General features: G+C 61.6%; 57 protein-coding genes and 9 pseudogenes (1 of these 66 only partly in view). 44 read left to right on the forward strand and 22 right to left on the reverse strand.

All coding sequences use genetic code 11. The features are described from left to right. Positions 1-166 precede the first annotated feature (166 nt). The 7 genes from ABIN98_RS14260 to ABIN98_RS14290 form a co-directional block, all read right to left on the reverse strand. Complete coding sequence (locus ABIN98_RS14260) at positions 167-2,038, reverse strand: acyl-CoA synthetase (protein ID WP_346910957.1); 1,872 nt, start codon at positions 2,036-2,038, stop codon at positions 167-169. After that, positions 2,035-3,015, reverse strand: a complete 981-nt coding sequence (locus tag ABIN98_RS14265; RefSeq protein WP_346910959.1) for a branched-chain amino acid ABC transporter permease — start codon at positions 3,013-3,015, stop codon at positions 2,035-2,037. The genes ABIN98_RS14260 and ABIN98_RS14265 overlap by 4 nt, the downstream gene beginning before the upstream one ends. Before the next feature lies 1 nt (position 3,016). Then, positions 3,017-3,901, reverse strand: a complete 885-nt coding sequence (locus ABIN98_RS14270) for a branched-chain amino acid ABC transporter permease (RefSeq protein ID WP_346910961.1) — start codon at positions 3,899-3,901, stop codon at positions 3,017-3,019. An 11-nt stretch (positions 3,902-3,912) separates the two neighbouring features. Continuing rightward, positions 3,913-4,620: an ABC transporter ATP-binding protein gene (locus tag ABIN98_RS14275; RefSeq protein WP_346910963.1), complete on the reverse strand. Its 708-nt coding sequence runs from the start codon at positions 4,618-4,620 to the stop codon at positions 3,913-3,915. Next, complete coding sequence (locus ABIN98_RS14280) at positions 4,617-5,387, reverse strand: ABC transporter ATP-binding protein (RefSeq protein WP_346910965.1); 771 nt, start codon at positions 5,385-5,387, stop codon at positions 4,617-4,619. Before ABIN98_RS14280 ends, ABIN98_RS14275 begins: the two co-directional genes overlap by 4 nt. A 130-nt stretch (positions 5,388-5,517) precedes the next feature. Continuing rightward, complete coding sequence (locus ABIN98_RS14285; RefSeq protein WP_346910967.1) at positions 5,518-6,312, reverse strand: enoyl-CoA hydratase-related protein; 795 nt, start codon at positions 6,310-6,312, stop codon at positions 5,518-5,520. Continuing rightward, positions 6,309-7,016, reverse strand: coding sequence for a TetR/AcrR family transcriptional regulator (locus ABIN98_RS14290; RefSeq protein WP_346910969.1), 708 nt, complete (start codon positions 7,014-7,016; stop codon positions 6,309-6,311). Before ABIN98_RS14290 ends, ABIN98_RS14285 begins: the two co-directional genes overlap by 4 nt. A gap of 170 nt (positions 7,017-7,186) precedes the next feature. On the opposite strand from ABIN98_RS14290, the gene ABIN98_RS14295 reads away from it, so the two are divergent. From ABIN98_RS14295 to ABIN98_RS14320, 6 genes are all read left to right on the forward strand, one after another. Then, a complete protein-coding gene (locus ABIN98_RS14295) occupies positions 7,187-8,821 on the forward strand; it encodes a long-chain-fatty-acid--CoA ligase (protein ID WP_346910971.1) in 1,635 nt (544 codons plus the stop codon). A gap of 63 nt (positions 8,822-8,884) precedes the next feature. After that, the gene (locus tag ABIN98_RS14300; protein WP_346910973.1) at positions 8,885-10,066 is read left to right on the forward strand and encodes an acetyl-CoA C-acyltransferase; all 1,182 of its coding nucleotides are present in this window, start codon (positions 8,885-8,887) and stop codon (positions 10,064-10,066) included. Further along, positions 10,066-12,354 carry a 3-hydroxyacyl-CoA dehydrogenase NAD-binding domain-containing protein gene (locus ABIN98_RS14305; protein ID WP_346910975.1) on the forward strand — a complete coding sequence of 763 codons (2,289 nt, stop codon included), beginning with the start codon at positions 10,066-10,068 and terminating at the stop codon, positions 12,352-12,354. The genes ABIN98_RS14300 and ABIN98_RS14305 overlap by 1 nt, the downstream gene beginning before the upstream one ends. 4 nt (positions 12,355-12,358) lie before the next feature. Then, complete coding sequence (locus tag ABIN98_RS14310) at positions 12,359-14,134, forward strand: acyl-CoA dehydrogenase family protein (protein WP_346910977.1); 1,776 nt, start codon at positions 12,359-12,361, stop codon at positions 14,132-14,134. A 57-nt stretch (positions 14,135-14,191) separates the two neighbouring features. Next, positions 14,192-15,412, forward strand: a complete 1,221-nt coding sequence (locus tag ABIN98_RS14315) for an ABC transporter substrate-binding protein (protein WP_346910978.1) — start codon at positions 14,192-14,194, stop codon at positions 15,410-15,412. Positions 15,413-15,585: 173 nt separating this feature from the next. Next, entirely contained in the window at positions 15,586-16,038 is a 453-nt protein-coding gene (locus tag ABIN98_RS14320; protein WP_346910980.1) for a PaaI family thioesterase, read from the forward strand. Positions 16,039-16,060: 22 nt separating this feature from the next. On the opposite strand, the gene ABIN98_RS14325 is transcribed toward ABIN98_RS14320, so the two are convergent. From ABIN98_RS14325 to ABIN98_RS14335, 3 genes and pseudogenes are all read right to left on the reverse strand, one after another. After that, on the reverse strand, positions 16,061-16,261 hold the full coding sequence (locus ABIN98_RS14325) for a hypothetical protein (protein WP_346910982.1): 201 nt from the start codon (positions 16,259-16,261) through the stop codon (positions 16,061-16,063). Next, positions 16,258-16,486, reverse strand: a pseudogene (locus ABIN98_RS14330) (type I pantothenate kinase); the annotation flags it as partial. The pseudogene ABIN98_RS14330 and the gene ABIN98_RS14325, both read right to left, overlap by 4 nt. Before the next feature lie 20 nt (positions 16,487-16,506). Next, complete coding sequence (locus ABIN98_RS14335) at positions 16,507-17,739, reverse strand: CoA transferase (protein WP_346910983.1); 1,233 nt, start codon at positions 17,737-17,739, stop codon at positions 16,507-16,509. A gap of 401 nt (positions 17,740-18,140) precedes the next feature. On the opposite strand from ABIN98_RS14335, the gene ABIN98_RS14340 reads away from it, so the two are divergent. From ABIN98_RS14340 to ABIN98_RS14465, 26 genes and pseudogenes are all read left to right on the forward strand, one after another. After that, on the forward strand, positions 18,141-19,352 hold the full coding sequence (locus ABIN98_RS14340) for an ABC transporter substrate-binding protein (RefSeq protein ID WP_346910985.1): 1,212 nt from the start codon (positions 18,141-18,143) through the stop codon (positions 19,350-19,352). A gap of 87 nt (positions 19,353-19,439) precedes the next feature. After that, a complete protein-coding gene (locus ABIN98_RS14345; RefSeq protein ID WP_346910987.1) occupies positions 19,440-20,189 on the forward strand; it encodes an SDR family NAD(P)-dependent oxidoreductase in 750 nt (249 codons plus the stop codon). 4 nt (positions 20,190-20,193) lie between these two features. Continuing rightward, positions 20,194-21,093: an NAD(P)-dependent oxidoreductase gene (locus tag ABIN98_RS14350; RefSeq protein WP_394701506.1), complete on the forward strand. Its 900-nt coding sequence runs from the start codon at positions 20,194-20,196 to the stop codon at positions 21,091-21,093. Next, on the forward strand, positions 21,090-22,001 hold the full coding sequence (locus tag ABIN98_RS14355; RefSeq protein ID WP_346910991.1) for a branched-chain amino acid ABC transporter permease: 912 nt from the start codon (positions 21,090-21,092) through the stop codon (positions 21,999-22,001). The genes ABIN98_RS14350 and ABIN98_RS14355 overlap by 4 nt, the downstream gene beginning before the upstream one ends. Next, positions 21,994-22,983 (forward strand): branched-chain amino acid ABC transporter permease, encoded by a 990-nt coding sequence (locus ABIN98_RS14360; protein WP_346910993.1) that lies wholly within the window; start codon positions 21,994-21,996, stop codon positions 22,981-22,983. The genes ABIN98_RS14355 and ABIN98_RS14360 overlap by 8 nt, the downstream gene beginning before the upstream one ends. Then, positions 22,980-23,756 (forward strand): ABC transporter ATP-binding protein, encoded by a 777-nt coding sequence (locus tag ABIN98_RS14365; RefSeq protein ID WP_346910995.1) that lies wholly within the window; start codon positions 22,980-22,982, stop codon positions 23,754-23,756. The genes ABIN98_RS14360 and ABIN98_RS14365 overlap by 4 nt, the downstream gene beginning before the upstream one ends. Beyond that, a complete protein-coding gene (locus tag ABIN98_RS14370) occupies positions 23,749-24,486 on the forward strand; it encodes an ABC transporter ATP-binding protein (RefSeq protein ID WP_346910997.1) in 738 nt (245 codons plus the stop codon). The genes ABIN98_RS14365 and ABIN98_RS14370 overlap by 8 nt, the downstream gene beginning before the upstream one ends. A 30-nt stretch (positions 24,487-24,516) precedes the next feature. Continuing rightward, complete coding sequence (locus ABIN98_RS14375; protein ID WP_346910999.1) at positions 24,517-25,347, forward strand: N-acyl homoserine lactonase family protein; 831 nt, start codon at positions 24,517-24,519, stop codon at positions 25,345-25,347. 69 nt (positions 25,348-25,416) lie between these two features. Next, positions 25,417-26,052 carry a GntR family transcriptional regulator gene (locus ABIN98_RS14380; RefSeq protein WP_346911000.1) on the forward strand — a complete coding sequence of 212 codons (636 nt, stop codon included), beginning with the start codon at positions 25,417-25,419 and terminating at the stop codon, positions 26,050-26,052. A gap of 115 nt (positions 26,053-26,167) precedes the next feature. Further along, positions 26,168-26,691 (forward strand): annotated as a pseudogene (locus tag ABIN98_RS14385) (isochorismatase family protein). 728 nt (positions 26,692-27,419) lie between these two features. Continuing rightward, positions 27,420-28,112, forward strand: coding sequence for a MaoC family dehydratase N-terminal domain-containing protein (locus ABIN98_RS14390; RefSeq protein WP_346911004.1), 693 nt, complete (start codon positions 27,420-27,422; stop codon positions 28,110-28,112). Next, positions 28,036-28,500 (forward strand): hypothetical protein, encoded by a 465-nt coding sequence (locus tag ABIN98_RS14395; protein WP_346911150.1) that lies wholly within the window; start codon positions 28,036-28,038, stop codon positions 28,498-28,500. The genes ABIN98_RS14390 and ABIN98_RS14395 overlap by 77 nt, the downstream gene beginning before the upstream one ends. Before the next feature lie 25 nt (positions 28,501-28,525). Beyond that, positions 28,526-29,707: a CoA transferase gene (locus ABIN98_RS14400; protein WP_346911006.1), complete on the forward strand. Its 1,182-nt coding sequence runs from the start codon at positions 28,526-28,528 to the stop codon at positions 29,705-29,707. Positions 29,708-29,772: 65 nt separating this feature from the next. Continuing rightward, positions 29,773-30,027: pseudogene (locus ABIN98_RS14405) on the forward strand (CoA transferase); the annotation flags it as partial. Positions 30,028-30,145: 118 nt separating this feature from the next. Further along, positions 30,146-30,316 (forward strand): annotated as a pseudogene (locus tag ABIN98_RS14410) (CoA transferase); the annotation flags it as partial. Positions 30,317-30,389: 73 nt separating this feature from the next. After that, a pseudogene (locus tag ABIN98_RS14415) lies at positions 30,390-30,680 on the forward strand (CoA transferase); the annotation flags it as partial. Positions 30,681-30,917: 237 nt separating this feature from the next. Continuing rightward, a complete protein-coding gene (locus tag ABIN98_RS14420; protein WP_346911152.1) occupies positions 30,918-31,259 on the forward strand; it encodes a hypothetical protein in 342 nt (113 codons plus the stop codon). Between the two features lie 153 nt (positions 31,260-31,412). Next, the gene (locus tag ABIN98_RS14425; RefSeq protein ID WP_346911008.1) at positions 31,413-31,760 is read left to right on the forward strand and encodes a hypothetical protein; all 348 of its coding nucleotides are present in this window, start codon (positions 31,413-31,415) and stop codon (positions 31,758-31,760) included. Between the two features lie 164 nt (positions 31,761-31,924). Further along, positions 31,925-31,996 (forward strand): annotated as a pseudogene (locus tag ABIN98_RS14430) (hypothetical protein); the annotation flags it as partial. Between the two features lie 55 nt (positions 31,997-32,051). Then, the gene (locus ABIN98_RS14435; RefSeq protein WP_346911010.1) at positions 32,052-32,468 is read left to right on the forward strand and encodes a hypothetical protein; all 417 of its coding nucleotides are present in this window, start codon (positions 32,052-32,054) and stop codon (positions 32,466-32,468) included. A gap of 102 nt (positions 32,469-32,570) precedes the next feature. After that, positions 32,571-33,119, forward strand: a complete 549-nt coding sequence (locus tag ABIN98_RS14440; RefSeq protein WP_346911011.1) for a LuxR C-terminal-related transcriptional regulator — start codon at positions 32,571-32,573, stop codon at positions 33,117-33,119. 283 nt (positions 33,120-33,402) lie between these two features. After that, on the forward strand, positions 33,403-33,657 hold the full coding sequence (locus tag ABIN98_RS14445) for a CoA transferase (protein ID WP_346911013.1): 255 nt from the start codon (positions 33,403-33,405) through the stop codon (positions 33,655-33,657). Positions 33,658-33,982: 325 nt separating this feature from the next. Further along, on the forward strand, positions 33,983-34,264 hold the full coding sequence (locus ABIN98_RS14450; protein WP_346911144.1) for a hypothetical protein: 282 nt from the start codon (positions 33,983-33,985) through the stop codon (positions 34,262-34,264). Continuing rightward, positions 34,261-34,524 (forward strand): CoA transferase, encoded by a 264-nt coding sequence (locus ABIN98_RS14455; RefSeq protein WP_346911015.1) that lies wholly within the window; start codon positions 34,261-34,263, stop codon positions 34,522-34,524. The genes ABIN98_RS14450 and ABIN98_RS14455 overlap by 4 nt, the downstream gene beginning before the upstream one ends. Before the next feature lie 218 nt (positions 34,525-34,742). Continuing rightward, positions 34,743-35,905, forward strand: a pseudogene (locus ABIN98_RS14460) (acyl-CoA dehydrogenase family protein). Next, positions 35,883-36,086 carry an aldolase/citrate lyase family protein gene (locus ABIN98_RS14465; protein ID WP_394701507.1) on the forward strand — a complete coding sequence of 68 codons (204 nt, stop codon included), beginning with the start codon at positions 35,883-35,885 and terminating at the stop codon, positions 36,084-36,086. The pseudogene ABIN98_RS14460 and the gene ABIN98_RS14465 overlap by 23 nt, the downstream one beginning before the upstream one ends. A 79-nt stretch (positions 36,087-36,165) precedes the next feature. Here ABIN98_RS14465 and ABIN98_RS14470 read toward each other — a convergent pair whose 3' ends face one another. After that, positions 36,166-36,387: a hypothetical protein gene (locus ABIN98_RS14470; RefSeq protein WP_346911019.1), complete on the reverse strand. Its 222-nt coding sequence runs from the start codon at positions 36,385-36,387 to the stop codon at positions 36,166-36,168. Between the two features lie 516 nt (positions 36,388-36,903). Here ABIN98_RS14470 and ABIN98_RS14475 point away from each other — a divergent pair. From ABIN98_RS14475 to ABIN98_RS14495, 5 genes and pseudogenes are all read left to right on the forward strand, one after another. Beyond that, a complete protein-coding gene (locus ABIN98_RS14475; protein ID WP_394701511.1) occupies positions 36,904-37,317 on the forward strand; it encodes an MmgE/PrpD family protein in 414 nt (137 codons plus the stop codon). An 88-nt stretch (positions 37,318-37,405) separates the two neighbouring features. Beyond that, on the forward strand, positions 37,406-37,726 hold the full coding sequence (locus tag ABIN98_RS14480) for a hypothetical protein (protein WP_346911021.1): 321 nt from the start codon (positions 37,406-37,408) through the stop codon (positions 37,724-37,726). Beyond that, the gene (locus tag ABIN98_RS14485; RefSeq protein WP_346911023.1) at positions 37,707-38,066 is read left to right on the forward strand and encodes a hypothetical protein; all 360 of its coding nucleotides are present in this window, start codon (positions 37,707-37,709) and stop codon (positions 38,064-38,066) included. Before ABIN98_RS14480 ends, ABIN98_RS14485 begins: the two co-directional genes overlap by 20 nt. Next, positions 38,059-38,373 (forward strand): annotated as a pseudogene (locus ABIN98_RS14490) (MaoC family dehydratase N-terminal domain-containing protein); the annotation flags it as partial. The gene ABIN98_RS14485 and the pseudogene ABIN98_RS14490, both read left to right, overlap by 8 nt. Positions 38,374-38,416: 43 nt before the next feature. Further along, positions 38,417-38,881 carry a hypothetical protein gene (locus ABIN98_RS14495; protein ID WP_346911025.1) on the forward strand — a complete coding sequence of 155 codons (465 nt, stop codon included), beginning with the start codon at positions 38,417-38,419 and terminating at the stop codon, positions 38,879-38,881. Here ABIN98_RS14495 and ABIN98_RS14500 read toward each other — a convergent pair. From ABIN98_RS14500 to ABIN98_RS14535, 8 genes are all read right to left on the reverse strand, one after another. Further along, positions 38,869-39,861 (reverse strand): LysR family transcriptional regulator, encoded by a 993-nt coding sequence (locus ABIN98_RS14500; protein ID WP_346911027.1) that lies wholly within the window; start codon positions 39,859-39,861, stop codon positions 38,869-38,871. The two genes, ABIN98_RS14495 and ABIN98_RS14500, sit on opposite strands and share 13 nt — an antisense overlap. Positions 39,862-39,965: 104 nt before the next feature. Beyond that, entirely contained in the window at positions 39,966-41,444 is a 1,479-nt protein-coding gene (locus ABIN98_RS14505; protein ID WP_346911146.1) for an aldehyde dehydrogenase, read from the reverse strand. 34 nt (positions 41,445-41,478) lie between these two features. Then, positions 41,479-42,606: a zinc-dependent alcohol dehydrogenase family protein gene (locus ABIN98_RS14510; RefSeq protein WP_346911029.1), complete on the reverse strand. Its 1,128-nt coding sequence runs from the start codon at positions 42,604-42,606 to the stop codon at positions 41,479-41,481. A gap of 24 nt (positions 42,607-42,630) precedes the next feature. Further along, positions 42,631-44,136: a sugar ABC transporter ATP-binding protein gene (locus ABIN98_RS14515; protein ID WP_346911031.1), complete on the reverse strand. Its 1,506-nt coding sequence runs from the start codon at positions 44,134-44,136 to the stop codon at positions 42,631-42,633. Continuing rightward, positions 44,133-45,212, reverse strand: a complete 1,080-nt coding sequence (locus ABIN98_RS14520) for a strictosidine synthase (RefSeq protein ID WP_346911033.1) — start codon at positions 45,210-45,212, stop codon at positions 44,133-44,135. Before ABIN98_RS14520 ends, ABIN98_RS14515 begins: the two co-directional genes overlap by 4 nt. After that, positions 45,209-47,272, reverse strand: coding sequence for an ABC transporter permease (locus ABIN98_RS14525; RefSeq protein WP_394701512.1), 2,064 nt, complete (start codon positions 47,270-47,272; stop codon positions 45,209-45,211). Before ABIN98_RS14525 ends, ABIN98_RS14520 begins: the two co-directional genes overlap by 4 nt. Positions 47,273-47,443: 171 nt before the next feature. Continuing rightward, on the reverse strand, positions 47,444-48,463 hold the full coding sequence (locus ABIN98_RS14530; RefSeq protein ID WP_346911037.1) for a sugar ABC transporter substrate-binding protein: 1,020 nt from the start codon (positions 48,461-48,463) through the stop codon (positions 47,444-47,446). Positions 48,464-48,525: 62 nt separating this feature from the next. After that, positions 48,526-49,512 carry an ABC transporter permease gene (locus tag ABIN98_RS14535; protein ID WP_394701508.1) on the reverse strand — a complete coding sequence of 329 codons (987 nt, stop codon included), beginning with the start codon at positions 49,510-49,512 and terminating at the stop codon, positions 48,526-48,528. Between the two features lie 175 nt (positions 49,513-49,687). Between ABIN98_RS14535 and ABIN98_RS14540 the strand changes: the two genes are divergently transcribed. Further along, positions 49,688-50,362 carry a class I SAM-dependent methyltransferase gene (locus ABIN98_RS14540; protein ID WP_346911041.1) on the forward strand — a complete coding sequence of 225 codons (675 nt, stop codon included), beginning with the start codon at positions 49,688-49,690 and terminating at the stop codon, positions 50,360-50,362. 43 nt (positions 50,363-50,405) lie between these two features. Here ABIN98_RS14540 and coaA read toward each other — a convergent pair whose 3' ends face one another. Further along, complete coding sequence (gene coaA / locus ABIN98_RS14545) at positions 50,406-51,410, reverse strand: type I pantothenate kinase (RefSeq protein WP_346911043.1); 1,005 nt, start codon at positions 51,408-51,410, stop codon at positions 50,406-50,408. Between the two features lie 15 nt (positions 51,411-51,425). Next, a complete protein-coding gene (locus ABIN98_RS14550) occupies positions 51,426-51,599 on the reverse strand; it encodes a hypothetical protein (RefSeq protein WP_346911045.1) in 174 nt (57 codons plus the stop codon). A 173-nt stretch (positions 51,600-51,772) separates the two neighbouring features. Between ABIN98_RS14550 and ABIN98_RS14555 the strand changes: the two are divergent. Both ABIN98_RS14555 and ABIN98_RS14560 read left to right on the forward strand, forming a co-directional pair. Further along, a pseudogene (locus ABIN98_RS14555) lies at positions 51,773-51,898 on the forward strand (helix-turn-helix domain-containing protein); the annotation flags it as partial. A 145-nt stretch (positions 51,899-52,043) separates the two neighbouring features. Beyond that, complete coding sequence (locus ABIN98_RS14560; protein WP_346911047.1) at positions 52,044-52,520, forward strand: IclR family transcriptional regulator C-terminal domain-containing protein; 477 nt, start codon at positions 52,044-52,046, stop codon at positions 52,518-52,520. Between the two features lie 152 nt (positions 52,521-52,672). Here ABIN98_RS14560 and ABIN98_RS14565 read toward each other — a convergent pair whose 3' ends face one another. Next, complete coding sequence (locus ABIN98_RS14565; RefSeq protein WP_394701509.1) at positions 52,673-53,248, reverse strand: hypothetical protein; 576 nt, start codon at positions 53,246-53,248, stop codon at positions 52,673-52,675. 112 nt (positions 53,249-53,360) lie between these two features. Between ABIN98_RS14565 and ABIN98_RS14570 the strand changes: the two genes are divergently transcribed. The 4 genes from ABIN98_RS14570 to ABIN98_RS14585 all read left to right on the forward strand — a co-directional run. Further along, the gene (locus ABIN98_RS14570) at positions 53,361-53,495 is read left to right on the forward strand and encodes an acyl-CoA dehydrogenase family protein (RefSeq protein WP_394701510.1); all 135 of its coding nucleotides are present in this window, start codon (positions 53,361-53,363) and stop codon (positions 53,493-53,495) included. A 132-nt stretch (positions 53,496-53,627) separates the two neighbouring features. Continuing rightward, complete coding sequence (locus tag ABIN98_RS14575) at positions 53,628-53,762, forward strand: hypothetical protein (RefSeq protein WP_346911050.1); 135 nt, start codon at positions 53,628-53,630, stop codon at positions 53,760-53,762. A gap of 24 nt (positions 53,763-53,786) precedes the next feature. Beyond that, positions 53,787-54,935, forward strand: coding sequence for an acyl-CoA dehydrogenase family protein (locus ABIN98_RS14580; RefSeq protein ID WP_346911052.1), 1,149 nt, complete (start codon positions 53,787-53,789; stop codon positions 54,933-54,935). Positions 54,936-54,966: 31 nt separating this feature from the next. Further along, positions 54,967-55,449: the 5' portion of a crotonase/enoyl-CoA hydratase family protein gene (locus tag ABIN98_RS14585; protein WP_346911054.1), read on the forward strand. Its footprint extends 333 nt past the window's final position; the window shows 483 of its 816 coding nt (coding positions 1-483); its start codon is at positions 54,967-54,969; its stop codon lies beyond the right edge, outside the window.

Here is a 55,449-nt window from a genome sequence, read left to right on the forward strand (position 1 = left end):
GTTTGTGACAGCGGTCGAGGAAGCGAACATGACCGGGCCCCCGAAAGGAGGCCAAAGGCCGACCCAGCGGGACAAAAAAACAGAAAATCCTGACCACGAAAACAAATTCAAAATAACCCGGCTCCATGCCGGGTTTTGGCGTTTGAGGAAGACAAAGTAATGCCGCTCAGGGATCGCTGGTTTCCACTAAGCGAGTATCCAGCGGGAGTCGTTTCAGTTCGGAGCACAGCCGTTGCCAGGCATCGTCATCTTCGGCGAGGTCGCGAGGCCGGGTGATGCACAAGGTGACGGAGCCGGCCGTGGTGAGTGTCGCCTCGATTCCGGCATCCATATTCTCCTGGCGGCACAGGGATTCAATGACATGTCGGGCGGCTTCGGCCCGTAAAGCGGGCTTGAAAATCTTGCCCACGGCCGTGGTCGGCAATTCTTTCAAGGTTAGAACGTGGGCCGGGGCCGCCGGCCGTTCGGCAACCCGTTGCCGCGCCCAATCTATCAAGTCGTTTTCGTCCACTTTTGCTCCGGGACGCAGGGTGACGAAAGCCATCGGCAGTTCGCCCGCATAGGCGTCCGGGCAGCCGACCGCGGCGGCAAGCAGCACATCCGGATGGCTTTCCAGGGCCTCTTCGATCACCGCCGGTTCGATATTGTGGCCACCGCGAATGATCACGTCCTTGCTGCGCCCGGCGAGCCAGACATAACCTTCGCTATCCATGCGGGCGAGATCCCCGGTGATCAGCCAGCCATCATCCGTAAAAAGCTCTGCATTGCGTTTCGGGTCGGTGTAGCCGGGCCCGACATTCGGGCCCCGAAGGACGAGAGCCCCGGCTTCACCCGGAGCGCAGTCGCGCGCGATATGCAAGCCGTCCAGGACGACGGTTTTGAGATCCTGATAGGGGAAGCGCAGGCCAACGGAGCCAATGCGTTGTTCTCCGCGTGCCGGATTCATTGTCGACAGGGCGGTTGCTTCCGAGAGGCCGTAGGCTTCCAGTATTCTGACCCCTGTTGCGGCTTCCACCCGGCGGAACATTTCGACGGACATCGGGGCACCACCGCATAGAGCAAAACGCAGGGTGCTGATTTTGGCAGAGCCGATCGGAACGTCCATCAGGGCGGACAGGACGGTCGGGACGACACCCATGATCGTGCCCCCGACGGCCTCCACTATGTCCCAGAAACGGCCGAGCATGTCTCGATCCCGATAGCCCAGCGGCGACAGGAGTACCATTTCGGCGCCCGCCATCAGTGACGCCAGGCCGGTCATGATTACGGCGTTGACATGAAACATCGGCAGGCCGACCAGGATCACATCGTCAGGGCTCAGTTCCGCGGCGACGGTACAGCCCCAGGCGTCGAAAATTTCATTGCCATGGGAATGGCGTGCGAACTTTGGAAGCCCGGTGGTACCGCCGGTGTGAAAATAGGCGCATACGGCATCAGGATCGCGAGCAAGCGGAAAGTCCAGCGCATCTTCCCTCAGTCCATCGATAAGGGGGGCCAGGCCCGGGACCGGTTCGATGATCAGAAGCTCCGGCGGTGTTTCGAGGCGCTCAAGGGCCCGCTTTGCAGCGGGCAAGGTGCCGCCGCCCTTCCCGTCATCATAGGCGACCAGTATCCGGCTGTTCGCGGCCTGCAACAGATGCGCGACATGCTCATCGGCCAGAATTGGATTGATGGCGTTGACGGCACCGGCGGCCTGGGCCGCCCAGATCACCGCCTGGGTTTCCGGCAGGTTGGGCAGCATGTAGGATACCGGCCGATCGACGGAGACGCCGGCCGCGTGAAAGCGGTTGGCCAGCTGCGTGACCGTCGTGGCCAGCTTCCTGAAGGACCACGAGACGGTTCGCCCGTTCGGATCGCCGTCAATCAGGAGCCGGATGGCGGTCCGGTCCTCGAAGCGGGCGGCGGCATCGGAAAGGACGTCATAGGTCGACCGGTAGCCGTAGCGCTCGTCCAGCGGAACACGTTCGATCGCCTTGATATCGGCGATCCCCGCAATACCGCGCGGCTGGTCCGGAGCAAGGGTCGGCCGATCGCTCACGACGCACCCCTGACCCGGTTGACGACTTTGATGAAGACGCCGGCGACGCCTTCGCGGAAGAGGAGAACGCAGGCCATGAAGGTGATGCCCTGGATAATCGTGACCCAGGCGCCGAACGAGGCTAGGTAATGCTGCATAACGATCACGATCAGGGCGCCGAGGGCCGGGCCCCATACCGTGGCCACGCCGCCGAGAAGGGCCATCAGCACGACTTCCCCGGAAAGATGCCAGGTGATGTCGCTCAAGGTGGCGATCCGGAAGACAAAGACCTTGGTCGCGCCGGCCATGCCGCTCAGTGCGGCGGAGAGGACAAATGCGATCAGCTTGTGGCGATCGATGTCGTAGCCGAGCGATGTGGCCCGCGGTTCATTGTCCCGAATGGCCTTGAGCACCTGACCGAAGGGGGAATGAACCACCCGATCGATGATCAGCATTCCGCCGACGGCAATTATGGCGATGACCGCATAGAGGACCCTATCGTTCTCCAGATCGATCAGACCGAACAGCAGTCCCCGCGGGATCGACTGAATGCCATCTTCGCCGTGGGTGAAGGGGGCCTGCAAGGCGAAGAAATAGACCATCTGGCTGAGCGCCAGTGTGATCATGGCGAAGTAGATGCCCTGACGGCGAATGGCGAGAAGGCCGAAGACCAGGCCCAGAGCCGCGCCACCGGCGGTGCCCAGGAGGACGGACACTTCGAACGGAAGTCCCCAGACCTTTGCGGAGTGCCCGGCGATATAGGCGGCCATGCCGAAAAAGGCCGCATGGCCGAAGGACAACAGGCCGCCGAAACCGAGCATCAGGTTGAACGCGCAGGCAAACAGCATGAACAGCAGCGCGTTCATCAGGAACACGGGATAGAGGATGAACGGCGCCGCGGCGAGCACCGCGCAGGCGACGATCAGAAGCGCCAGTTTGGCAGTGCTGGTCGTGGGCGGTGTGGCGCCGAGCGCGGGAGCGGATGCATTCGGGCTCATGTTATGCCTTTCCGAACAGACCGGCCGGTTTCATCAGCAAAACCAGGGCCATGACCACGAAGATGACGGTGGTGGACGCTTCCGGGTAGAACACCTTGGTCAGGCCTTCGACTACGCCGAGCAGGAAGCCGGTGAAGATCGCGCCGCCAATTGATCCCATGCCGCCGATGACGACGACGGCGAAGACCACGATCATGAGATCCGCGCCCATGGTCGGTTTGACCTGATAGATCGGGGCGGCCAGCACGCCGGCGAGGCCGGCGAGGCCGACGCCGAAGCCGTAGGTGAGGGTCACCATCCGCGGGACATTGACGCCGAATGTCTGCAGAAGAGGAGCGTTTTCGGTCGCCGCCCGCAGATAGGACCCGAGACGGGTGCGTTCGAGCAGGAACCAGGTGAGCAGACAGACGACGATCGAGGCAACCACCACCCAGCCGCGATAGATCGGCAGAAACATCAGGCCGAGGTTCTGGACACCCGTAAGTTCGGCAGGAATCGGATAGGGATGTGCCGTGGAGCCGAAAAACTCTCGAAACAGGCCTTCAAGCACCAGCGCCAGGCCGAATGTGAACAGCAGGCTGTACAGGTGGTCGAGCTCGTACAGCCGACGGATAAACAGGACTTCGATGGCGATCCCGAGCGCGCCAACGACGATCGGCGCGACGATCAACGCTCCCCAGTAGCCGATGCCGGAATACTGCAGGATGAGCCAGGCCACGAAGGCCCCGATCATGTAGAGGGCGCCGTGGGCAAAGTTGATGATCCGCAACAGCCCGAATATCAGCGCCAAGCCGAGGCTGAGCATGGCATAGAAGGCGCCGTTGATCAGGCCGAGCATCACCTGACCGAAGAACGCCTGCGGTGGAATACCGATGAGTTCGAACATGGTTCTCTCCGTCAGACGCCGAGGAGCTGTTGAATGTGGGATTGGCGGGAAGTGACTTCGGCAGCCGTCAGGCTGTCGATGACCTGGCCGTGTTCCACGACATAGTGACGGTCTGCCACGGTGGAGGCGAAGCGGAAGTTCTGTTCCACCAGAAGGATCGTATAGCCCCGATCCCGCAGTTTCGAGATGATCTCGCCGATCTGCTGGACGATGACCGGAGCGAGGCCCTCCGTCGGTTCATCGAGCAGCAACAGGCGCGCGCCTGTCCGCAAGATGCGCGCGATGGCCAGCATCTGCTGTTCGCCGCCGGACAGATTGGTTCCCTTGCTTCGGGCCCGCTCGCGCAGACGGGGAAACAGCTCGAGAACCTGTTCCGTCGTCAGGCCGCCGGACCGGATGACCGGTGGTAGCAGCAGATTTTCCATCACGGACAGGCCGCCATAAATTCCCCGCTCCTCCGGGCAGTAGCCAAGGCCGAGCCGGCCGATGTGATGCGGCGCAAGGCTGATCGTTTCGGAGCCCTCGAAATCGATTGAACCCGATCGTTTTGAGAGCAGCCCGGTGATGGCCTTCATGGTCGATGTCTTGCCCGCACCGTTGCGGCCGAGCAGCGTAACGACTTCGCCTTCGTTCACATCGAAGGCCATGCCGAACAGAACCTGTGTGTCGCCGTAACCGCCGGTGAGGTTACGGACGGACAGGAGAGGAGAAGATGTCATGATGTGCCCTGGTCCCCCGTCCCGAGATAGGCTTCGATCACGCGCTGATCGGAAGACACCTGCTGATAGGACCCTTCGGCCAGCAGCGCCCCGTGCTGGAGGACGGTGATGTGGTCCGACAGTTCGGAAACCACGTTGAGATTGTGTTCCACCATCAGCACCGTCCTTCCGTCCGCGACGCGGCGGATCAGCTTTGCGATGCGGTCGATGTCTTCGCCGCCCATGCCGGCCATGGGTTCGTCCAGGAGCAGAACCTTCGGATCGAGGGCCAGTGTCGTTGCGAATTCCAGGGCGCGTTTGCGGCCATAGGACAGGGAACCAGCGGTCTCTTGGGCAAACTCGGCGAGCCCGACATCCTCGAGAAGCTCCAGGGCCCGTTCGTTCAGGACGTTCAAGACGCTCTGGTGGCGCCAGAACTGGGTCGACCACCCCTTGGTCCGCTGCAGCGCGACCCGCACATTTTCAAGAACGGAGAGATGCGGAAACACGGCCGAGATCTGGAAGGACCGGACCATGCCCATGCGGGCAATACGCGCGGGAGACAGGCGTGTGATATCCTGACCATCGTACAGGATCTGTCCGGCCGTCGGCTGATGGAACTTGGTGATCAGATTGAAACACGTGCTCTTGCCGGCGCCATTCGGGCCGATCAGAGCATGGATGGTTCCCCGCCGCACCTGAAGGTCCAGGTGATGCACGGCGATGAAGCCGCCGAATGACTTGGTCAATCCGCGCGTCTCAATGACGACGTCGTTTAGCTGCGACAAAGATCCCTCCCTGATCCAGTCTCACCGTTCAGCGCGATTTTTTTGTCAGTCGCTGACGGGTCGCAAATTTTCTGTCGCAGACAATAACTAAACGATCGGTAAGTTGTCTATAGGCTTCGATCGAATTTGGTCAGTGGCCGAATTTCGGCTTGCGCCGTTCGCGGAAGGCCGCGACCCCTTCTTCGAAATCGGCGGAGCGGGAAACGTCGGCAAAACAGGCGGCTTCGGCGTCAAGGTGCGGATCAAGCGGGGTGTTCCAGGCCGCTCTGAGAAGCTTCTTTGTCCTGTGTTGTGCGGAGCGCGGCCCGGCGGCCAGCCTGGCTGCCAGGGCTTCGGCTTCGGCAAGGGCTTCGCCTTTTGGGCACATTTTGTTGAGAAGGCCCCAGTCCAGGGCAGTTTGGGCGTCGAAGCGGTCCTGCAACAGCGCGATGCCAAAGGCGCGTTTCGATCCGAGGAGGCGCGTGAGCATCCACGTGGCACCACCGTCCGGTGAGGCGCCGATCCCGAGATGTGCCAGCATGAACGATGCATCGTTCGCAGCGACGGCAAGATCGCAGGCCATCATCAGGCTCAGGCCATATCCCACGCACGGCCCCTCGACGGCGGCAATCACCGGCTGGGGCAGAGCATGCAGAGCCCGAATGGCATTGCTGGCCTTGTCGATCAATCGCCTGGCCTGATCCGTGCGCTTGTCTCCTTCCCGGGATAGGAGGGTGTCGAACATGGAAATGTCGCCTCCTGCCATGAAGGCACTGCCGGCGCCGGTGATGACGACGGCGCGAATGGCAGGATCCTGCGCGATGTCTTGGAGCGCATCGGTCAGAGCTTTGGTTACGGTCTCGTCAAGCGCATTCCGGCGATCCGGGCGGTTGATCGTCAGGACGATATAGCCCGGTTTTCGCTCGATCAGCAGTGAGTCAGTCATGAGTCAGGCGTGGTCGGATCGGAGGGAAGCGCGAAGGGTGTGAGTTGCGGCTGAGAGATATCCGTCGGGAGGCTGGAGACCGGGTTTGAGGCCAGGCTTCGCGCGAGGATGGCGCTGATCCCGTCGGCGATCTGGTAGGCGTTCCAGGAGCCGCCGGGCTGATACCACTTGGTGACCCAGTTCATGGCGCCGACCACGACGAAGGTGGCGGCTTTCGTATCGCAGGGGATGATCGACCCGTCATCGACGCCGCTCTGAATCAATTCCCTGAGCCCGTATTCAAGTTTGCGCCGGCGGTCGATGACTTCCTTTGCGTGATCTTCGCGAAGCGCATCGTCCTCCAGAAGGATCAGGCAGGCGGTTGGCGAAGCGCAGATGGCGCTCAGGTAGTGATAAACAAGCAGTCGCAGGCGCTCGATTCCGGTGCGGCCTTCCTCGATTGCCTGTGCCGTCGCCTTGTCGGCGGCATCAAGCGAGATCATGTGCAGTTGGTAGAGCAGGTCCTGCTTGTTGGGGACGTGATGATAGAGCGCTGCCTTGGTAACCCCGAGGCGCGTGGCGAGATCCTGGATGGACGTGCCGTGAAATCCGCGATCGTTGAAAAGACGGGCCGCCGTTTCCAGAAGGTCCTTTCTGTTGATCCCCTTTGACCGGCCATTCGCTTTGGGTCGGCCGATCGGTCTTTTATTTTGAGTGGTGCTCACGCAGCGTCTCCCAATCAGTGGTGGTGCGAATAGTAGAGTGGAATGGCAATCGGCGCAACAAAACTAAACGATCGTTAAATTTATCTGGACATCTAAACGATCGTTCAATAACTTCCTCCGAAGATCGCCGGAAAGCGGACAGAGCGCTGAACTGGGAGGAGACGCCGCTTATGACGAACGGATTGATGATGGCGTCACAGCTGACTGTGACTTCGATCCTGCGCCACGCACAGAAATTCCATCCGCATGCGGAAATCGTGTCGCGGTTGGCCTCCAATGAAATCCACCGCTACACCTATGCCGATTTCGGCAGGCGTGTGCATCAGCTTGCGAATGCGCTGGTGGACATGGGCGTGCGTCCGGGCGACCGGGTGGCCACGTTGGCATGGAACGGCTATCGTCATATGGAGATCTATTACGCGGTCTCCTGCCTTGGTGCGATCTGCCACACCATCAATCCGCGCCTTTTCCAGGAACAGCTCAGCTACATCGCAAATCACGCCGAAGACACGCATCTTTTCTTTGACCTGCATTTTGCCAAACTGGTCGAAGGCCTCGCGGGTGATTTGAAGACCGTGCGCGGCTATGTGGCCTTGTGTGAAGCCGATGAGCTGCCGGATGTCGAGCTCCCGAACCTGACGGCTTATGAAACGCTCATTGCCGACAAGTCCGACCGGTTCGACTGGCCCGAACTGGACGAGTGGACCGCAAGTGCCCTGTGTTACACCTCGGGCACGACCGGCAATCCCAAGGGCGTGCTCTATAATCACCGGTCCACCGTCATTCACGCGTTGAGCGTCAGCGGCGGGGACTGGCTGGCCATTCGGGCACGGGATGCCATTCTCCCGGTTGTTCCGATGTTCCATGCCAATGCCTGGGGCATTCCCTATGCCGGCCTGATGAACGGTGCCAAGCTGGTCCTGCCCGGGCACGCCATGGATGGCCGCAGCCTTGCCGAGCTGGTTATCGGCGAAGGCGTGACGCTGATGGCCGGCGTGCCGACGGTCTGGCTCGAATTGCTGCGGCATCTGCGCGAAACCGGGCAGCGGCTCGACAGGGTCGAGCGGATGATGGTGGGCGGTTCCGCCGCGCCTTACGCGATGATCAAGGCCTTCGAGGAAGATCACGATGTTCGCGTCGTTCACGGTTGGGGCATGACCGAACTCAGTCCCGTCGGAACGCTCGGTGCTTTGAAGGGGAACGAAGTCACGCTGCCCGCGGAAGAGCGCTACAAGATCCAGTCCCTGCAGGGCCGCCCGCTTTATGGCGTGGAGCTTCGCATCGTGGATGCGGAGGGTAAGGCCTTGCCGCATGACGGGGTGTCGTCGGGGATCCTGCAGGTCCGCGGGCCCTGGGTTGCCAGCGGATATTACAAGGGCGATGCGCCCGAGCAATTCACCGAGGACGGCTGGTTCTCGACCGGCGATCTCGCCGCCCTCGATGAAGAAGGGCATTTGCGGATCACGGACAGGACCAAGGATGTCATCAAGTCCGGCGGCGAATGGATCAGTTCCATCGATATTGAAAACGTGGCGGTCGGACACCCGAAAGTCGCCGAGGTCGCCTGCATTGCCGTGCCTCACAGCAAATGGGGCGAACGGCCGATGATCTGCGTCGTGCCGCAGGACGGCGAAGAGGTCGATCCGGCCGAAGTGCTCGCGATGTACGACGGCAAGGTCGCGAAATGGTGGATCCCCGATCACGTCGAAGTGGTTGAGAGCCTGCCCCACACAGCGACCGGAAAACTCTCAAAGCTGACCCTGCGGGAGCGTTTCGCCGACTTCCGGCTGCCGACAGACCAATAGGGCAGGCGCCGCACAGGCGCCGGTTCCAAAACTTTCAAATATGACATCGACAGGAGTTTACTGATGCGATCCGCGGTGATTGTTGCCACTGCCCGTACGCCCATTGGCAAGGCTTTTCGAGGAGCCTTTAACGATACGCATTCCGCGACGATGGGTGGGCATGCCATTCAACATGCGGTCGAACGGGCCGGCGTCGAAGGCGGCGAAATCGAGGATGTCCTCCTGGGTTGCGCCCAGCCCGAAGGCGCCAATGGCGGCAATATCGCCCGTCAGGCAGCACTCCGTGCCGGCATTCCGGTCGATGCGGCAGCCGCCACCGTAAACCGCTTCTGCTCTTCCGGCCTGGAGGCGCTGGCGCTCGGGGCACACCGCGTCATTGTCGACCAGGCTCCGATCGTCGTCGCCGGTGGCGTTGAAAGCGTGTCTCTGGTCGCGCCTCATCTCAACATGAAACATTTCCACGATCCCTGGCTGAAGGAACACCGGCCGGACATCTGGATTCCGATGATCGACACGGCTGAGAATGTCGCCGAACGCTATGGCGTCAGTCGGGAGGCGCAGGACGAATATGCGCTTTCCAGCCAGCAGCGGACCGCCGCCGGGCAGGCTGCGGGTGCCTTCGATGACGAGATCGTGCCGATTACGGTGACGAAGATCGTCACCGACAAGGCAACGGGCGAGAGTCACCACGAGGAAGTGACCCTTGCCGCCGACGAGGGAAACCGCCCGTCGACGACGCTTGAAAGCCTCGCAGGCCTTAACCCGGCTGTCGAACACGGCAAGACCATCACGGCCGGCAACGCCAGCCAGCTGTCCGATGGCGCCTCGGCTTGTGTCCTGATGGAGGAGGTCGAAGCCTCCCGCCGCGGATTGACGCCCCTTGGCCGGTTTGCCGGTTACGCGGTTGCCGGGTGTGAGCCGGATGAAATGGGCATCGGTCCGGTGTTCGCGGTTCCGCGCCTGCTTCAGCGTCACGGCCTGACGGTGGATGACATCGATCTTTGGGAACTGAACGAGGCTTTTGCTTCGCAGACCGTGTACTGCCGCGATCGTCTGGGCATTCCGCAAGAGCGGCTCAACGTTGACGGTGGCGCGATTTCCATCGGCCATCCCTTCGGCATGAGCGGATCGCGCATGACGGGCCATGCGTTGGTCGAGGGTCGTCGCCGCGGCGCGAAATGGGCCGTCGTCACCATGTGCATCGGTGGCGGCATGGGGGCTGCCGGCCTGTTCGAGGTGCTGTGATGGGGGATGTGATCCGTTCCGTTGCAGTGATCGGTGCCGGGGTGATGGGCGCAGGCATCGCGGCGCATTGCGCCAATGCCGGCATCCGCACGCTGCTTCTCGATATTGTCCCCGAAGGAGCTGAAGAGCGCAACGCGCTGGCCCTCAAGGCAATCGAGCGCCTGAAAACGGCGCGTCCGGCAGCCTTCGCCGCTCCGGAAGCTGCCGGGTTGGTGATCCCGGGAAACACGGAAGACAACCTCGCGGACGCGGGGGCCTGCGATCTGGTGATCGAGGCGGTGATCGAGGATCTCGCGATCAAGCGCGACCTGTATCGTCGTCTCGCCGAAGTCCGGTCGCCGCACACGGTGATCTCGTCCAATACGTCGACCCTGCCGTTGGCGGAATTGACCGCCGAATTGCCTGAAGACGCCAGGCGGCATTTCATGGTCACACATTTCTTCAATCCGCCGCGGTACATGCGGTTGGTGGAAGTGGTCGCCGGCCCCGAGACGGATCCCGAGGCGGCTCTGCGGGTTCAAGCCTTTTGCGAGCGCTTCTTAGGCAAACGCGCCGTTGTCTGCCGCGACCGGCCGGGTTTCATCGCCAACCGGCTGGGAACCTACTGGATGGTCGCCGCCGCTAATGGTGCCGTGGACCGGGGGATATCCGTAGAGGATGCGGATGCCTGCCTCGGCAAACCTTTCGGTATTCCGCCCACGGGCATTTTCGGCCTGCTCGATCTGGTCGGCATCGATCTGATGGGCAAGGCGACGAAGTCCATGTACTCCGCTCTTGCCGAGACCGATCCGTTCCAGAAGATCGGCGACGACACCAGACTGTTCGACGACATGACCGTTAAGGGCCTGCTCGGCCGCAAGAGCGGCGGCGGCTTTTACCGTCAGGTCAAGGGAGCGAATGGAGAAAAGCTCCGTGAGGTCCTTGATCTCAGGACAATGGCCTACCGTTCGGCGCAACGTCCCGATGCGGCCGCGGCCACGGTGACAGACCCGGCGGCTGCGGGCCCGCTTGCCGACTACGCCTGGACCGTGATGGCGCGAACGCTCGCCTATGCCTGCACACTGGTGCCGGACGTGACCGACAGCCCTGCCGAAGTCGATGCGGCCATGACCCTCGGCTATGCGTGGCGCGAGGGACCGTTCGCCCTGATCGACCGCCTGGGGCCGGACCGGATCATTGCCGCCCTAAAGTCGGCGGGCGAACCGGTTCCCGACTTTCTGCAGGCCATTGCCGATGTGGGCGGGGTCTATTGGGAAGGCAACGAACTCCGTCCCGACGGCGCGCAGGTGCCAATTCAACGGCCGGCCGGCGTCGTCTATGCCGCCGATTTTGCCGTTCTTCGGGAAAACGGCTCCGCGATCCTGCGGGACATGGGCGACGGTATCGGTCTGTTCGTATTCCGCACCAAGATGAACACGTTCGACAAGGATCTGCTGGATCTTCTGCGCGAAACCATCGATCAGCCACCCGCGCAGATCAAGGCATTGGTGATCGGCAACGATGCGCCGAATTTTTCCGCCGGCGCGGATCTGAAGACCGCCCTGTCGCAGGCCGAAAAGGGCGAATGGGACGGTCTCATCGGGTCCGTTCAGCGCGGCCAGGAAGCTTTTCTCGCCATGAAATACGGTTCGTTGCCGGTGATTGGGGCCTGCACCGGCCTCAGCCTCGGCGGCGGGTGCGAGATCCTGATGCATTGTCACGCTGTCCAGGCGCATCTGGAAACGCATATCGGCCTCGTCGAAGCCAATGTCGGATTGATCCCCGCCTGGGGCGGCACGACGCAGACACTGGTGCGCAAGCTTGGCGAGACCGGAGATTTCGCGCAGGCGGCTGTCGCGGCTTTCAGACTGATCGCGCCGGCGACACTGGCCGCTTCCGCAGCCATCGGCCGAAATCTGGGCTACCTGCCCGCAGACGTCGGTATTTCGATGAACCGGGATCAGCTGCTTGCAGATGCCAAGGCAAGGGCGCTGGCTCTCGCGACCGAAGCCGGCCGATCGGCCGCCGCCCCCCTGATCTTCCGCTTTGATGTGACAGAAGTGCGCGCCGCTCTGTCAACGGCACTGGAAAGTTTCGCCGAGGCCAATCCCGACACGCCATGGTCCGTGGCCATTGCCCGGGAACTCGCCTGGGTCCTGGTCGGGGGGGATACCTGTGGAGAAGCGTCTCTTTCCGAGGCGGACTTCCATGGTCTGGAACGCTCCGCGTTCCGGCGCCTGTGCGGCGACAGCCGGACCCGTGACCGCATGCGCCACACGCTCGAAACCGGCAAGCCGTTGAGGAACTGACCCGATGCTGACTTACGAGTTTCCGGCAAGTGAATTGCGCTACCTGATGACCGATGTCTTCGACCTGGAGACGGTGCTCTGCGAGCTCGGCCACGACGATCTCGACTGCGATACCTTCTTTTCGGTGGCCGAAACATTCGGTTCCTTTGCCCGGGAAACGTTGCTGCCGCTCAACGCGGTCGGCGACCGGGAAGGTGCCGCTTTTGAAAACGGCCGGGTGCGCGCGGCTCCCGGTTTTGCGGAGGCCTACCAGGCCTTCTGCCAGGACGGGTGGAACGGCCTTGCCTGCGACCCCGACTACGGCGGACAGGGACTGCCGAACCTGCTTCATGCGGCGATCCGCGAATCCATGGCCGGCACGAACCTGTCCTTCAGTCTGCTTCATGAGCTGAACTTCGGGGTCTACAAGGCACTGAAGGCGCATGGGAGCGAGGCGCTGAAGTCCGAATATCTGCCGAAAATTATCGACGGCAGCTGGACCGGAACCATGTGCCTGACCGAACCCCATTGCGGCACCGACCTGGGTCTGGTGCGCACGCGGGCACGGGCTGAGGAAGACGGCACCTGGCGGATTTCCGGCACCAAAATCTTTATCACCTGGGGCGATCACGACCTGTCGGACAACATTGTCCATCTGGTGCTCGCCCGCACGGCCGGCGCGCCCGCGGGGCATCGCGGTCTCAGTCTGTTCGTCGTGCCGGGTATTCTCCCGGCTGATGGCAAATTCCCGGGGCGGCGCAATACCGTTCAGCCGGTCGGGATCGAGGAGAAGATGGGTATCCATGGCTCCCCGACCTGCATGCTCGCCTTTGACGATGCTGTCGGCTGGTTGGTCGGGGAAGAGACCAAAGGGCTTGCGCATATGTTCACCATGATGAACGCGGCGCGGCTTTCGATTGGTCTTCAGGGCACCGGGATCGCGGAAGTCGCGCTGCAGAGTGCGTCCGCCTACGCCGGGGAGCGCCGTCAGGGGCGCGCGCCGGCAGGTGTCGCGGAGCCCGACAGCATTGCCGACCCGCTCACGGTTCATCCTGATATCCGCCGGCGGTTGCTGGAGATGCGGGCCATGACCGAGGCCGGTCGGGCGATGACCTATCAGGTTGGCCTGTTGCTGGACGTCAGTCAGAGCCACAAAGATCCGGCGAAGCGTGCAAAGGCCGCAGAAAGGCTTTCGGTTCTGACGCCGATCCTCAAGTCGGCCCTGTCCGATATCGGCTTCGAGGTCGCCAATGGTGCCGTTCAGATTTACGGCGGGCATGGTTATATCGCCGAACAGGGCATCGAACAGCTGATGCGGGATGTCCGTATTGCGTCGATCTACGAGGGCACCAATGCTGTCCAGGCACGCGATCTGGTCAGCCGCAAACTGGCCATGGCCGGTTCGTCGGTTGATGCCCTGGTTGAGGAGCTGGCGGTAGAGACGGCTCTTCTCGCCGAACATCCGGAATTCGGCGGTTTCGGCGTTCGTCTCGATGAGGCGGTCCAAGGCCTGAAGCGCTGCACCAGTTGGATGAAAACCAATCTGACGGAGGATCCGGAAGCGGCCCTTGCAGGCGCTTGCGACTATCTCAACCTGTTTGCGCTTGCGCTGTTTGGCGGCCTGTGGGGCCGCATGGTCCGGGCCGCCGCGATCGCGGATGTCGAACCGGAATTCCGGGACGCGAAATACGCGGCCGCGACAGTCTTTTTCAATCGAATCCTGCCTCGTACCGCAGCCCTGGAGGTTGCGGTGAAGGCCGGCCCGGTGCCCGGTGTGCCGGAGGTTGAGCGGGCGGCCTGAGGCGTCCCGCCAATCGGACAATGTCCAACGAGCAATTGATAAGTGGAGGAAATGTCGATGCGTAACATAAGAGGAATGGCAACCGGTCTGGCCGGATTGCTGGCTATGTCCGCAAGCAATGCAATGGCGGCGGATCTGTCCGACGACGTGGTCAGGATCGGTGTCCTGAACGACATGTCCGGCGTCTATGCGGCTGCTTCGGGCAAGGAAACCGTCGATGCGGTCCAGATGGCCGTGGAGGACTTCGGCGGCAAGGTCGACGGCAAGCCTGTGGAAGTGGTGTTCGCAGATCACCAGAACAAGCCGGACGTAGGCGTTGCCATTGCCAACAAGTGGTATGACGAGGAAGCCGTCGACGTCATCGTCGATGTGCCGGGCTCTTCCATCGCGCTGGCGATCCAGGACATCGCCAAGTCCAAGGGCAAGGTGTTCATCGCCGGTGGTGCGGCATCCGCCGACCTGACCGGCAAGGCCTGCTCGCCGACGGGCGTTCACTACATCTACGACACCTATTCTCTCGCCAAGGGCGCGGCGGACGCAGCGGTCAACACCCTCGGCAAGACCGCCTATTTCATCACGGTCGACTACACCTTCGGTCACCAGCTTCAGGGCGCGGTCGAACATTTCATGAAAGCTGCCGGCGGAGAAAGCCTCGGTTCGGTGAAGCATCCGCTCGGCACCGCCGACTTCTCGTCCTATATCCTGCAGGCCCAGGCCTCCGGCGCCGAGGTGGTGGCATTGGCGAATGCCGCCGGCGACACGGCCAATGCAATCAAGACCGCGCGCGAGTTCGGCCTGACGGCGGGCGGTCAGAAACTGATGGCACTCCTGATGATGGCCCCGGACATCAAGGGCATCGGCCTGGAGCAAGCACAGGATCTCGTCCTCGTCTCGCCGTTCTTCTGGAGCCGTACGCCGGAAAGCACCGCCTGGTCACGCCGTTTCCACGAGCGGACCGGCAAGATGCCGTCCATGAGCCAGGCCGGCGCCTATTCCTATACCATGCACTACCTCAAGGCGATCGAGGCGGCCGGATCGGACGACGGCAAGACCGTGGTCGACCAGATGAAGGCCATGCCTGTCGACGACTGGTTTGCCAAGGGTACGATCCGCGAAGACGGCCGCATGGTGCACGACATGTACCTCGTCCAGATCAAGAAGCCGGAAGAATCCACCGAGGAGTGGGACTTCTTCAAACTGCTGAAGGTTATCCCGGGAGAAGAGATCTTCCGGCCGATGGACAAGGGCGGTTGCGAATTCGTTCAGGCCGCAAAGTAACCCGACAAGCTTTCGCCGTCCCGCGTTGAGTGGGGCGGCGATAAAGGAATGTCCTCCCAAACCGGACATGCCTGGAGCCGGAGCGTCTTTTCGAAGGCGTTCCGGTTTTTTTGGATAGGCGTCCGGCGGGGCCGGACGGCACATCGATCAGGATGGTTTTTCAGGATTCGAGCATGACTTCGGACAACACGGATCGCGCGTTTCTCGCCGAGGTTCTGGCGCATGGAAAGACGGACGTCGAGGTGACGTCCGGCCCGTTGGCCCGAGCGCTGGGCACGACCATTGTCTCCGCGGTGCCGCGCAGGGTCCGGCTCCGTTTCGCGCTGGATGAGGGTCACACCCAGGGGGCCGGCGTGATCCACGGCGGCACGCTGACCACCGCCCTGGATTTCGGGATGGCATTCTCGGTCCTGACCGAACTGGACGAAGGCATGTCCGCGGTGAGCGTGAACCTGAACGTCAACTTCATGAAGGCCGTTCTGCCGCAGACGGTTTACGTCGACGCGATCGCCGAATCCGTTGGCCGCCGTATTGCCTTTGCCAATGCACGCATGACGACAGAAAGCGGTATTCTGGTCGCTTCCGGGACGTCATCTCTGGTTGTCCAGGAGTTCAGGCGCGCTTAAGCGGCCGCCTGGAGGACAGGTTCTAGCCCTGACCATCCATCAACACGCGGATCAGCTCTGCCTGACGCTTGACGTCGGTCTTTTCGAAGATGCGCATCAGATGGGTCTTCGCCGTATTGATGGAGATACCGTACCGTGCAGCTGCGGCCGCACGGCCGTCGCCCTTCAGCATCTCCAGAGCATGAACAGCTTCCGCACAGGTTAGACTGCCGAATACACTCACAGTTTCCGATGCAGCACTCCCTCGACCAGATGGTTGGTTCCTTTTTTCAGGATTAGGTCAGCGTGAGGGCGAGCCGGCTGGATGTTTTTCCCTAAGGTTCCTCAGGTTGATATTGGACAAGAGGTTTTCCGTGCGCTCCAGGGCCGCCTTGTCGGAGGGTTCCGCATGGCGGTGGAATGAGGATTTCGGATCGCGGAACGCGGTCTGCCGCAGGTGCAGGAAACGGGGGCGTCATGAACTGCCGGTCACCCTGTGACCGGCTCCGGCTTGCTCACTTTGGCCCAAAGCGAGGCCTCCTGATCTGCAGTGACTGCAGCGCCATCGTCAAGGAAAGACCGGATCTGCGTATCGTCATACCCAATTCCCTTGAGCAGCGCGCTGGTTTGTTCGCCGAGCAGCGGCGGGGAGCCGGCTGCGCGAACCTGCGTGACATTATAGGACAGCGGAAAATCGGGCGCTTCGAAGCCATACTCGGCGAAGGTGAATTCTGAATATTTTCTGGGCTCCTGCGCCTGCGGCGCGTCAAGCACGCGGTCCAGGGACAGGACTTCCGTGAAGCCGACGCCCTCGGCAGAGAGTTTCTTCGCAAGGCCGTCGTAGTCGAGGGACCGGACTGCCGTACCGACGATTTCTTCCACCTGAGGTCTCTGACGACGTCTCTGGCGCAGGGTCGCGAGTTCATCCGAGGCTTCGATCGGGACGGCCCTGCAGAATTTCCGCCAGTGCTCGTCCGTCAGCATGACCAGATAGATCCACCGGCCGTCCCGGGTCTCGTAGGCCCCGTAGCCGGGAATGCTGAATTCGGGGGAGGGCTCCTGTTCCGGCCGGCCGAGCAGTTGCGACTTCAGCTGCACCCCGACCAGATCCCGGGCCGCGATATGCAAACCGGTTTCGTAGAGGCCGAATTCGATATGACGCTCCGGCGTTCCTTCCGGCGCCATCAGGGCGGCCAGGATGCCGATCACGGCATAACAGCCGGCGAACTGGTCGTGGTAGGATGGCCCGAGGCGCGAAGGACGGCCGTCGATCCGGTTGGAGTACATCACGCCGGTGGCTGCCTCCGCGATCGGATTCGAAGCGACCTCTTCCGCGAGCGGTCCTTCTCCATAGCCCTTGATGTGGCAGTAGACGATCGACGGGTTGATCGCCATGCAGTTTTCATAGGTTACGCCAAGCTTTCGTGCGGCACCGGGAGACAGGTTGTGCAGGACAATGTCGGCCTTCTCAACCAGAGTGCGGAAGATCTCCCGGCCACCATCCGTCTGCAAGTCGAGGCAGATGCTTTGCTTGCCCCGGTTATAGGCAATGTAGGTGCCGCTTGGCCCCCCCCGCACGAGTTTCCGGGTCGTCTCTCCCGCCGGAGGCTCGATCTTGATGACCGTTGCTCCCAGCTGATTGAGGATATGGGTCGCAAAGGGGGCTGCGATCATGCTGCCCAGTTCCAGGACCGTTTTGTTGGCGAGAATTCCGGTGTGCATTGAACCTCCTCATTGATGCGCACTTCGAGACGGCCTGCCGGTATCCGTAGGCCTTCATTCGAAGGAAATTCGTACATAATGCAAAAAATAATATATGAAAACCATGTAAGAGGCAACGGTTGGCGGTTGGTCATTCCTTAGTGCCGCTTGGGGGCGGGCGATTATTTTGGCGTGGCCAAGCAAATTTTTTAAGGCATAAATATATGAAAATATTCATTAAATTACGTATTTTTCATGTTTTTTGTCTTTGTCTCAAAAACGAGGCCTTCTCTACGACTGGGCGCTCGGTGGGCTAAAATCTTAAAATAAAATATAATGCATTATGCATTTAGGGTTGACGGCAAGAATGCTGCTTCATAAGCTGAAATCAGAAAGAATGGTTTCAAATGGGAGGAAACAATATGAAACCGGACTTGAGCAGGCGGATTCTGTCCGCCGCAACGATGGCGCTCATGCTTGGAGCTGTTGCACCGGCCGCAGCCGATGGCGTCGGAATTGACGAGGAAAACAAGGTTGTCACCGTCGGGGCCTTTACCCCGGTGACCGGCCCGGTTCCCTTCTATTCCATCCTTACCCACGCCGCCGATGCCTTTTACAAGAACCTCAATGAAAATGGCGGGATAGACGGCTGGAAGGTCAACTATGTCACGTTGGACGATGGCTACGACCCGGCCCGCAGCGTTTCCGTGACCCGTCAGCTGGTGGACGATGAGGGCATTTTCGCGCTTTCGGCAGCAGTGGGCACGGCAACGAACGTGGCCGTCATTCCTTATGCCAAGGAAGTTGGCCTGCCGATGATCGGTCCGATCGGAGGCGCGAGCGCCTTCTTCGTCGAGCCGAACGTCTTTCCGCTGTTGCCGGATTACGGCTGGTCGGCCGCCTCCAACGTGGACTTTGCGGTCAATGATCTTGGGCTGAAGAAGATTGCGCTTCTGTGGGAAAACGACGAGCTCGGCAAGTCGGCCAAGCGCGGTTTCGACACCTATATGAGCCATATCGGCATGGAGCCGGCTGAATCGGTTCCCTTCGACGTCAAGACGACCAACTTCAGCGCTCATATCCGTCGCGTGGCGAATTCGGGTGCCGAGGCCGTGATCCTGTTCGGCTCCAACGCCAACCTGGCAGCCGCTTTGAAGGCTGCTGATCTCCAGGGGCTGCAGGTCAAGTGGTTTGCACCGTTCTTTGCCGCCGATCCCTCGACCTACAAGCTTGCCGGAAATCTGCTGAACGGCACGTATTTCTCGTCCTGGCTGGTGCCGGTTTCGAGCACCGACCCGAATGTGGTTGCCTATCAGTCCTCCATCCTCAAATACTATCCGGATGATCCGGTCGGTGTGTTCGGGCTGAACGGCTGGAGCAATGCGGCGCTGTTCGCCACCGGTTTCGAGGCGCTTCTGAAAAGTGGCAAGCCTCTGACCCGGGAGAACCTGCAGGCGGCGCTCGAAACGTTGAAGGATGCTTCCGTTGGTGGGGCCAAGGGCATCACGTTCAAGCCCGGCGATCACCGCGGGACCCGTCAGGAAGGGATCATTCAGGCAAGCAACGGGAAGTTCGTCCTGGTTCGCCAGTTCAAGCCCTATCCTGAATCGGTGTTTGACGCGAAGGCCGATTGAGCCCGCTGAAAACCGGATCTCCCGGCCCCACCGCCGGGAGATCCAATCTGTCTTGGACTTACGACCTCGTATAATTGGGAGAAGGGAATGACCAGTATTCCGGTCAGCGCTCCGGCGCGGCTTGATGGTAAAGTGGCACTTGTGACGGGTGCAGCGGGCGGTATCGGCAAGGCGACCTCGCTTGCCCTGGCAGAAGCCGGCGCCACGGTGATTGCGACCGATATCGTCGACACCGTCGATTTCGAAAATGCGAATGTGATTTACCGCCGCTACGACGTCACCTCGCGCGAGGAAAGCAAGGCGACCGTTTCCTGGATCCTGGACAACCACAAGCAGATCGATGCCCTGGTGCTATGCGCCGGCACGATTTCCCATCGCCCGCTGACGGAATCGACGGACGAGGAATGGCAGTCGATCCTGGCCGTCAACCTGATGGGTGTCGTCAATCCGGTCCGTGAAATCTATCCGGTCATGGAGGGGCAGGGTTACGGCAAGATGGTCGCGCTCGGGTCCATTGCCGCGAAGATCGGTGGCGTTGCGTCCGGACCGTCCTATGTCGCCGCCAAGTCCGCTGTCCACGGCCTGATGAAATGGGTCGCGAAAGCAGGCGCAGGCAAGGGCGTCTTTGCCAGCATCGTTGCCCCCGGTCCGGTCGAAACGCCCATGTGGGAAACCGTCACGCAACGGGCCGCGCCGTCGGCAAACGGCAATGTGCCGCTCGGCCGCTTCGGCCAGCCGGAAGACATCGCCCAGGCCATTCTTTTTCTTTGTTCTCCCGCGTCGAACTGGATCACCGGAACCGTGCTCGACGTGAACGGCGGCATGTTGATGGACTGAAATGATGCAGGGCGCAGAAACTATCGGATTTATCGGGCTGGGCGTCATGGGCGGCCCCATGTGCCGCAACATGGCAACCAAGCACGCGGGCCGTGTTCTGGCGTTCGACCTGTCGGCCGAAGCGCTTGCAGCCCTTGGCGATACCAAGGTTGAGCCGGTTGCTTCCATCGAGGATCTGGCCGAACGGGCCGACGTCATTTTCCTGGCCCTCCCGGGCGGGCCGCAGGTCGAGGCGGTCGTGGGCGGTGCCATTGCCGCGCAGGCGCGGCAGGGCGCTGTAGTCGTCGACCTCTCGACCACGCCTGTCTCTGTTGCCCGCAAGGTCGCGGCGATGCTTGCCGAAAAGGGGATCGACTTTGCGGATGCCCCTGTCGCGCGGACCAGAGAAGCCGCACAGCGCGGCGAATTGAGCATCATGGTCGGCGCCCCGGACGTGGTGTTCGGCAGGATCAAGCCGATGCTCGACTATATCGCGACCGACATTACCCATGGCGGCGATGTCGGGGCCGGACAGGTGATGAAGCTCGTCAACAACATGCTGGTCTTTGAGAACACCGTCACGCTGGCCGAGATGATGGTGCTTGGCGAACGGGCCGGCGTCGATCCGGAGAAATTGCTGGATGCGGTCTCCAAAGGCTCGGGCGACAGTTTCGTTCTGCGCAATCACGGGCGCAAGGCCATGCTGCCGCGCGTCTTTCCCGACAAGTCGTTCCCGCCGGAATACGTGCTCAAGGACATCGGCTACGTGTTCGAGCTGGCGGGTGAAACCGGCGTTCCCCTGAAGGCTGCGGAGACGGTTCGGCGTTACTACGAAGCCGCTGTCGAGAACGGTCTTGGCGGGCAGTATTTTCCGGGCGTCATTCGCCTGGTTGAAGACGGCACAATGACTGAGGACGACACATGAGCGGTTTCATCGACAGTCTTTCAGGCATAGCGCTCGACCTGTTTCCCTTGATCTGGTCGGGTATCATCACCGGCTGTCTCTATGCGCTCGGCGCGCTCGGGCTGGTGATGATCTTCAAATGCTCGAAGGTCGTGAATTTCTCGCACGGCAATGTCGCGGGTTTCGCTGCGTTCCTGATCTACGGCTTTTCCAGCGGTATGATTTTCCAGCTCTCCTGGGGAGCCGCGGTGCTGCTGGCGATCGTCGCGGTGGTCGCCATCGCCTTCCTAAGTTATGCGGTGATCTCGCCGCTTGTCTTTGAATCCGATCTGACGGCGACGATCGCGACGCTGGGGATCGGCCTGGTGGTCCAGGGTGCCACGCTTCTGATCTTCGGTGCGGATATCGTCGCGCTCGACCTGCCGGTGCCGCGCTTCAGCACCTCGATCCTCGGACTTCGGATCACCGGCTACGACCTGACGGTGTTGACCGTCGCCGTCGTCACCATCGGTGGCCTGTTTTTCATCATCGATCACACCAAGCTTGGCATTGCCTTCAGGGCGATCTCGTCCAATGCCTTCGCAGCCGAAGTCTGCGGCCTGAACCTGCGCTCGGTGCATATTTTCGCCTGGGTGGTCGCGGCCATTCTAGGGGTCATCGGTGCGCTTCTGATCGTCCCGACGACCTTCCTGAGCGCGACGACGGTTGCCGCCTTCATGCTGCAGGCCTTCGCTGCGGCCGTCGTCGGCGGCTTTGCCAGTCTGCCCGGAAGCCTGATCGGCGGCATCCTGATCGGCATCTTCATGAACCTGTTCACATTCTATGTGTCGCCGGAGTTCAGCAGCACCTTCCTGCTCGGCGTGATCCTTCTGGCGCTCAACATCTTCCCGAACGGAGTGCTGGCGAAAGTGGGAGGGACACGTGTCTGAGAACACAAGCGTTCTATCCGCGCCCAAGTCGGTTTCGGCCGGTGGCCTGCCTTTCCTGTCTGCTCGTGTCGGGATGGTGCTTCTTGTCGGCGTGCTTTTCCTGCTGCCCTTTGTCCTGAAGGGCTCGTGGGTCTTCACGCTGGGCGTCTGTTTTGCAAACAGCATCGGTGTGCTGGCGGTCAGCGTCCTGGTCCGTTACGGCGGTGAAGTGTCGATCGGACACGGTTTCTTTGCGGCAATCGGCGCTTATGCCGTTGCGATCCTGGAAACCCGCATCGGGCTGCCGCTCTATGCCAGCCTGCCCGTTGCGCTGGTCCTCGGGGTGGCGTTCGGCGTCTTCTTCGCCTGGCCGTCGCGAAACCTGTCCGGCATCTATCTAGCAGTCTCGACGATGGCGCTGGCGCTTGCGCTGCCGGAACTGATCAACAACGCCGACGCATGGACCGGCGGCTACGAGGGGCTTTATGTTTCCAAGGGGATCATTCCGGGTCTGAAGATGTCCCTGCAGCGCTACTATGTTGCCCTCGTGCTTCTGATCGCCGTGGCCTATGTACTGGCGCGCCTGCGCCACTCGCGTCAGGGCCTGGTCCTGCTTCTCGCCCGAACCCATCCGGCCGCAGCGGACGCCTTCGGCACGCGCCGGGTCTGGGCACGGGTCGCGGTGATGGGGATCAGCTGCGGGATTGCGGCGGTCTATGGCGCGGCCCTTGCCTTTGCAAGCTCGACAGTCTCGCCGAGCGGGTTCACCTTGTGGTCCTCGATTTTCCTACTGGTGGGTTCGGTGGTCAGCTTCTACGGCCTCACCCTGCCGCGCGCCCTGATCGGCGGCGTTTTCCTGACACTGATCCCGCTGTTCCTGTCCGGATCCGGGGCCTGGATCCCGGTGCTTTACGGTCTTGCCCTGCTGGGTGTGATCCTGATCGGTCACTACGCTCCGAAGATCAGTGAACTCCTGCACGGCCGGTCGAAGGAAACGTCATGAACGCACAGACCTCAAATCTCCAGGGCCAGGGCATTTCCCTCTCCTTCGGCGGCATCCAGGTGCTCAAGGGTCTGGATCTGGAATTCCGGGCCGGGGAAATCACCGGGCTGATCGGTCCGAACGGGGCGGGCAAGACGAGCCTGTTCAACTGCCTGACCGGTGCCTATCGCCCGCAAAAGGGGTCGATCACCTATGCAGGCGCTCCGCTGGACGGACTTCCGCCCGCAGCGAGAGCCAAGCGAGGGGTCGTGCGCAGCTTTCAGACGGTCGCGCTCTGCCCCGACCTGACGGTGGTCGAAAACGTCATGATCGGGCTTTCCCGGAACTATCACGCCGGCTGGCTGAACGCGTTCCTACCTCTACCGAAAGGCCGCAGGGAACTTGCCGAAATGCGGTCGGCCGCGGAGGGGGCGCTGGCGGAACTGGGGCTGGCCAATGTCGGCGATCTTTTTCCGGAGCAACTGCCTCCGGGAATGCTCAGGCTGGTCGAGATCGCGCGGGCGATCGTCGGTAAACCATCGGTCCTGCTGCTGGATGAACCGGCCGCCGGCCTCAACAACTCGGAAACCCGGGATCTGACCAGAACCCTGCGGGAGATTGCATCGCCGGACCTCGTGATGGTGGTGGTCGAGCATGACATGGATCTGGTCATGTCGATCTGCGACCGGATCTATGTCCTGAATTTCGGTGAGTTCGTGACCTGCGGACGGCCGGATGAGGTCAGGCAGGATCCCGATGTCATCCGCATCTACCTGGGGAGCGAAGATGACTAGTCTTCTATCCGTCCGAAACCTGTCCGTCTTCTACGGCGCCAAGTCGCAAGCGGTCGAAAAGGTGTCTTTCGAAGTCGATACCGGCGCGGTGGTCGCGTTGCTCGGGGCCAACGGTGCCGGCAAGTCGTCGATCATGAAGGCCGTTTCCGGGCTCGTGCCGGGCCGGGGCGAGGTCCACTTCGACGGCGAACCGATCCAGACCCTGTCCACCCGCGAAAGGGTCCGGCGGGGGATCGTTTATGTTCCGGAAGGGCGGGAGGTCGTCGGCGACCTGAGTGTGCGGGAAAACCTCGTCCTTGGGGGGTACCAGATACCGGCCGCCACGCGCCGGTCCAGGATCGACATGGTTCTGGATCTGTTTCCGGAAATCGCGAACAAGGCGGATGGGGCCGCGTGGCGCCTGAGCGGTGGCGAGCAGCAGATGCTTGCCATCGGGCGGGGGCTGATGGCGGGTCCGCGTCTTCTGCTGTTGGACGAGCCGTCGCTGGGTCTTGCCCCCCTTCTGGTGCGCCGGGTGTTCGAACGGCTGGAGGCGATCCGCAAGGAAACCCGCCTGGCCATCGTGCTTGTGGAACAGAACCTGCGGGTAACGATGCGCCTGAGCGACGAGATCCATTTCCTGCGGGGCGGACGGATCGTCGGACGGCGCCGGGCGGAGGAACTCAAGGAGGAGGCCGCGCGCCAGGAGGTGATCGACGCCTATCTCGGTGCAGGCGCCGCGGCCGAATGACGTGCGATAGAGATTTGAGGACGACACAGAGTGACCGGTAAATCAGACGTGCCCGCCCAGTATGAAATCTATGCCATCCGCTATGGGATCAATCCGCGCCGGACCCGCGGGCAGAACTTCATTCTCGATGCGAGGCCGGACGAGCCGCTGACGCTGGATTTCTATTCCTGGGTCCTGATCCGGCGGGGCGAGGTCATCGTCGTTGATACGGGCATGAATCCCGCTTTCGCGGAAAAGCACGGTCATGACATGCTCATGAGCCCGATCGAGGCCTTGAAGGCGTTGGGCGTCCGACCGGATGCGGTCGAGACCGTGATCCTCACCCATGCCCACTACGACCATCTCGGTCATCTCGATGCCTTTCCGAATGCCCGGTTCTTCATGCAGGCCGAGGAAATGAATTACGTCACCGGACCCTACATGGAGAAACGCTGGTTCCGCCGGGCCTATGAGCCTGACGAGATCACCCAGCTTGTTCGCCTGCTTCACGACGGACGACTGGAACTGCATGGCCGCGATCGGGAGATTGCGGACGGTGTGACGGTTCACTGGGTCGGCGGACACTGTGCCGGTCAGGAAATCGTTCGGGTCCGCACCGCGCGGGGCTGGGTGGTCCTGGCCTCCGATGCCCTGCATTACTATGAGGAATACGAGCGTGGCGTGCCCTTTGCGGTGGCCTTCAACCTGTCGGACATGATCACGGCCCATGACCGGATCAGGGAACTCGCCGACAGTGACGACCATGTCGTTCCCGCGCACGATCCCCGCGTTGCCGGGATTTACCCTCCGGCAAGCCAGGAGCTGGACGGGAAGGTCGTCAGGGTCGATCTCGCGCCGGTCAAGTCGATGGATAGCCGATGATGAAAGATTGCATTGTGCAATATTTTCAAGTTTATATCGGCAATGATTCAACTTGGGAAAGGCTTGAACTTGAGGCACCAGACAAAGGAAGAGCGGGTTGCCGACTACCTTCGGGAAGGCATTATTTCAGGTCGTTTTCCAAGAGGATCGAAGCTGAAACAGGCGGAAATCGCCGAAATGCTGGGAACGAGCATCACGCCCGTCCGAGAAGCGATCAAGCTGCTGGAAGCCGAAGGTTTCGTCCTGGGATCGTCTCATCGCGGGGCCGTTGTGGCTCCGTTCGACATGAATGCGACCGAAGAGATTGTGGATTTGCGGGTGACGCTGGAATCCAAGCTCGCGCTGGCGGCACTGCCCAAACTGACGCAAAAGAATATCGAGGAGCTGAGAGAGCTTCAGAGCGAAATCGAAACCGCCGCCGACAAGAACGACCGGGAAACGGTCCGGGTGGTCAACTACCGGTTCCACGAAATGATCTACATGGCCGCGGAACTGCCCCAGACCCTGCGGTTCGTGCGCATCCTCTGGGCCCGTTATCCGTTCGACCTGATCAACAAGGTCGAAAGCCGGATCGGCCGGGCCTCCAGCGAACACCGCGAAATGCTCGGTGCGATCATCGCGCGCGACGAAGCCGCCATGCTGTCCGCACTGCGCACGCACATCCGCGCGGGCTGGGACGAATTCAAGGCGAACTACACCGAATAGGCCCGGGCGTTCCTCGCCCTTGCGGCTCTGTTTCCGGCGGGTTCGCGATCCCGACGAAAACAGTCAGAGCAAGGAACTGAGAATGCCGTCCAAATCGATTCTGCTGGTCATGGACATGATCAACGACCTGGTCCACCCGGACGGCGTCGGCGCTCAGACCTATGTGGTGAAATGCCGGGAGCGCGGTGTCTATGAAAACACCGTTCTGGCGATCAAGCGGGCGCGTGCCGCCGGCATCATGGTGGGCTACGTCCGCGTCGGCTTTTCGCCGGATTACCGCGAATGCCCGCCGACTTCGCCGGTTTTCTCGAAAGCCAAGACCAACAACATCTTCCAGCTCGGCGCGTGGGGAACGGAAGTCTATGCCGACTTCGCCCCGCAGGAAGGCGATGCCGACATCGTCAAGCACCGGTCAGCCCATTCTACGGCACGCCGCTACTACCGCTGTTGCGGGCGCAACGGACATCAGCCGGCTGCATTCTGTGTGGCGTCTCGACGAACGGCGTGGTCTCCGCAGCGGTGCGCGAAGGGCACGACCGCGATTATCGCCTGCGTGGTGCTCGAGGATTGCTGCGCCGGCGCGACCAAGGAAGAGCACGAATTCGCGCTCGTCGGACTTGCGCCGGTACGCGGAGGTGACTACAGCAGCCGATTTCGAAGTCTGAACGGGGAGCTCTCCCGAATCCTTGGCATCGCAAATCGTATAATAGATGCATTATTCTGGAATCGCGCTGAATTGGTCGTGAATGCGAATGCGTATCGCCAAAAGAGCTAATGAAAACAACATTGGCTAAATGTTAATGCGCGGATTTCCGGCGCAATAATAATGACCTGTTGCGTTGACCCATAAAAAATGTAATGCATTATCTTGATCGTTATGTTGATCAAGATCCAATCCAGCCCTGTCCCTGCTCAGCTTATCCGCGCGGCGTCCGCGGGAAGGGTGAGTGTGGCCGGAAAGCAGGTTTGGTCGCTCGCTGCTTCGCTTGCTGATGGGGCAATGCCGAAGGGCGGAAAAATGGGCTCCGCGACTGCGCTGGTCGGCGCGCGCCGGAATGCCCGGGAAATCGGAAGCAGGGGTCGCGTCGTTGCGGATGTTCAGTTCGCTGACAGAGCCGGACTGGATTCGCGGTCGCTGCGCCTGCCGCTCACCGCTCCGAACACACGAAAATTCTGACAAATCAACGGAATAGGAAAGGAAACACGCTTGAACACGGCAGTCATGACTGAAGCGAAGAAAACCGATGTCGGCGGGGCGCCGGCCGAAGGCAAGATTACCGACGCGGCAATCGAGGCCGCGCGTGGCATGATCGGGCTGCAGCTTGCGCCCGGAAGGCCCCTATCTCCAGGACGCAACGTCAGACACGATGCGGAATTTCTGCAATGGCATCGGCGATCTCAATCCGCTCTATCGCGAGCCCGGAATACGGCCGCCAACACCCGCCTTCGGCACCCAGGTCGCCCATCCGATGTTTCCAATGGCGTTCGGCTGGGTTGGCCGCACGCGATGGGGACTGCCGGGCGTCCACGGCTTCTACGCCGGAAACGACTGGGAGCTGTTCCGCCATATCCGCCCCGGCGACCGGATCAGCGCGATCGAGCGTGTCGTGGGCGTCGAGGAAAAGGAGAGCAAGTTCTCCGGGCGCCTGGTTCTGCAATACGTCGAGGCGACCTATTCAGCAACCAGCGCGGCGAGATCGTTGCCCGCGCGCAATCGGGAACCTGCACCCGTCACGAGCGCAAGGCAGCCCGTGACACGGGCAAGTACAAGGACATCAAGCCCTACGACTACACGCCCGAGGAGTTCGAGCAGCTCGATGAGGCAATCCTGCGCGAAGTCAACGAGCGTATCCGTGCGGCAGCAACGTCCGCTACTGGGAGGACGTGAAGGAGGGCGAAGAGCTGCCGATCCGATCGTCCGCGGGCCCCTCTCGCTGATGGATACGATGGGCTTTCTTGTCGGCTGCGGCCGTGGCCATACGCATGGCGTTGTGCTTGAAGGCGGCGGCGAAGCATCCCGGACACTTCTTCCGCAATCCCGAAGCGGGTGGCGGCGTTGAATATACGGGCATCGGGCACCATCGCGAGTCCGTCGCAAAGGAAGTCGGCGTACCCGGCACTCTACGACTACGGCCCGCAGCGATCCTCCTGGATGTGTTCAGCCTGGTGACCAACTGGATGGGCGACGCGGCGTTCCTGAAGCGCGTGCGCACCGAAATGCGACGCTTCAACACCATGGGCGATTCCACCTGGTGCAAGGGCAAGGTCACGCGGAAATACGTCAAGGACGGCCACGCCCTGGTCGATCTGGAGATCTGGGGCGAAAACCAGCGCGGCGAAATCACCACGCCGGGCTTGGCCACGGTCATCCTTCCGAGCCGGGATCCGCAGATCAAGGCCTTCTTCGACGGGGCCAATCTGGACCTCGATCTGCCCGTCGTTCGCTGACGGGTCATCGGGAGGCTGAAAGGATATGGGAGAGGACCTTCCCCTGGCAGGTATTCGGGTCGTGGAGCACGCATCGAGCGTGTCCGCGGCCTACGCCGGGCGCCTGTTGTCCGCAATGGGCGCCGATGTGGTGATGGTGGAACCGCCGGAGCACAGCCCGCTTCGAACGGAACCTCCCTTTCTGGGGGAGGCGTCCAGCGAAAGCGCTCTGTTTGCTTACCTGGCCATGGGGAAGCGAAGCGTTATTTGCGACCTTTCGGCCGGGGAAGGGCAGGCCGGTTTCCATCGGCTTGCCGCGGATGCCCATATTCTCATTGATGACACGCCGGTTCAGCGCCGGACGGCACTCGGACTGGACCCGGACAGGATCAGATCGCGCCATCCCCACATCGTCCATTTGTCCCTGCTGCCCTTCGGGGCATCGGGGCCCAAGGCCGACTGGCAGGGATGCGAGGTCAATCTGATCCATGCCTCGGGAGAGGGGTTTCTTTTGCCCAACGGCCTGTCCGCCGACCGGTTCCCGGACCGTCCGCCGCTCAAGATCGCCGGGCATTTCGCCCAGATGCAGGGCGGTGTCGCTGGTGCGCTGGCCGCCTTGTCGGCGCTCTGGACCGGCACCGGCCAGTTCGTCGATGTCTCCGTGCAGGATGCCAATGTCGCCGTCGGGGCCTTTACGGTCCAGAGATACGGCGACGGATCCCTGGAACATCGCGTCTCGCGGTCGTTCCGCTTCGGTGGCGTCATCGAGTGCCTCGACGGATCGGTCGAGCTGCTCACCCTCGAAGAGCGCCAGTGGCAGGGTCTCGTAAAGCTGATGGGCAATCCGGGCTGGGCCGCGGAGGAGGGGATGGACGACGCGGTGCAGAGGAGCGCGCGCGGCGATTTCATCAACGGTGAGATCCGGGCCTGGGCGGCGGACAAGCCGGTGGACGACCTTGTCGCCCGGGCCCAGGAACTCGGCGTGCCGATGGCCCGCTACAATTCTCCGCGTCAGGTTCTGGAAGGACCGCATGAGGCCGCGCGCGGACTGTTCGCAGAGGTGCAGGTTCCAGGAGATGGAACCAGCCGGATCCAGACGGCGCCGTTCCGGTTCGGGGAACAGCCGTTGCCGTTCGGCGGCTGGCCGAGCGAACCGGGGGCGGATCAGAACCTGCTGACGCAGGGCTGGGGAAGTGCGACGCAAGAGCGTCAGAGGGAGGACGCGTGAAACCTCTTCAAGGGATCCGGATCGCCGATTTTACCGTTCATGCCGCCGGCCCGTTCTGCACCCATATGCTGTCGCAGCTGGGCGCGGAATGCATCAAGATCGAGACGGCCATCCGTCCGGATATTTTCCGCAAGCCTCACGCCGTGTACGGCCGGCTGGGGCCGGCGAGTTTCGATCAGGTCGCCTCGAACAAGCTTTCCGTCCGGCTCAATCTGAAGCATCCAAAAGGCATCGAACTGGCGAAACGGATCGTGGCGGTCTCGGATGTGGCGGCGGAGAGCTTCCGCGCCGGTGTCATGGAGCGGCTCGGCCTTGGGTATGACGTCCTGCGCACTGTGAAGGACGATCTGGTCATGGTGTCGGTGTCGTCCTCGGGCCAATGGGGGGCCGGATTCCCATTTTGCCGGCTATGCGCCGCTTTTCGGCGCCTGGGGCGGGCTGGGCTACCTGACCGGATATCCCGACGGGCCGCCGGTGGAAATGCGCCACGTGATGGACCATTCGGTCGGCCTGAACGCCGCCCTGGCAACCGTCGCCGCGCTTCACAAGCGTAGGCGGTCCGGCAAAGGCGCTCATGTGGACATCGCCGCGCGCGAAGTCGCGTCGTCCCTGATCGGCGAAGCGATGATGGCGGTTGCGGCGGGCACGGCCGTCGAGCGGATCGGCAACCAGGACTACCGGCGTGCGCCCTACGGGCGTCTACCCGAGCCGGGTACCCGATCGCTGGCTCAGTCTAGCGGTCGAAACCGATGCGCAATGGCGGGCGCTGCTGGATCTCATGGACCGGACGGATCTGGCCGAAGACCCGCGTTTTGCCACGCAGGACCAGCGCCATGCCTTGCGGCAGGACCTGGACGAACTCGTGTCAGCCTGGAGTGCCGGGCAGGATGCCGACGAAACGGCGGCAGCACTTCAGAAGCGCGGCGTGCCGGCCCATGTGTCCTGGAACACGGAGGATATCGTTCGCGATCCGCACATGCGCGCCCGGGGCGCATCGTCCAGGTGGCGGAGACGGATGGCGGAGAGCGTGCAGCGGTCGGCTTCCCGGCGCGGTTTTCCGAAAGCGACAACCCGTCGATCGATCACGGGACACCGGGTCTCGGCGAACACGAAAGCTACGTCTATGGCGACCTGCTCGGCATCGGGCGCCGCGAATATGAAGAGCTGGTCGAAGACAAGGTCATCTACTGAACATCAGGGAGAAATATCTATGCCGTCCAGTACGACACCGGCAGCAGAGGACGATTATGAAAATGCGATCGGCCGCAAGGAACACAAGCAGGCCCTGATTTCGGCCGACCGCGCCGAGGCACTGGCCGCAGCACTCGATCTGGACGGGATCCCGGGTGGTGGGGCCGACCTTCCGCCGGGCTGGCACTGGCTGTTCTTCAATCCGTTCGCCCGCCGCAGCGAGCTGGGACCCGACGGGCATCCCAAGCGCGGCGGTTTCCCTGCCGGACGTGAAACTGCCGCGGCGCATGTGGGCCGGCGGCAGGCTCGTCTATCACGCGGCCCTGCCGATCAATGGGCGTCGCGGATCGCGAAAGCGTGATCACCAAGGTCGCGGCCAAGAACGGCAGCGCCGGCCAGCTGGTTTCGTGACGGTCCGTCAACGATTTCCCATGACGGCAAGATCTGTATCGAGGAAGAGCAGGACATCGTCTATCGGGAGGCGCCTGCCCCCGATGCGCCGAAACCGAAGGCCGTGCCGGCTCCCGAAACCCCTCAATGGTCGGAAGGTTTTACGCCGGATCCGGTTCTCCTGTTCCGTTATTCGGCGCTGACCTCCAACGGGCACCGGATCCACTACGACCAGCCCTACGCGACAAAGGAAGAAGGCTATCCCAACCTGGTGGTCCACGGTCCCCTGATCGCCACGCTGCTGCAGGGCTTTGCGCAACGGTCGCGCCCGGAGGCACCGCTGAAGCGATTCGATTTCCGCGGCATGGCGCCCCTGTTTGTCGACCGCGGCTTTCACGTCGAAGCCGCGAAGGTCGATGCGGGAGATGGCCTCACGGTCTGGGCACGCGGCCCGGACGGGGGACTGCGATGAAGGCGGACGCTGCCTTTTCGCTCTGACCGTCATCCGGACATACTGAATTCTTCGAAGATCGGATCAACCATGCAATCTCCGCGCAGCTATCTGTTTGTTCCCGGACATCGCCCGACCGGTTTGCCAAGGCGGCTGCCTCCGGCGCCCATCGGATCATCATTGATCTGGAGGATGCGGTCGGGCCCGACGACAAGGACACCGCCCGGCGGCTCGCGGCAGACTGGTTCGGTCAGGGCCACGAAGGCGTTCTTCGCATCAACGGGGCGGACACGCCCTGGTTCGAGGCGGATCTTGCCGCAGGCGGCGGATTGCCCGGCGGTCACGGTCATGGTGCCGAAGGCCGACGTGGGCAGCCTTGCGCGGGTCGCCGATATCCTGCCGCCCGATCGCGCGCTCATTGCCCTTGTGGAGACCGTCGAAGGCCTGGTGGGCATTCACGAGGTCGCCATGGCACCGGGCGTCACCCGCTTGCCTTCGGCAATCTGGACTTCGGCGCCGATGCCCGAATTCCCGGAGGCGGAGCGACGCTCGATCCGGCCCGGGTTCCAGATGGTGATCGCCTCCCGTTGCGCGGGACTGACCCAGCCCATCGACGGCGTCACCGTTGCCCTGAATGACGAGGCTGTCCTGAACGAGGACGTCCTGAGGGCAAGGAACCTCGGGTTCACGGCCAAGCTCTGCATCCATCCCGCCAGGTCGATCTCGTGAATGCCGGGTTTGCGCCGTCGGACGACGAGATTTCCTGGGCAGAACGTATCGTTTCAGGCAATCAGGGAAAGCGCTGGAGCCGCCGTCCAGGTCGACGGCAAGATGGTCGACAAAGCCGATGGTGGGAACGGGCAGGGCAGATCCTTGCGGAGGTCGATCCCGATCGGCTGCGCCAGTACCATGCGGCCTGATATGGACGCGGATGCCAGGCCGGTGGCCTTGGACCGGCTGCTTTCGGCAGAAGCTGAATACAGCCCCGGCACGCAGAAACCGTCACCGGACGCCCGGCAAGGTGCCGAAGACGGGCCGGATTGCCATTTTACCGACTACCGCGAACTCCTTAGCCGTACCGTGTACCCGGAATGCCGAGAGGCTCCGGAGACAGAACCAACGCCTTCGCAAGCCCTCACCGGCCGCCAGAAGTCCGTCATTCGAATGCTGGCCTGCGGACAGACCAGCAAGGAGATCGCGAGCGAACTCGGCATCTCGCCTGCGACCGTCAAATGCCATGTCCGTGCCGCTGTGGAACGGTTGCAGGCAAGAAACCGCTCCCACGCCATCGCGATCCTTGTTGTGGAGGATATGGGGCGGTTTCAACATTGTCGGCTTGTTCTAGGGTGGAATGAGCTTGCTCATAAGTCCCAAGTTTAACGACTTAGGCGAATGCCGGTGCTGAAGGGTAAAATCTCAGGTCTGATCAGGCTCCTGCAACAAAACAAACAATACCCCGAAAAGGGGCTTTTGTGTTTGGGATAACAGGGCGAGGATGACATCCGGACAACGGACCAAAAAAGCCAGTCATAGGCGCTACCCCTGTCTAAACGCCATATGTCATAGCCTGACCGAATGACCCACCACGGATAGAGTTATTACTCGTGGTCACCCGTTTTATGCCAAATGGTTTGTCTTCTTCTGGACGATCTCGGAGCACCTTATGACGGACGACCTGGATGGCCTTTTGGTTGTTTCAATCGAACAAGCGGTTGCGGCGCCATACCTTTCGGGGCGTCTGGCCGAGGCGGGAGCCCGTGTCATCAAGGTCGAACGGCCGGAAGGCGATTTTGCACGTGAATATGATCACCTGGTTCATGGCGAGAGCGCCTATTTCGTCTGGCTGAACCGGGGCAAGGAATCTGTCTGTCTCGATCTGCGCAACGAGGAGACAAGACCATCTTCGAAAACATTCTGAAAAAGGCAGATGTCTTTATCAGAACCTCGCTCCAGGGGCGATCGAGCGGCTCGGGTTTGCGCCAGACCGCCTGCGGACCAAAATCCGCGCCTGATCACGGTGACGATTTCGGGCTACGGTGAAGATGGGCCCTATGCCAAGCTGAAAGCCTATGACCTGCTCGTTCAGGCCGAAAGCGGGTTGTCGGCGATTACGGGCAATGCTGCCGGTTCCGCGCGGGTCGGTGTTTCGGTTTGTGACATTTCTTGCGGGATGACGGCACATCAGGCCGTGTTACAGGCACTTGATCGGCCGGGCCCGCACCGGAAAGGGTCGGCATATTTCGGTGAGCTTGTTCCATGCCCTCGCCGATTGGATGAATGTGCCCTATCTCCAATTTGCCTATGGCGGAAAATCACCGGACCGAAACGGCTTGTCCAATCCGACCATCGCCCTTACGGCGCCTATTCCGGCTCAGACAACAAGCAGGTGCTGTTTTTCCATTCAAAACGAGCGGGAATGGGTTCAGTTTTGCGAAAAAGTCCTCGGCCTTGCCGATCTCGCGGTGATCCGCGGTTCAACAGCAATTCCAACCGGGTGGCGCATCGCAAAGAGCTCGATGCCGTGATCGAGACTGTCTTTTCAAATCATCCGCGGGATGATCTGACCAATCTGCTTCAGGCCGCAGGCATTGCCTGCGGCCAGGTCAGCACGATGGAAGACCTGGTTCAGCATCCTCAAAACCGCTACGTCGAAGCCGATACGCCGACGGGCCCCGTAAAGCTGCTGGCCCCGGGTGCGCTGATGAATGGCAAGGCCCCAGAGTTTGTCCTGTTCCTGCGCTTGGCGAGCATTCTAAGCAAATTCGCGAGGAGTTTTCTTCTCTGAAGAGTGCTGCGGAATAAGCAGACATACCTTCGGTCACTTCGCAAAAAACGATTGCTTAAGGACAGGGCTAAGGAATTTTGTGGCGCCCCAATAGCAATTTCATATGTCCTGCAAATGTCCCAGAGCCCATAGCATTCTTTCGACGAAATCTGCCGGATCGCCGACATCGCCCTAAAGAGGCTTCGACGACCGGCCAGTCAAAATCAGGAAACAGTCCCTTGTCTCTACCGACCAGTTCTCCCGATCATTATGATGATCTTCGTGGCGCGCTGCGTGCTCTTTGTGCCGAGTATCCGGATGAATATCATCGTCAGCATGCTGCCACCGACACCTATCCGGTGGAGTTCATCGATGCCCTCACGCGGGATGGCTGGCTTGCCGCGATGATCCCGGAAGAATACGGCGGTTCCGGTCTCTGGCCTGACGGAAGCTTCCATCGTCATGGAAGAGGGTGAACCGATCGGGTGGCAACGCGGGTCATTGCCACGGTCAGATGTACAACATGGGCACCCTCCTCCGGCATGGCTCGGACACGCAAAAGAGCGCCTATCTGCCGAAGATCGCCAGCGGCGAATTGCGTCTGCAGTCCATGGCGGTGACGGAGCCGACGACCGGAACCGATACCACCAAGATCAAGACGGTTGCCAGGAAGAAGGGCGACCGCTACGTGGTCAATGGCCAGAAGGTCTGGATCAGCCGGATCGAGCATTCCGACTCATGATTCCTGCTCGCGCGCACGACGCCGCTGGAGGAGGTCAAGCGCAAGTCGCTCGGCATGTCGATCTTCATCGTCGAACTGAAGGATGCCATTGCAAGGGCATGGAAATCCGCCGATCAAGAACATGGTCGGCCACGAAACGTATGAAGTGTTTTTCGACAATCTCGAATCCCGGAAGAAAATCTCATCGGCGAGGAAGGCATGGCTTCCGGTATATTCTCGACGGGCTCAATGCGGAGCGCACTCTGATTGCAGCGGAATGTATTGGCGACGCCTATTGGTTCCTGGAACGGGCGCGCAACTATGCGAGCGAGCGGTCGTCTTCGACCGCCCGATCGGGCAGAACCAGGGGATCCAGTTTCCGCTCGCACGTTCCTACGTGAACACGGAAGCGCCAACCTGATGCGGTTCGAGGCTTGCCGCCGTTTCGATGCCAAGGAAAACTGTGGGGCGCAGGCCAACATGGCGAAACTGCTGGCGGCCGATGCGTCCTGGAGGCGGGCAATGCCTGTCTTCAAACCCACGGCGGTTTCGGATTTGCCGAGGAGTACGACATCGAGCGCAAGTTCAAGGAGACCCGCTCTACCAGGTGGCGCCGATCTCGACGAACCTGATCCTCTCCTATGTGGGGAACATCTGCTTGATCTGCCGAGGTCCTTCTGAAGATGAGCGCGTCGGGAGACCTCAAAGCAGATCGGCTGTTCTTTCGCTGTTCGTTCCGGCAAGCCGGCCGCAGTTGATCGAGAAAGCGCAAGCAGCCAATCCGACCTGTGTCATTGCCGATCTTGAGGACGCCGTGGCTCCAGATGAGAAGGATGCCGCACGGCAGGCTCTGCATCGTTGACGGTTTCGGATGGGGTGCCCTTGTGCGTGCGTATCAACGCGGTCGCAACACGTGGTTTGAGGAAGATCTCGAAACGGTCTCAGGTCTGGCGCGCGAAGGCAGATGCGCCGGTCTCGTCCTGCCGAAGGCTGAGGACCCCGCGCAGGTAAATGCCATTCGCAGTGCACTGCCGCCGGATGCCGCCTGTTTCGGACTGGTCGAAACCGCACTCGGTGTTGCGCGGGTGCGTGAACTGGCGCCCTTGTTCGACCGCCTGTTTTTCGGCTCGCTCGACTATGCCGCGGACCTTGGTTGCGCTCATACGGTGCGGCACTTGCTCATGCGCGATCGGAGATCGTGCTGGCCTCACGGATTGCCGGAAAGCCCGGTCCCGTGGATGGTGTCACGGCGGATACGCGTGATACCGACCTTATCCGGACTGATGCTGCCTATGCCGCGGAGCTGGGTTTCAAGGGAAGCTGCTGATCCATCCGGCGCAGCTTTCTCCGGCCAAATCAGGTTTCCGTCCGAGCGACGACGAGATTGCCTGGGCGGACAGTGGTGTTGGCGGCAGTTGGCAATGGGGGCGTTGCCAAGGTTGATGGCAAGATGTTGATGCGCCGGTCATCGCAAAGGCGAAGGCCGTGCTTGAGCGTGCTTCGGAAACCGCGGGGGAGTGGACATGTCAAACTTGATGGACACGGTTCTGGACATTGCCGAACTGTCAGCCGAAGCCATTGCGCCGAGGCTCTGGCGGCCGCCCGGTTGTCTCTTTATGACTGGCTGATATGCGGTCTGGCCGGGTGTGGAGGAACCACTTGCGGAAAAGCTGAGGCAGATGGTCGCCGGGGGGAGGGCGGTGTCCCGGCCGCTTCGCTTATCGTGGGGCCAAGGTTCCTGCACGGGCCGCGGCGCTGGTCAATGGCGCACAAGCCATGCCCTCGATTATGACGACACCCATTTTGCCCATGTGGGCCATCTCTCGGTCGGTATCTATCCGGCTGCCCTTGCCGCCGGTGAGGAAGTTGACGCGTCTGCGGAAGACGTGGTCACGGCCTTCCTCACCGGCTCAGAGGCGGCCATCCGGATCGGCATGGGTGCTCGGACCGGCCCACTACAATCGCGGCTTTCACCAGACTGCTACGGCTGGCGCCTTCGGTGCGACGGTCGCTGCGGGACGTCTTTATGGCCTCACCCGTTCCCAGATGCGTGGCCGCACTTGGCTTGTGCGCAACGCGGGCCTCAGGCCTGAAGTCGCAGTTCGGAACTATGGGCAAGCCGTATAATGCGGGATTGCAGCTTCCAACGGGATCGAATGCGCCAAGCTGGCCAAACTCGGGATGACCTCCTGCGACGACGGGCTCATGGGCGATCAGGGCTTCATTCACACGCATTGCGATGCGCTCGGCTCGGAGATCGCTCCGGTGGGCGCGTTCCTGTTTGGGGATATCAGCTACAAGTTCCATGCCTGCTGCCACGGGACCCACGCGATGATCGAGGCGCTGGTTGAGGTTCTTCCGGATCTCGGTGAGGGTATGGAGAATATCGCTTCGCTTACCCTGCGCACGAACCCGCGCTGGTTGAAGGTCTGCAATAATCCGGCGCCCACCAGACCGGTCTGGAAGTCAAATTCAGTTATCCGTGGCTGGCGGGCATGGTGATCGAGGCCGCAATACCGGAGCGTTCGAGACCTACTCCGATGATCTGAGCTCTGATCCCGCGCTATCGGCCTTTGCCCAAAAGGTCGAGGTGATCGGCGACGACACGCTGACGGACATGCAGGCTGAAGGGGAAATCGGACTCGCGGACGGGCGCAAAGTGGCCCTGTCTCATGACCTTGCCCGGCGTCCCACTCCGGATGCCCTTGCCATGAAGCTGCGCGCCAAGGCAGAGGCGGTGCTTGGAGACGGCGCGGTCAGGATCTCTCCAATCCTGGAGAGGTTGTCCGGTCTGAGTGCCGCGGACCTCGGCGATATTGTCAGAGGTGGTGATGATGTCTGACACCAGTTCCTGGATCGGGTTTGAACGCGAGGCCTGTGAACCCGTTACAGAGCGGCAGGTGCGGGAATTCCGCGTGACGCTGGACGGCTTTTTGGCGGACGAAGACGAGACCCCAGGGCTCCACTGGTGCCTGGCTCCGGAGATCTATCCGCCGGCCGACTTGGGGCGTGACGGGCACCCACGGCTGGGCCTGTTTCTTCCGGATCTCGGTTTGCCCCGGCGCATGTGGGCGGGTGGACGCGTCTCCTATCAGGGCGGTATCCGAGCAGGCGAAACCATCACGCGGCGATCGACGATCACCGACATCAAGTTCAAGGAAGGCCGCACCGGCAAGCTGGGTTTTGTAACGGTTGATCACAGCTATCTGTGTGGCGAGGACCTCCGGGATTTCGGAGCAGCAGAACATCGTTTATCGGGAAGATCCGTCTCCGGATGCGCCGACGCCCCAGCCGCCTCAGGCCGAGCCCTGGGAGGCATTGCGCTCCATCGAAGTCCTGCCGACGTCAACACTGCTTTTCCGCTATTCCGCGATGACCTTCAACGGCCACCGCATTCACTACGACAAGGCCTATGCGATCGGAACGGAAGGCTACACCGGGCTGGTCGTTCATGGGCCGCTCCAGTCGACCTGGATGCAGATCCTTGCGGCTCAAATCCTGAAGCGCCTGCCGCAAGACTTTACCTATCGCGGGCTGTCACCGCTGATCTGTGATCGGCCGGCAGTCGTCGAGGCTAGAGAGGTTGAAGGGAAATTGGCCCTGCGCGTCCGGGATCTGGAGGCGAATGTCGTGACCATGGAAGCTCAAGCGGTCTGAGGGAGGTTCTCTCCCTCTGTCGCGACGAGCTGGCCCTCCCACAGTCCGCGGTCGACCATCTCCCGAGCCACCTGCAGTGTGAGCTTTTCGACCGCGGCGCAGGCCCTGGTCTGGACGGCCGAGGGGTTTCTTACCAGATAGACGGGACGGGAAATCACCGGATCCACGATCGGCGCTTTTAGGAGTCGCCCGGTTTCGACGAAGTCATGGCAGGCAGCGGGTGCAAAAATGGAGTAGCCCGAGCCTCTGGCGACCAGCTCCTTGATTTGCGTCATCGCATCGAGCTCCGTCGTCACGTTGAGCGTGATGCCGGCCTTGCGGGCAGCTTTTTCGATAATACGCCGGAGCCCATGAGGCTCGCCGGGCAGAACCAGCTCCGCATGCACCAGATCGCTCATGGCGACCGGTGCCCCTGGCTTTGACTTTAGTGGCCAGGCGTCGGGAGCGGAGAAAAAGAATAGATGTTCGTCCAGAACATGAGTTGCCTGAAAATGCTCGACGCCAATCAGATCGTAGAGAAAACCGATTTCCACGGTGCCATCGTCGATCCAGGTCTTGATGAAACCGCTCATGGCCTCGCTGGCCCGCAGACGCACTTTCGGCAGCTCCAGCCGAACCGTCTCCGCAAGCGGAACGGACATCACCATGGAGACAGAGGGCGGCATTCCGAACCTGACCTTGCCGCAGACCTCTCCCGATAGCTCCTTGATTTCGGAAATGCAGGTGTCGACCATCCGGCAGATTTCATAGGCGTGGTTGAGAAGGGTTTCGCCTTCGTTGGTCAGCACCGAACCGCGGGGTGACCGTTCGACCAGCTTCACCTCCAATTCCCGTTCCATGTTCACAAGGTGCTGGGAGAGGGAGGGTTGCGCGATCCGAAGTTTATGGGCCGCCGCGGAGACGGAACGCGCCTCCGCGATCGCTATGAAATATCGGAGCTGACGAATATCCAATACGGCCTCGCGCCTGTCGTGAAACACCGGGACGTCCCCGGTGCCACATTATTTCAGCTCATAAGACCAGACTGTAAGTGAACGATCAATCGTTATAGGTCTCGTCTATGGCGCTTTGGCTTCATCGGGTCTCAACGCATGACAAATGGATTGGCCGGGCCGGGGCCGTAGTCCATCCAGACGGACTTGGTTTCCAGATAGTCATTGAGAGCTTCCTGCCCGCTTTCACGCCCGATGCCGGAGGACTTGAAACCGCCGAACGGCACCATGTAGGACACCGCGCGGTAACAGTTGGTCCAGATGTTTCCGGCACGCAGTGCCTTGGCTGCGCGGAACATGCGGCCCTGGTCTTGCGTCCAGACTCCCGCGGCCAGGCCGTAATCGGTGTCGTTGGCCATCCGGTAGGCCTCTTCTTCCTCGCGGAATTTGATGACGGACAGAACCGGGCCGAAGACCTCCTGCTGGGCGATCTTCATCGCGTTGTCGACCCCGGTGAAAACCGTCGGTTCGATGAACCGTCCTTGTCCGCATTCGGGCCGTTCCGAGGGTCCGCCGCCGAGAACGCATTCCGCACCCTCGTCCCGCGCCATCTGGATCGAGGACAGGATCTTGTCGAACTGGGGCTTGGTCGTCACGGGGCCAACCTGGGTGTCCGTATTCATGGGGTCCCCGACACGGGCCGTCCTGGCCAGATTCAGGAAGGCGTCGACGAAGGCGTCATGAATGTCCTCGTGCACCAGAACGCGTGAGCCTGCGATGCAGGTCTGGCCGGTCGCCGCGAAGATGCCGGAAACGACACCGCGCGCGGCACTTTCCACATTCACATCCGGGAAGACGAGCTGGGCGGATTTGCCGCCGAGTTCCAGCGTCAGCCTCTTGAAGGTGTTCATGGCCGAGCGTGCAATATGGCGTCCGCTCGCATCCCCGCCGGTGAAGGCGACCTTGTGAACGCCCTTGTGTTCCGTAAGCGGTGCGCCAGCCTCGGCGCCATACCCGGTAATGGCGTTGATCACGCCGGCCGGGAAGCCGGCTTTTTCCGCCAGCTTGCAGAACTCAAGGGTGGAAGCCGAAGTGAATTCGGACGGTTTCAGCACCACGGTACAGCCGGCGGCCAGGGCTGGAGCCAGCTTCCAGGTGGTCAGAAGGAGCGGAGAGTTCCAGGGCGTGATCGCTGCCACGACACCGACGGGCACGTGGGTCGTGTAGGTAAACATGTCAGGCTTGTCGATCGGGATGACCGAGCCCTCGATCTTGTCGCAAAGACCGGCGAAATAGCGGAACCACTGGGGCAGATAGCCGGTCTGGCCGCGCATTTCGGCATAGAGCTTGCCGTTGTCCTGAACTTCGATGCGGGCGAGGTGATCGGCCTCGCTTTCCAGAATATCGGCGAACCGGTTGAGAAGACGGCCCCGCTGGGTCGGGTGCATCGTGGCCCAGTCGCCCTTGTTGAGGGCGTTGTTGGCCGCCTCAACGGCACGGTCCACGTCCTCTGCCCCGCAGCGGGGAATCCTTGCCCACACCTTGGAGGTAAAGGGATCGTCGCTTTCAAAATACTCGCCGGTTGCCGGTTCGACCCATTCGCCGTTGATGTAACATTGATAGGTCTGGATGCCCGTGGTGCGCTCCATGATCGTCCTCTTTATGTCAGCTGAAATCGATAACCTGGCGGATCGCCTTGCCTTCGTGCAGGCGGTCGAACCCCTCGTTGATGTCTTCCAGACGGATCTTCTCGGTCATCAGCCGTTCCACCGGCAGGCGGCCCTGGGCGTGGAGGGCGAGGAAGCGCGGGATGTCCCGGCTCGGAACACCGGATCCAAGGTAGGACCCCTTGAGGGTGCGCTCTTCCCCGGTCAGGCCGACAGCCGGGATCTGCAGCATGGCTTTGGGGTTCGGCAGGCCGGCGGTGACCGTCGCGCCGCCACGGCGCGTGGCGTCATAGGCAAAGCGCAGGGCATTGACGTTGCCGGTGAAATCCATCGCCGTATCGACCCCGCCGGAGGTCAGCTCGCGGAGCTCCTCCAGAGCGCCTTCCTTTGAGGAATCGATCGTATGGGTGGCGCCGAGCTCTTTGGCGAGTTCGAGCTTGTCGGGAATAATGTCGACGGCCACGATCTTTTCCGCGCCGGCCGCATAGGCTGCCATGACGGCCGAAAGACCGACGCCGCCAAGGCCCACAACCGCGGTCGAGCATCCGGGGCAGACGTCTCCGGTGTTGAACACGGCACCGGCGCCGGTCAGAACCGCACAACCCATCAGGGCGGCAATGTCCAGAGGGACGGAGCTGTCGATCTTCACAAGGGAATTCTGCGATACGACGGCGTACTCGGCAAAGCAGGAAACGCCGGTCATATGGTAGAGGGTTTCGCCGTTTCTGCTCAGCCGTGACCCGCCGCCGATCAGCATGCCGGTGCCATTGGCAGCCGCTCCCGGTTCGCACAAGGCCGGCCGCCCCGACCGGCACGGGCCGCAATGCCCGCAGCTTGGCACGAAGACGGAGATGACGTGATCGCCGGGCTCAAACCGTTCGACGTCCGGCCCGACCGCGCGCACGATGCCGGCGCTCTCGTGTCCCATGACCAGGGGCAGCTGTCGCGGCCGGTCGCCATTGACCACGGACAGGTCCGAGTGGCAAAGGCCCGCCGCTGCGATCTCGACCAGGACCTCTCCGTCGCGCGGCCCATCGAGATCGACCTCACAGACCGAGATCGGACGGGTTTCGGCATAAGGACCCGGACGACCGATCTCCTCCAGGACTGCGGCTTTCATTTTCATTTGTCTCTCCCTTCGCGCACCGGTCTAGTGGACGGCGGCGTACATGATTTTTTCTTCGCTCGCTTCCTCGATGGCGAACTCCTCGACCATACGCCCAAGCCGCGAGACGAGGATACGGTCGGACAGGGCAAGGATTTCGGGAAGGTAGGAAGAGATCATCACCACCGGCAAACCGGCATTCGCAAGCTCGTTGATCACTTCATGGATCTCGGCGATGGCGCCGACATCGACACCGCGGGTGGGCTCGTCGAGAATGATCAGCTTCGGCTTCTGAACCAGGGCCTTGGCGAGCACGACCTTCTGCTGGTTCCCGCCCGATAGCTCGATGACCTTCGAGTTGTTGTCGATCGCCTTCACGTTCAGGCGCTCGGTCCAGACCTTGGCCAGTTCGGTCATCTCGGCGTAGTTGATCACCGGGCTTTCATTGAGATCCGCCCCGACCAGGCCGGAATAGATGTTCTGGGCGATCGACTTGGTTTCGAAGAAGCCCTCAACCTTCCTGTCCTCCGTGACATAGACGATGCCGTCGCGGATCGCCGGGCGGGGAACGCGGTAGCGCACCGGTTTGCCGCTGAGTCGCACCTCTCCGCCATGGAAGAAGTCGCGTTTCAGAACGCCGGAAATGATCTTGAAGGTTTCGGTACGGCCCGAGCCGACCAGGCCGAAGACGCCGGTAACCTGGCCTGAGAAAACGGAAAACGAGGTGTTGCGGACGATCGATCCCATGGACAGGTTCTGGACCGAAAGCACGCGCTTGCCGGCGGGCCGTCCCTTTCGTTCCTTGCCCTGCTTGTCGCCATACAGCTCGTTGGTCAGGCTTCGCCCGACCATGTGGCCGATGATCTTGTCTCGGTCGAAGGCCTTGACCTCATCGGTGATGACATGCTCGCCGTCCCGCAGAATGGTGATCCGGTCGGAAATGGTCAGCGCTTCTTCCAGGGCGTGACTGATGAAGACGATCGAAACGCCATTCTCTTTCAGCCGATTGACGAGATTGAAGAAGTGGTATTTTTCCTCGGGCGTCAGGGTGGCCGTCGGCTCGTCGAAGATGATGACCTTGGCATTGTGGCGGACCGCGCGGGCGATCTCGACCATCTGCTTCTGTGCCGCACCAAGCTGGGAGACCAGTGCGGTCGGATCCACCTCGAAGCTGAGCGATTGCAGGAACTGCTGTGCGGAAATCCAGAGACCGCGAAGGCGTGTCAGGAATTGCTCGTTTCCGAGTTCCAGGTTCTGCGCGACGGTCAGAGAGGGGATCAGGCTGGTTTCCTGAAACACCATCGCGATGCCGCTTTCAAGCGCTTCCTGCGGGCTGGTGAAAGCCACCTTGCTGCCGAGGTAGCGGACTTCGCCGTCGGTCGGCTCATAGACCCCGGCGATCATCTTGGTCAGCGTCGATTTGCCGGCACCGTTTTCTCCCAGCAAGGAATGGATCTCGCCGGGGTGCAACTCGAAGGAAACGCCCTTGACCGCCGGGTTGCCGTGGAATTCCTTGGTGACATTTCGAAGTTCGACCACGGGTGTCGTCATGCCGATTCTCCCTCGGTCTCAAGGTTCAAACGCAGGACTTCTCCGGACCCTCGCCCCGTGAGCCAAAGGTGGCCGTCCGCTTCCACGGCAGATGTGATGCCGTGCCGGCGGCCACCCGCCCGGCTATGGAAACTGCGCACCGGGATAAAGTCCTCATCCAGTTCGATCACGAGGCCATAGGAAAGGGTCGGCGCCCAGGGCTTGAGGATACCCATCTGCTTCAGAGCGCCGCCTTGCATCGGCTCATGGAAGGACTTGCCGCTGGAGTAGTTGGGAGCCACCCAATAATCGGAGGGCACCTCACGGAGCATGGCCTTGCGGTAACCGGGTTCTCTCAGGACGAATTCAATCAGCGTGCTGCGCGGGGCAAAGATACAAAGCCAATAACCGCCGCCCGCGCGTGCCTGAATGCGTCCCGGATAGCCGGGAATTTCATCCAGAACGATGCGTGTCATGGCGCCGTCGGCTGCCATTTCGACCACGTGAGAAGACCAGGCCTCGCTGAACACGACCGCACCGTTGGGAAGAACTGCAATGCCGGAGGGATACCGCAAGCGGTGCTTGACGATGCGGATCTCGCCTGTCGCCGGATCGGCGCGGCCGATCATGCCGCTGCGGTTCATTTCCATCAGATCGCGACGCCACTCGGTGGGCGCATTCTGCTCCGATCCGATGCAGAACCAGATGGTGCCATCCGGTCCGAAGACCAGGGCGGTGATATTCCGGACATCCCTGTTCCAGTTCGGTGTCACGGCTTCGAAACCGGTGCCAAGCACCAGCAATCCGTCAGCAAGCGTCGCAACGGCCAGGGTCTCGCCATTCGTCGCCAGGGCGGTGATCTCGGATCCGAGATCAATCTTCCTCCCGTCTTGCATGACGAGTTGCGCCCCGTCCGACCAGAGCGGTTGTCCCTGCCAGAAGACGATGCAGTCCGGTGCCTGTCCGGAAATCCCTTGCGGCAGGTCCTCCAGCCGGTTGTTCGGTTTCAGGGCGCCATCCAGGGCCGGTACGGTCACGGCTGCGGAGCCGCGTCCGAGGAAGCTGTCGAGCTTCCGCGCGATAAACGTCTGTCTCATGCCTGCCTCCGCGCCTTGTCGCCCCAGTAACTGGACCAACCGCTCCAGCTGTCGTTCATGCCTTCAAGACGGATCCGTCCGATCCGGTTGTTGGTGATACCGCCGAGATAGAGCCAGCCCTTGTGCTCGCGCATGGAGGTGATCATCGGGTGATTGGCGGCATGGCGGTCCCACATGGATTCGATGAATTCGCCCTTGTCGTTGAACCGTGCGACGCAGCCGATATTGAGGTTGGGATAGAGCCACTGGTCGGCCGCGATCCGCCGCGCCATGCGCCGCCGGAAGCCCGGCATCTTCAGGGCCAGATCAAGGGCGGGGGAGCGCATGCCCATGATGGCGACCCAGTAGGTCCCGTCGGAGGCGCGGTTGATGTTGTCGGGATAGCCCGGCAGCTTGTCGGCGAGGATCTCAAGCTTGCCCTTCTTGGGGCCCTCCAGCCAATACCGGTTGATCCGGCAGCCCCAGCTCTCGGCAAAGAGGATCGACTTGCCGTCATGGGCCGTGCAGACACCGTTCGGGAAGATCAGGTTCTTCAGAACGGTTCGGGTCTTTTTGGTCGCGGGGTCGTAGCAGATGATGCGGCCGTTTCCGCGGCTCTCCAGGGCGTCCACGGGCCAGTCATGCATTTCGTAACGGATCGTGGCCTCGGAGAAATAGATCTTGCCGTCAGGCGCGATATCCAAGTCGTCGGCCAGACGCAGGCGGCTGTCGTCGACGACTGAGAACAGCGACCGGTTGGTTTCGTCGGTTACCTTGACGACGCTTCTGTCTGCTTTGGAGACCATGTAGAGACCCATGCCGCCGACGCAGACCAGCAGATTGCCGTCCTTGTCGAAGCTCATGCCGAGCGGCGCGCCGCCGATATGGGCGTAGACCTCATGGGTTTTGTAGTCGGGGGCGAAGTAGCGGATGATGTCGCCGTGACGGTTGCCGCTGTAGAGATTGTCGTCCTCGTCGAGGATCACGTCTTCCGGGCTTTCCACTTCGCCAAGGGCGATCACGTCGACCTTGCTCAAGCGGTCATTGACCTCGAACGGACCGTTGTCGGTCGGGCGCGGTTCCGGCATTTCCATCAGGGTGGGCGAAACGTAGACCTTGCTGAGGAGCTTGTGGCGGTTCTTCATCCAGCGCACGTCCACGAAGACAGCGAACAGAAGAGCAAGGCCGAGGACCATCGGTCCGGAACCGCTGTTCAGGCCAAGGCGAAGGACGCCGTTGGACAGCACCAGGACGGTCACGGCCCCCATCAGGGCCTTGGGAACCGAGCCGCGTCCGCCGCCGAGCGAGTTGCCGCCCAGGATCGCCGCAGTCAGTGCCGAGATTTCCAGGCCGATGCCCGTGTCGGTGCCGGCACCGCTCAGGCGTGCGGCGTATAGAACGCCGGCCATGCCGACGAGGGCGCCGGAGATCACATAGGCCGAACAGACGATCCGCTTGACCGGCAGCCCCATGTTGAAGGCGGACCGGCGCGACCCGCCGATGGCCAGAAGGCGCCAGCCGGGGCCGGAGCGGCTGAAGGCGATGTGGGCGATCACGGCAATAACCGCCAGCACGACGAAACTGAAGGGGAAGATCCAGACCCCGCCGAGACCCATCATGTCCCAGAGCGGTGAGGTGTAGAACGACATCGACATGTCCTGGGCGTATTCCAAAAGCAGGAGGTCGACGATCGCGCGTACGATAATCAGGGTCACAAGTGTTGTCAGGAATGCCCGGAGCCGCAGATAGCCGACCAGCAGCCCGTTGATCAGACCGACACCGGCCGTGATCAGAACCGTCAGGAGTGCGGAGACCCCCACCGGGAAATGCGCCAGGTTGAGGAAATAAAGCATCAGGAAGTTGGCGAGCGCGAAGTTCGATCCGACCGAGAGATCGATGCCGCCAACAAGGATCACGGTCGTCATGGCGAGCACTACGAGGGCCAGTTCGCCATATTGACGGGCCAGGATCGAGATGTTGCTGCCGGTGAAGAAGTTAGGCAGCAGCATCCCGATGACACCGACCACGATAATCATGAAGGTGAAGGGGATCGCGTTGTCGATCCAGCTCTTGGAGAGCATCTCGCCGACGACATGATCGGGGAAAAAGCGATACCGGGCTTTCTTGAGGCTATGTACTAGCGACACGGGACCATCTCCCCCATGAATGTGGTCATTGTTCTTGTCGTTGGAGCTTTTGCAGACGACAGGCCACGGTCGTGAACACGTGGCCTGCGTCCTGAGCGGATGTCCCTAGCGGAGACGGCTCGCGTAGATTTCGGAATCCCAGCAGGAGGCCTTGTCCACGTTGTCTTTGGTCATCACGTAGGTCGGGGAGAACACCTGGGTCTTCAGCTTGCCGCCGCCGCCGTTCTGCAGAGCGATCATGATCGCGGTCCAGGCGTCGCGTCCCATGCCGGGCGCGTCGTAGTTGTAAACGATGTCGAACGTATCGTCGCGGATCAGGTCGCAGGTGCTCGCAGCCCCCCCTCCGGAGGTGATCACGGTGACGCTGTCGGCGAGGTCCGCCTGCTTCACCGCTGCCCCGGTCCCGATGGCCTGACCATCCCACATGTCGAGAATGGCGCAGAGATCCGGGTGCTGCTGCAGGACCGTTTCGGTGATTGCCCGCGCCTTGGACGCATCCCAGTCGGCTGCCTGGCTCGAGACGATCTGAATGTCCTCGCGCCCCTTCAGGACCTCCATGATGCCCTGGACCTGGAAGTAGCTGACGCCACCGGTGAGCACGCCCTGCACGATGGAGATCTTGTGCGAGGTATTGGTGCCTTCGCCGCATTGCTTGATCGCCGTTTCGGCAATCTCGCGGCCCATTGCAACGTAGTCCGGTCCGACAAACGCATCGGTCTGAACGGCACCTTGCATGTTCATCTGGATGACCGCGATTCCGAGACGGTTGGCCTGCATCATCAGGCGGGCAAGCGACTGGGTGTCGGGGTTCTGGGTGACGATCACGTCCGGATGCTCGGCAATCAGGGACGTCATGCCCTGTGCCATTGCATCGGTCGACCAGTTCGGATCCTGGATCGTGAACTTCATGCCGTAGCGCTGGGACTCTTCCTTGACCACACCGCCCCAGGCCTGTGCCAGGTCAAAACCGGCCGAGATCGGCAGGTAGGCGACCCATTTGTCCTTCAGCGCATCGAGTGCCGGGCCGCGGAACGGGTCGTTGGGTTCCTGTGCCAGCGCGCCGCCGGCGAGGCCGATCCCGGCTACGGCCAACAGGGCCATTTTCTTCAGATTGGTCCAAGTCATATTGCTGTCCTCCAATGTATTCATTCAGCTGGGTATTCCGTGTTTTTCTTGTTTGGGCCGGATCAGATATCGCCTTGCTGTCCGGTCTGTTCATCACGTGGATTGATGACGCTGTCCGCGACGATCGCGAGCAGAAGGATGAGGCTCTTGATCACGTTCTGGATGGTGTACTGGATGTCCATGATGGTCATGCCGTTCACCAGAACGCCGATCAGAAGCGTGCCGACGATAACGTTACGGACGCTGCCCCGGCCGCCCGACAGGCTGACGCCACCGAGCACGACGATGAGGATCACGTCGTAAATCATGTTGGAATTGACGATCCGGGTGTTCATCGATTGGACCGCCGTCGCGGTGATCAGGCCGGCGAGATAGGCGGCCGTTCCGCTGAGCATGTATTGAAGCACCATGGTCGGGCGCACGGCGATGCCGGTGATCCGGGACGCCTGGGTGTTGTCGCCGATGTTGTAGGTGTTCCAGCCGTGCTTCGAGAAGCGGAGGAAGAGATAGACGACGACAGCCAGGATCGCTGCGAGGATAATCGGGATCGGAACGCCCAGAATGCGCCCCTGTCCGATCTGGGCCGCCCAGCCGAAATTCGCCGGCAGATAGACGACATCCGTGCCGGTGATGAGGTGAGCCCGGCCGAAGCCGTAGATGAAGGTGCCCATGGCGAGGGTCGCGAAGATCGCCGGGATCTCGGCAAAGGCGACCAGGATGCCGGTGATCAGGCTCATCCCCAGCGCAAAGCCGAGGCCGATGGCAAGCGCCGCCCACAAGGGCATGCCGGTGCCGACAAGCTGGATCGTCCAGGCCACGGAGATGGCCATGTTGGCCACCATCGACAGGTCGATGCCCCGGCCCAGGACGACAATCAGCATGCCCAGTCCGAGAATCCCGAGCACTGCGACACTTCGCAACAGAGCCAGGAGATTGTTTGTGCCTATGAATCCATCTAGGGAAAAGGCGAAGATTGCGAACATCGCAAGTGTGATCGTGAAAACGATCTTCTCCTGCGAGACATTCTTAAAACGTCCACCGAGCTTCATCTTCGATTGTCCTCCCACCTGGTCGGCCACTCGAAAACAGCGCCTTTCCAATGGCTGCGAGTGTGAGGCGCAATTGTTATTTACTGCTAATCCATAAATCTTAGTGCAGTCATAGCTTTAGGCTATGTCATGACGAAACCCGCGATTGCAGGGCTGTGAAAGGTTGGAAACCGGTTTGGGACATATCGAGCATCTTTCGACACTTTTCGATTTGAAAAACAAGGCCGTGGCTGATGTCGGGGCGGGCAGCGGTGCGTTTTCAGCTCAGCTCTTTCAAGCGGGAGCCATAGTCTCCGCGATTGAAATCGATCCGGACAAGGTCGCGGCTGCCAGGGCGAAGCTGCCGTCCGATGTCGCGGTTCTGGAAGGGCGCGCGGAAGCCTTGCCGCTCGCTGACGGTTCCCAGGACCTGCTGTGCTACTTCTTCTCGTTCCACCATGTGCCGCAAGAGGTTCAGTCCCTTGCGCTGCAGGAGGCTGGCCGTGTCCTGAAGCCAGGCGGACGGCTGCATGTCGTGGAACCTTTTCCCTATGGCTCCATGTTCGACGTGGTTCGTCTGGTGGAAGACGAAACCGAGGTGCGCACCCGCTCGCACGAGATCATGGGGGCGCTGGGCCAGGGGGATGGCGCGTTCGAACTGCTCGACAAGGCCGAATACACGCTCTCGCGCTCCTATCCGACTTTCGAGGATTTTCTGAAGCAGGTCGTCCGGGTGGATCCGGCACGCAACCGCATCTTTGAAGAAAACCGGACAGCGATCGAAGAGCGCTTTGAACAGTCGCTTGATCGCTCGTCGGGCGGGCATCTTCTGCACCAACCCTGCGCTGCCTACCATTTCCGGAAACGGTAAGACGGCCGGCAGCAGTCCTGCCGACCGGCTCCGGCTTGTGTCCTTACAATTTCCGGAGCAGGACTTCCTCGACCAGGTGGTTTGATCCCTTCTTCAGGATCAGGTCGGCGCGCGGGCGGGTCGGCTGGATGTTTTCGTGCAAGTTCTGCAGGTTGATGCTCTCCCAGAGATCCTCGGCCCGCGCCAGGGCGGCTTCTTCCGGGAGTTCCGCATAGCGATGGAAGAAGGATTGCGGATCGCGGAAAGCGGTCTCGCGCAGGCGCATGAAGCGGGTCACATACCAGTCGTGGATCAGCTCTTCTTCGGCATCGATATAGATGGAGAAGTCGAAATAGTCGGAGACGAACGGCACCATCTTGCCGTCTTCGGGCAGGTCGCGCACCTGCAGCACGTTGATGCCTTCAAAGATCAGGATGTCGGGCCGGTCGATCGTCACATACTGGTCCGGTACGACATCATAGGTGAGGTGCGAATAGACAGGAGCCTGCACCGATCGATCGCCTGCCTTGATCCGCGACAGGAAGCGCAGGACGGAGCCGACATCGTAGCTCTCGGGAAAGCCCTTGCGGTCCATCAGGCCCTGTTCCTGCAGGGTGGCGTTCGGCCACAGGAACCCGTCCGTGGTGATCAGGTCCACCTTCGGGCTTGAGGGCCAGCGCGCCATCAGCTCCTTCAGGATGCGGGCGGTCGTCGATTTGCCGACGGCGACCGATCCGGCGATGCCGATCACGAAGGGCGTCTTGATCATCTCGTCGATATTGAGAAAGTGCCGGCGTTCCTGGAACAGATTGACCGACGCATCCACATGGGACGACAAGAGACGGGACAGGGACAGATAGATACGCCGAACCTCGTCGAGATCGACGGGGTCGTCCAGAGAACGTAGCCGCTTGACCTCGTCTTCCGACAGGGTCAGCGGAGTATCGGCCCGGAATTCTGACCACTGCTGTGCCGAAAACCGGCGGTAGGGGGACAGTTTGCTGCCGGACAACTGATCGAGAGGATCTGTTTGGGTCGAAGGGAAGTCTGTCGCCTGGGGCTTGTCCATCACGTCCTGGAGTGTTCACTGGTTCATCAGGTCCGGTAAAAACAGTGTTATTTCCGGGAAGGCAATCAAAATGCACAAAATGATCGGGGCGATTACGATTAACGGAGCCGTTTCCTCAAAGCTTTCCTGAAGGCGAGCACACGTCCGGCCGGTGCTGACACAGGTATTCAACACGAGGCGCGGCGTCATGCGGTCGATTTCCCTTCGTCCCAATTTTCCGTTACGTCCGCTGTTCCGGCAGGGGGATATGCAGCAAAACTTTGACTTTGTCCGCGTGCCCCGGCATGGAACGCAATAGTGTATTTTTTGGAGCCGACTAATGGGATCCTACCGTCCGGTTGTGGCCGCTACCCGCGTCCTTGATGTTCTCGCCGCCGTCAATTGGTTCGACGGGGAGCGCGACCGTGGGTGACATTCACCGGCACACCGGTCTCGACAAAGCGACGATCGTCCGCATGTTGGAGACGCTGGAACACAGCGGCTACATCCTGCGCAATCCCGGCGAGCGCGCCTATCGCGTTACCGGCAAGACGTTGACGCTGAGTTCCGGCTATGACCGCCACACGGTGATGGGGCGCCGTTGTCGGCCCGATACTGGAGACGTTTCGCGACGATGTCGGCTGGCCATCGGATGTGGGCCTGTTCGACAACGATGCCATGCTCGTTATCCAGACCTCGCGTCAGAGCGGCCCGCTGATGTTCAACCGCATCGCCGGCTATCGCTCTCCGCTTCTCGGGGCGAGCCTCGGTCTTGCCTACATCGCGCACAGCTCCGAAGAGGTCAGACTGGAGGCGTTGAAACGTCTTGAGGACGATCCCGCGCCCTGGAACGATATCGCGCGCGAACCCGATCATGGGGCAGCCTTCTTCGCATCCATCCGCGAGCGGGGCTATGCCACCATGAATGAGCAATACTCCGCCAGCGAATATGGCGCGAAGGTCTCGGCGATCGGCGTGCCGGTGATGAGCGGTTCGGAAATCTATGCCTCGATGAACGTCGTTTATCTGAAAAGCGCGATGACGCCCGCCCAGGCGGTTACCACTCTGCTCGGGCCCTTGCAGGAAACCGCCCGGAAAATGGGGCAGGCATTGGCGCAGACGGCGTCTTAATCCAAGTCGGTTTTCCGAAACGCGTTTGTTCTGAACCAGGCGGCGAAAAAGCTGCTTGCGACAGACGCCTCCTTTGCGTTACAAAATATGAAATGATATTTCATCTGATGAAATAACCATGCGATCTGCCGAAAGCCGCTCTCTGCAGCCGGCTATGGCAGAAACGGACCGGGGAGGGTCACGTGACTGAGATTGACACGATCGTTACCGATACGGCGACGCGTTTGTTCAAGGACCTGTTCACGGCGGAGGCGATGCGTCGTGCCGAGGCCGGCGAATGGCTTGCCGATGCGTGGGCCGCGCTCGCCGACGCAGGCATTCCGCAAGCGCTCATTCCGGAAGAGAACGGCGGCTTCGGGATTTCCGATCGCGTGGCGGCCGATCTCGTTCGCCTGGCCGGCTATCATGCGGTGCCGCTGCCGCTCGTGGAGACGATGCTTGCCGCAAGACTTCTTGCCACTGCTGGGCTCGATGTGCCGGAGGGGCCGCTCACGTTTGCCGAGATACGGGCTTGCGATGACGGAACGCTTGTCGCTGACGGCAAGGACTGGCGCCTTGCAGGCATGGCCGCACGGGTTCCCTGGGCGCGAGATGCGGTCGCGATGGTCGCGTTCGTGGAAGCGGGCGACGGGGCACGGCTGGTGCGTGTCGATCGGGGAGGATGGAGTGTCGAGGAAGGCGCCAATCTTGCCCGCGAGCCGCGCGACACGGTGACCTTTGATGCCCAAGTGTCGACAGACGCCGTGGCACACGTGTCGCTGACCGGCGACGCGCTACGGATGCTCGGCGCGGGGCTACGCAGCCTGCAGATCGCCGGCCGCGCTCGATGCGGTCCTCACCATGACGGTCGACTATGCGGGAGAACGCAAGCAGTTCGGGCGCCCGATCGGCAAGTTCCAGGCAATCCAGCAATCGCTTGCAATTCTGGCCGCGCAGACGGCGGCGGCTTCGGGGTGCTGCGGAGCTTGCCGCTGAATTGCCTTATGGGAAGCCCGAGCCTGCTTCTTGCCGCGTCGGCCAAGGCCCGTGCTGGCGAGGCTGCGGGGTCCGCCGCCGCGATCGCCCACCAGATCCACGGGCGCGATCGGTTTCACGCATGAACACGCCTTGCATTTCCATACCCGGCGCCTGTGGTCGTGGCGCGACGAGTTCGGCGGCGAGGCCGAGTGGACCAGACGGCTCGGCGAGGCAGTGATTGCCGGCGGCGCCGACGACCTCTGGCCGACCATTACCGCCGCCTGAGCTGACCACCTGTCGGAGACCCCCATGCAGCATTTCGTCTTCTCCCCTCCCGAGATTCCGGCTGATGCCGAGGACCTGCGCAGGCAGGTCCGCGCCTTTCTCGCCCGCGAACTCGCCGGCAGCAAACCGGTGGACCTCGCCCGATCCTGGAGCGGCTTCGACGCGGACTTCTCCCGCAAGATGGCCGCGGAAGGCTGGATCGGCATGACGTGGCCCAAGCGATATGGCGGGGCCGAACGCTCGAGCCTCCACCGGTACGTGGTGCTGGAGGAACTGCTCGCTGCCGGCGCACCGGTCGCCGCGCACTGGATCGCCGACCGCCAGAGCGGCCCATTGCTGCTGCGTTTCGGTTCCGAGGAACAGCGGCAGGAGATCCTGCCGCGCATCGCCGCTGGCGATTGTTTCTTCTGCATCGGCATGAGCGAGCCGGATTCCGGTTCTGACCTGGCCGCGACCCGCACGCGTGCGCGCCCAGTCGATGGCGGCTACGTTGTCAATGGCGCCAAGCTGTGGACGACCTATGCCCACAAATCCCATTACATGATCCTGTTCTGTCGCACCGGCGAGGATGAGGGGGATCGTCACGGCGGCATGAGCCAGTTCCTGGTCGATCTGACAACGCCGGGTATCGAGATTCGGCCGATCCTCGACCTTTCCGGCGCGCATCATTTCAACGAGGTGTCCTTTACCGATGTCTTCCTGCCGGCCTCGGCGCTGATAGGTAAGGAAGGTGACGGCTGGGCTCAGGTTATGAGCGAACTTTCCTTCGAGCGCAGCGGTCCCGACCGTTTCCTGTCAACGTTCACGCTGATCCGGGAACTCGTCCGTACGTTGGAGGGTGTCGCCACGCCGGCGGCTTATGAGGCGGTCGGACGGCTGGTCGCCCATCTTGTCGTGCTGCGCCGCCTGTCGCGTTCGGTCGCCGGTATGCTGCAGAAGGGGGAGAACCCGACCCTGCACGCGGCGATTATCAAGGATCTCGGGACACTCCTGGAACAGGAGGTGCCGGACATCGCCCGCAGCCTGATTGCTGCCGAGCCGTCCCTCCAGGCGACAAACGATTTCGAGGCTGTGCTTGCCCACGCGATCCTGAATGTTCCGGCCTTCTCGCTGCGGGGCGGCACGCGTGAAATCATGCGTGGCATCATCGCCCGTGGACTTGGGCTGCGCTGATCCGGTGGGCAAAAAATTGGGAGGAAAACAAATGGACGAACGTACGACTAAGCCTGTTCTGGTCGAAAAGGACGACGAGGGGATCGCCACACTGACCCTTAACCGGCCCGAGAACCGCAATGCCATTTCCGACGATGACATGATTGCCGCACTGCTTGAGGCGCTCGCCGCGCTGGAAACCGACAATGGCGTGCGCGTGATCATTCTGACGGGTGCGGGCACGGCCTTCTCGTCGGGTGGGAACCTGAAGAAGATGGGTGCTACGGGCGGTCTCAATGATGCGCTGCCGGCCCAGACCCGGATCAACTACCGGCATGGTATTCAGCGATTGCCGCTTGCCTTCGAGGCGCTCGAGGTGCCGGTCATCGCCGCCGTCAACGGTCCGGCGATCGGCGCCGGCTGCGACCTGGCCCTGATGTGCGACATGCGGATCGCTTCGCAAAAAGCCCGTTTCGCCGAAAGCTTCGTCAAGGTCGGCCTGATCCCGGGCGATGGCGGTGCCTGGCTGCTGCCG

It is taken from the genome of uncultured Roseibium sp., assembly GCF_963675095.2.
GTDB lineage: Bacteria > Pseudomonadota > Alphaproteobacteria > Rhizobiales > Stappiaceae > Roseibium.

What these genes read in the sequence shown, in the direction of transcription:
- ABIN98_RS14265 (WP_346910959.1), bottom strand. Translation starts at nt 3,015, where the DNA reads ATGAGCCCGAATGCATCCGCTCCCGCGCTCGGCGCCACACCGCCCACG.
- ABIN98_RS14270 (WP_346910961.1), bottom strand. Translation starts at nt 3,901, where the DNA reads ATGTTCGAACTCATCGGTATTCCACCGCAGGCGTTCTTCGGTCAGGTG.
- ABIN98_RS14275 (WP_346910963.1), bottom strand. Translation starts at nt 4,620, where the DNA reads ATGACATCTTCTCCTCTCCTGTCCGTCCGTAACCTCACCGGCGGTTAC.
- ABIN98_RS14285 (WP_346910967.1), bottom strand. Translation starts at nt 6,312, where the DNA reads ATGACTGACTCACTGCTGATCGAGCGAAAACCGGGCTATATCGTCCTG.
- ABIN98_RS14295 (WP_346910971.1), top strand. Translation starts at nt 7,187, where the DNA reads ATGACGAACGGATTGATGATGGCGTCACAGCTGACTGTGACTTCGATC.
- ABIN98_RS14300 (WP_346910973.1), top strand. Translation starts at nt 8,885, where the DNA reads ATGCGATCCGCGGTGATTGTTGCCACTGCCCGTACGCCCATTGGCAAG.
- ABIN98_RS14305 (WP_346910975.1), top strand. Translation starts at nt 10,066, where the DNA reads ATGGGGGATGTGATCCGTTCCGTTGCAGTGATCGGTGCCGGGGTGATG.
- ABIN98_RS14310 (WP_346910977.1), top strand. Translation starts at nt 12,359, where the DNA reads ATGCTGACTTACGAGTTTCCGGCAAGTGAATTGCGCTACCTGATGACC.
- ABIN98_RS14315 (WP_346910978.1), top strand. Translation starts at nt 14,192, where the DNA reads ATGCGTAACATAAGAGGAATGGCAACCGGTCTGGCCGGATTGCTGGCT.
- ABIN98_RS14320 (WP_346910980.1), top strand. Translation starts at nt 15,586, where the DNA reads ATGACTTCGGACAACACGGATCGCGCGTTTCTCGCCGAGGTTCTGGCG.
- ABIN98_RS14335 (WP_346910983.1), bottom strand. Translation starts at nt 17,739, where the DNA reads ATGCACACCGGAATTCTCGCCAACAAAACGGTCCTGGAACTGGGCAGC.
- ABIN98_RS14340 (WP_346910985.1), top strand. Translation starts at nt 18,141, where the DNA reads ATGAAACCGGACTTGAGCAGGCGGATTCTGTCCGCCGCAACGATGGCG.
- ABIN98_RS14345 (WP_346910987.1), top strand. Translation starts at nt 19,440, where the DNA reads ATGACCAGTATTCCGGTCAGCGCTCCGGCGCGGCTTGATGGTAAAGTG.
- ABIN98_RS14350 (WP_394701506.1), top strand. Translation starts at nt 20,194, where the DNA reads ATGCAGGGCGCAGAAACTATCGGATTTATCGGGCTGGGCGTCATGGGC.
- ABIN98_RS14355 (WP_346910991.1), top strand. Translation starts at nt 21,090, where the DNA reads ATGAGCGGTTTCATCGACAGTCTTTCAGGCATAGCGCTCGACCTGTTT.
- ABIN98_RS14365 (WP_346910995.1), top strand. Translation starts at nt 22,980, where the DNA reads ATGAACGCACAGACCTCAAATCTCCAGGGCCAGGGCATTTCCCTCTCC.
- ABIN98_RS14370 (WP_346910997.1), top strand. Translation starts at nt 23,749, where the DNA reads ATGACTAGTCTTCTATCCGTCCGAAACCTGTCCGTCTTCTACGGCGCC.
- ABIN98_RS14390 (WP_346911004.1), top strand. Translation starts at nt 27,420, where the DNA reads ATGCGGAATTTCTGCAATGGCATCGGCGATCTCAATCCGCTCTATCGC.
- ABIN98_RS14395 (WP_346911150.1), top strand. Translation starts at nt 28,036, where the DNA reads ATGGCGTTGTGCTTGAAGGCGGCGGCGAAGCATCCCGGACACTTCTTC.
- ABIN98_RS14400 (WP_346911006.1), top strand. Translation starts at nt 28,526, where the DNA reads ATGGGAGAGGACCTTCCCCTGGCAGGTATTCGGGTCGTGGAGCACGCA.
- ABIN98_RS14420 (WP_346911152.1), top strand. Translation starts at nt 30,918, where the DNA reads ATGCCGTCCAGTACGACACCGGCAGCAGAGGACGATTATGAAAATGCG.
- ABIN98_RS14440 (WP_346911011.1), top strand. Translation starts at nt 32,571, where the DNA reads ATGGTCGACAAAGCCGATGGTGGGAACGGGCAGGGCAGATCCTTGCGG.
- ABIN98_RS14445 (WP_346911013.1), top strand. Translation starts at nt 33,403, where the DNA reads ATGACGGACGACCTGGATGGCCTTTTGGTTGTTTCAATCGAACAAGCG.
- ABIN98_RS14470 (WP_346911019.1), bottom strand. Translation starts at nt 36,387, where the DNA reads ATGAGCGCAACCAAGGTCCGCGGCATAGTCGAGCGAGCCGAAAAACAG.
- ABIN98_RS14475 (WP_394701511.1), top strand. Translation starts at nt 36,904, where the DNA reads ATGGTCGCCGGGGGGAGGGCGGTGTCCCGGCCGCTTCGCTTATCGTGG.
- ABIN98_RS14480 (WP_346911021.1), top strand. Translation starts at nt 37,406, where the DNA reads ATGACCTCCTGCGACGACGGGCTCATGGGCGATCAGGGCTTCATTCAC.
- ABIN98_RS14510 (WP_346911029.1), bottom strand. Translation starts at nt 42,606, where the DNA reads ATGAAAATGAAAGCCGCAGTCCTGGAGGAGATCGGTCGTCCGGGTCCT.
- ABIN98_RS14515 (WP_346911031.1), bottom strand. Translation starts at nt 44,136, where the DNA reads ATGACGACACCCGTGGTCGAACTTCGAAATGTCACCAAGGAATTCCAC.
- ABIN98_RS14520 (WP_346911033.1), bottom strand. Translation starts at nt 45,212, where the DNA reads ATGAGACAGACGTTTATCGCGCGGAAGCTCGACAGCTTCCTCGGACGC.
- ABIN98_RS14525 (WP_394701512.1), bottom strand. Translation starts at nt 47,272, where the DNA reads ATGCTCTCCAAGAGCTGGATCGACAACGCGATCCCCTTCACCTTCATG.
- ABIN98_RS14530 (WP_346911037.1), bottom strand. Translation starts at nt 48,463, where the DNA reads ATGACTTGGACCAATCTGAAGAAAATGGCCCTGTTGGCCGTAGCCGGG.
- ABIN98_RS14535 (WP_394701508.1), bottom strand. Translation starts at nt 49,512, where the DNA reads ATGAAGCTCGGTGGACGTTTTAAGAATGTCTCGCAGGAGAAGATCGTT.
- coaA (WP_346911043.1), bottom strand. Translation starts at nt 51,410, where the DNA reads ATGGACAAGCCCCAGGCGACAGACTTCCCTTCGACCCAAACAGATCCT.
- ABIN98_RS14550 (WP_346911045.1), bottom strand. Translation starts at nt 51,599, where the DNA reads ATGACGCCGCGCCTCGTGTTGAATACCTGTGTCAGCACCGGCCGGACG.
- ABIN98_RS14570 (WP_394701510.1), top strand. Translation starts at nt 53,361, where the DNA reads ATGACGGTCGACTATGCGGGAGAACGCAAGCAGTTCGGGCGCCCGATC.
- ABIN98_RS14580 (WP_346911052.1), top strand. Translation starts at nt 53,787, where the DNA reads ATGCAGCATTTCGTCTTCTCCCCTCCCGAGATTCCGGCTGATGCCGAG.